Origin of the sequence: Deinococcus aerius (genome assembly GCF_002897375.1) — a bacterium.
In the GTDB taxonomy this organism is placed as follows: domain Bacteria; phylum Deinococcota; class Deinococci; order Deinococcales; family Deinococcaceae; genus Deinococcus; species Deinococcus aerius.
Genome location: NZ_BFAG01000010.1, coordinates 57389 through 115059 on the forward strand (window position 1 = coordinate 57389; position 57671 = coordinate 115059).

Below are 57671 nucleotides of genomic sequence, written 5' to 3' on the forward strand. Positions count from 1 at the left end.
ACGACCACGAGCGCCCCGACCAGGCTGCCGTCTTCCAGCGCGGTGCTCGCCGTGCCCACGCCGCCCTTGAGCATACCCACCACGGCCCCCGTGCCCGCGCCGACGTTGCCCTGCTCCACCGGCCCGGCCCGCGCGTTCTCCGCCGCCTGGTAGCCGAAGGAGGCGTCCGGTCGCCCCCCGAAATCCCCCGCCCGCCCGAGGTCGAACAGCACCGCGCCGGGCACGATGGGCACCACCCGGCCCTCCCCGACCTCAAAGCCGACGCCGCGCTCCTCCAGGAAGCGCATCACGCCGCCCGCCGCGTCCAGGCCGTAGGCGCTGCCGCCACTCAGCAGCAGGGCGTGGATGTGGGTGACGGTGTTCTCGGGCCGCAGCAGGTCCGTCTCGCGGGTGCCGGGGGCGGCGCCGCGCACGTCCACCCCGGCCACGGCGCCGCCGTCAAACAGCACCACGGTCGTCCCGGTCGCCTGCGCGAGGTCGGTGTGGTGGCCCACCCGCACGCCCGTCACGTCGGTGATGGCATTCAGCGGGCCGGGCCGCGGGACCTCCCCCCGCTGACTCCCCGCCGCCGCCGCTTCAAAGTTCGTCATGGCCCTCCCCCCCGGCCCCGCAGGCCGTCCCCGAGCAGGTTGAAGCCGAGCACCGCGAGCATGATCGCCACTCCCGGCACGACCGTCGGGTACGCGGAGAGGTACAGGAAACTCTGCGCCTCCCGCAGCATATTGCCCCAACTTGCCTGAGGCGGCTGGATACCGAGTCCCAGGTATGACAGTGCCCCCTCGATCAGGATGGCCGCGCCTAGCGTGAAACTCGCCTGCACGATCAAGGGCGTCAGAATGTTGGGCAGCACGTGGCGCCCCAGCACGCGGGCCGGGCGGGCACCGAGGGCCTGCGCCGCCTCCACATACGGCTCGGCCCGCACCGAAACCGCCCCCGACCGCGCCAGCCGCGCGAAGACGGGCACGGCGCTCACGCCCACGGCGAGCATGGCGGGCAACAACCCGGCGCCCCAGGCGGTGACCAGCAGCATCACGAGCAGCAGGGTGGGGAAGACGTACACCGCGTCGAGCAGCAGCGTGAGGGCCCGGTCTACGAGGCCGCCGTAAAAGCCCGCCAGCAGCCCCAGCGGGAGGCCCAGCCCCAGCCCCACGCCCACCGCCACCAGGCCCACGGCGAGCGCGCTCCTAGCCCCCACCATCACCCTCGCCAGCAGGTCGCGCCCGAAGGCGTCGGTGCCCAGGACATGCCCGCCCCCGGGGGGCTTCAGCCGCGCGAGCAGGTCGCCCGCGTTGGGGTCGGCGGGGAGCCACACCAGGCTCACCAACGCGGCCAATCCCACCACCCCCACCAGCCCCGCCCCGAGGAGGAGTGAGGGATTTCCCCGCCGCCGCCTCGTCCTTCCGGCTACTACACGGGAAAGCGCCCTAGCCATAACGCACCCGGGGATCAAGCAGGCCATACGCGAGGTCCACGAGCAGGTTGACGGTCACCACGAAGAGCGCGAGCACCAGCACGGCGCCCTGCACCAGGGGAAAGTCCCGCGCCGAGATCGCTTGCAGGGCCAACGTTCCCATGCCCGGCAGCGCGAAGACGTTCTCCACGATCACCGTGCCCGTGAGGAGTTCGGCGAATTCCAGGCCCAGCACCGTCAGCAGCGGGATCAGGGCGTTGCGCAGGCCGTGGCGCAGCAGCACCCGGCGCTCGGGGAGGCCCTTGGCGCGGGCGGTGCGGACATGGTCACTGCGCATCGTCCCCAGCAGCGCGGCCCGCACCATGCGGGTGGAGAGGCTGACCCGCACGAGGACCAGCGTGAGTACCGGCAGGATCAGGTCGCGTGCCCCGCGAAAGCCCGTGGACGCCAGCAGGCGGTACTTCACCGCAAACACCAGGATCAGCAGCAGCCCCAGCCAGAAGGCCGGGACCGCCGAGAGCAGGGTCAGCCCGGTTCGCAGCACGAGGTCGAGCCATGACCCCTCCCGCCGCGCCGCGAGGATGCCGAGGCCGAGCGCCAGCACGGTCGTCAGCCCCAGGCTGAGCAGCGCCAGCGTCAGCGTGAAGGGCAACCGGGTGCCCAGGAGTTCCGTGACGGGCTGGCTGTAACGAATTGATGTGCCCAGGTCCCCCCGCAGCACGCCCGTCAGCCACCCCAGGTAACGGGCCAGCGGCGGCTCGTTCAGCCCGAGCTGCTCGCGCAGGGCCGCCACCGCTCCCGGCGTCGCCCCCACGCCGAGCAGGCTCAGCGCCGGGTCCCCCGGAATGAGGCTCAGGCTGAAAAACACGATCAGGCTGGCGATCAAGAGGGTCACCAGGGCGATCAGCAGGCGCCACAGGACCAGGGAGGCGCTCACTCGGGAAGGACTCCACCGGGGGCGTGGTGGGGGAGTTGAAGGATGCTCCTCATCCGCGCGGTGAACGCGCGTGTTGTGCCCCTCTCCCCCCGGGAGGGAGGCGGGGACCTGTACAGCTCGGGGGGGACTCGCACGGCCCGCGGCGCGGCGAGAGGGAGGGGCAGGCCCCCCCGGTCGTGCTGGCGCAGGTCGCGCGCCCCCGCTGCTCCGCGGCTTGGGAAGCCCCCCACGGGGGGAGCAAACATCGTCCTCACCACAGGTTCCCGGAGGCCCCGTCGTTTCTGCCCGGGGAGGAAAGGGGGCGGGCACCGCGGGTGCCTCTCAAAGAGGGAGCCATAGCTGTCTCCTTTGTGCAAGGGGGTGAAGAAGCGGTGGGGAGGCCGTCCGCCTGCGGGAGCCTGAAGCTGCCTGTCGCGCGGACGCAGACGCGCCCAGTCTACACTCCCGCCTTACTCCCCCCAGGAACGCCTGCCTGCACGATGTCGCCCGTCTGAACACCGGGGTACACCTTCTGCTGGCCTGCCCCCAAAAGTGGACAACGCTGGCTGGAGGCCAGCAGCTTGCCCTACGACTTTCCGCCGCTGGCTGCCCTGCACACGGCTGTCGGCGCCGTCATCCCCCTGCGAACCTCCTCCCGGGCTCTTCTCTGTTCAGTCAAGTGCTTGTTACCTTTACTAAGTAATCGACTTTATTAAGTGCATAGCTTATTATTATTGCGATGGACATGAACCTTCGCATTCGCCGCCAGCTTCAGGAGGCTGTCCGAGCACAGGGGCTCACGCGCGCCCAGCTCGCCAAGCTGCTCGGGGTCAAGCCGCCCGCCGTCTCTCAACTCCTGAACGGCACCTACGGGAAGATTCCCCAGAGCCTGATCGACGTTCTCGAAGTTCTCGGCCTCGAACTCACGGTGACGAAGGCCCGCGGCGCCGCGTCCCCTTCGGAAGTGCAGGCGAAGGCCGACGCGATGGCACTCCTCAGCACCCACCCCTGGGGCAAGAAGCCCAAGGGTCTGGATGAACCTGTCGAGGTCGCTGGCCCCGCCTTCGAGGAGCTGCTGAAGGAACATCGCGGGCCTGAGCTGTGACCCAGCAAGGTCACCTGCTCTACTTGGACACCTCGGCCATGATCCGGCTCTACTCGGCGGAACCCGGCCGCGCGGAGGTGTTCGCCGAGCAGTGGGCGGCCGGAGGCGTGGTCGCCCACTCCATCACCTATGTCGAGTTGCGCGCCGGGCTGGCGGGCCGCCTCAGGAGGAAGCTCATGCGGAAGGGTGAACACGACCGGGCGGTGCGGGCATTTGAGACGGACTGGCCGAGCTTCGCCCACGTCGGGGTGAACGAGGCCCTGCTGCGTTCAGCGGGAGACCTGGCCGCCACACATGGGCTGAAGGCGTATGACGCTGTTCACCTGGCAGCGGCCCTCACCCTTTCCCCCCTGGGCCTCCGGTTCATGACGTTCGACCAGCAGCTTCAAAGAGTCGCTGATGGAGTACTCCCTGGGCAGGTATGGCACGGGTAGGCGCACCCCTCGCAGGTGGGCCGGTGAAAGGATTTCCCGGGAGATGGGAGTACCTCGATGTTGCGGGTCACCCTCAGATGCGGTGAAGGCCGCATGTCCGGCGCCGGGGAATGGGGAGGGTTTATCCAGCAGGTTGGCTTACCGCTGCCACGACACCCGCGTCACGTCGAGGCTCACGATGGGCGAGCCCACGGTCCAGCCCTGCACCCCCTTGCGCAGCGCCACGATGGTGGGAAACTCCATGACCCAGTTGTTCACGGCGTCGTCGCTCAGAATCTTTTGCAGGTCCCGCATCGCCTGCGCCGCCTGCGCGGGAGTGCCGCTCTGGTAGCGCCGGAAGGTCGCCTGGAACCGCGGGCTGTTGTAGCGGAAGTAGTATTTGGGGTCATTGTAGATGCCGATGTCGTTGGCCTCCACGTGCCCGATCACGGTGGCCTGGTAGTCGGCGTTCGTGTAGATCTTCGTGAGCCAGGTGCTGAACTCGATGGAGCGCACCTGCGCCCGGATGCCCACCTTGGCCCACTGCGCCGCGACCGCCTGCCCGATCCGCACCTCGTTCTGGTACTGGGCGGGCAGGTCGAAGGTGAAGGTCAGCGGCTTCTGGTCGGTGTACCCGGCGGCCCGCAGGAGCGCCCGCGCCTTGTCCGGGTTGTAGGGGTAAGCCCGGCTGAGGTCCACGTAATTCGTCTCGCTGGGCGTGCGGTGGCTGCCGATGGGTGTGCCCTGCCCGAAGAAGAGGCCCTGCACGATCTCGGGCTTGTTGGTGGCGTAAGCCAGCGCCTGCCGCACCCGGATGTCGTTGAAGGGCGCCCGGCTGTTGTTCAGCCCGATGGTCATCTTCGTGGTCGAGCCGCCGATGAGCAGCCCCAGGTTGGGATCCGCCCGGATCGCGGGCAGGTTCTCCGGCCCCACCCCATAGCCGATCACGTCCACGTCCCCCGCCTTGAGGGCCGCGAGCTGCGCGTTGAGGTCGGGGATGATGCGGAAGGTGACCTTGGAGAGTTTGGGCAGCGTCTTGTCGTAGTACCCGGTCCAGCGCGTGAGTTCGATGCTCGTGCCCCGGTTCCAGGCGCTGAAGCGGAAGGGCCCCGTGCCGACCGGGTTCGTCTTCTGGGCCGCCTCCTTGCCCTGTGGCCCGATCACCGAGTCCGAGCGCGCGAGGTTGAAGAGCAGGTCGTTGTCGGGGCGGCTCAGCCGCAGGACGACCGTGGCCGGACCCTGGGCGGTCACTGACTTGATCTGGGCGTAGTACTCCGGGTGGGTGTGCCCCGACTTGGGGTCGCGTGCCCGGTTCAGGGCCGCCACCACGTCCGCCGAGTCGAAGGCCGAGCCGTCGTGGAAGCGCACGCCCGTCCTGAGCCGGAAGGTGTAGGTCAGCCCGTCGGGGGACACCGTGTAGCCGGTCGCCAGCAGCGGCACGATCCGGCCCCGCGCGTCCACCGTCAGCAGGCCCTGCATCACGTTGAGGTTGAACACCCGCGCGATCTCCGCCGAGGGGGAGGCGGTGGGGTCGAGCAGCGGCGGCTCGGCGGCGATGGCGACGTTGAGGGTGTCCGGCGCGGACTGGGCGCGGGCGGCGGACAGCAGCAGCAGGGCGGTGAGGGCGTATCTCATGACGGACCTCTCTTCGGGCGGATGTCCCGGGGACAGATGCTGCTCGGGCTGTTCAGATCATAGGCCGACCCGGGCCATCCGGGTGAGGGGTGGGGGAGGCATCGCTGCCCACCGAGCCGTCCCGGGAAAGCGCTGCTTCGGTCTGCTCCGCAGCTTCTCAAGTCCCCCCGGGTTGAACCGTTCTCCCAACGGCTCAACCGGAATTGCCGTCAGAGGCCCGCTCAGCCGCCTCCCGCCCTTCAGCGGTGCGAGCGCGCCCACTCGGCGGTGAGGCGCAGCCCCTCCTCCAGCCCCAGCGGCTCGCCCAGCACCTCCCGGAAGCGCGCCGGGTCGAGGACCGAGCGCTTCAGGTCGCCCGCCCGGGGGGGTGCGGGCTGCACGTCGGCCCGCACCCCCAGGTCGGAGGCCAGCCCCTCGGCCAGCCGCCGGGTGGTCGTGCCCACCCCGGTGCCGACGTTGAGCAGCCGGGGCGTCTCCCCGCGCGCGGCGGCGATGTTGGCGCGGGCCACGTCCGCCACGTACACGTAGTCGCGCACGCAGCCGTCGTCCCCGGCCTCCTCCATCCCGTTGACCCGCACGGGCTGCCCGGCGAGCAGGTGGTCGGCGAAGATGGCGACCACGCCCGCCTCCCCGTGGGGGTTCTGGCGCGGGCCGTACACGTTGGCGTAGCGCAGGCTCACCGCGTCCAGCCCGAACTGCTGGCGGAAGGTCTCCAGGTAGTGTTCGAAGGACAGCTTGCTCGTCGCGTAGGGGCTGTAGGGCCGGGCGGGCCAGTCCTCGGCGGCGGCGCCCTGCGGGACCTCCCCGTAGATCGCCCCGCCCGTGGAGGCGAAGATCACCCGGCGCACTCCCGCCGTGCGGGCCGCCAGCAGGACGTTGAGGCCCCCCAGGATGTTCACCTCCGCGTCGAGCACCGGCTCACGCACGCTGATACTCACGCTGGCCTGCGCCGCCTGGTGGCTCACCAGGGTGGGCCGGAACTCCGCAAAGGCGGCCGACACCGCCGCCGCGTCCCGCACGTCCACCTCGTAGAGCTTGACTCCCGCGGGCAGGTTCTCGCGCTGGCCGCTGGAAAGGTCGTCCAGCGCCGCAACCTCCCAGCCCTCCGAGAGGGCAGCCTCCACCACGTGGCTGCCGATAAAGCCCGCGCCACCCGTGACCAACATCCGTTCCGTGCTCATGGGGCTGAGCGTAGCAGGTCGATTCTGCCAAAAATCGTGCGAGGGCGAACATGGAATAGGCGGCGCCGCGGGCCAGCGCGGGGGAGGCCCCCCCGGCAGCGAGAACGCCAGCCTGGGCTCTTTTCCGGGGCCGGGGAGAAGGACGGAAGAGACAAAGCGCGGGTGCCCCCCAGCCGCGCTAGCCTGAGCCATGCTTGAGCGGCCTGCGGGGGAATGGGATGTCGTCGTGGTGGGGGCCGGGCCAGCCGGGTTGCGAGCGGCACGCGCCGCCGCGCTCGGGGGCGCGCGCACCCTGGTGCTGGACAAGGCCGACGCCGTGGGCGTGCCGGTGCGGACGAGCGGCGGGAGCTTCGTCACCGAACTTGACCGGCTCGGCGTCCCCGCCCGGCTCTACCACCCCGTCACCCGCCTGCGCTTCGTCGGCCCCCGCAGCGAGGCGGTCTACGACTACCCCGAGCCCGTCGCCTGCGTGCTCGACGTGCGCGGCCTCTACCAGCATCTCGCGCAGGAGGCCATCGCGGCGGGCGCGGCGCTGCGGCTGCGGGCGCGGGTCGAGGAGCCGGTCCTCACGGGCGGGGCCGCCACTGGTGTGCGCTTCCGCGACGGGCTCTCGGGCGAGGCGTGCGAGGCCCGCGCCCGGGTGGTGGTGGACGCGAGCGGGCACGCGGCCCTGGTGGCGCGCCGGGCGGGTGGGCACCCCGGCTTCCCGAGCGTCGGCTACGGCGCCGAACTCGACCTGTTCGCGCCGGGGTTCGACGAGCGCGAGGCGGTGCTGCTCGTCGGATCGCAGGTGGCGCCCCGGGGCTACGCCTGGGCCTTTCCGCACGGCGGGGGACGGGTGCGGCTGGGCGTCGGCGTGACCCGGCCACACACCGACCTCGACCCCCGGGCCTACCTGGAGACGGTGGCGGCGCGCGTGCCGGGCCTGCGCGGGGCGAGCCCGGTCGAGGTCCACACCGGCCTCGTGCCCGCCGCCGCTCCTGACGGGGCGCCGCTCGTCGCCCACGGCCTGCTCGTGGTGGGCGACGCCGCCGGGCAGGCCTCCAGCCTCGTGGGCGAGGGCATCCGGTACGTGATGCGGGCGGGCGACCTCGCGGGCGGCGTGGCGGCCGGGGCGGTGCGGGCCGGGGACGCCTCGCGCGGCTTCCTGGAACGGTACGCCCGCGCCTGGCAGCGGGAGTTCGGGCGCGACCTGCGGGTCGCCCACGCCGTCCACGAGCGGCTGGTGTCGTACGACGACGCGGCCTGGGAGGAGCGGATGCCCCTGCTGCGGGCCATCCCGCCGGGACCCTTCGCCCGGCTGCTCGCGGGCGACTTCTCGCCGGGCCTGCTGCTCGAACTCGGGACGCGCCATCCCCGGCTGCTGGCGACCGCCGGGCGGCTCGCGGCGGCGGGCGTGGGGCGGCGGGTGAACTCGGCGCTCACCGGGGGCGGGTCCAGGCCCTCCCCGCCCTTGTCCGGCCCGGACTCCGGGGGTACCGGGTAGGGGCCCGGTCCCAACAAGGTTCTCGCGCACATCCGGTCCGGCGTGTGTAGGCCCCTGGTCCGCCCCGCTGCCCGACACCTCGCCCGGTGGGCGCCGCCCTGCCGCCGCGCATCCTCCGGGTCCCGCCCCGGCCCTCACGGGTCGCCCATCACCCGCTTGCCGCGCTGGATCAGGCGCCTGGCCCACCGCACCCGCTGCCCGTAGCCCCGTTCCGGGCCGCCCCACCACAGCGCGCCGTACACGGCCCGTTTCGCCCAGCCCCGGAGCGCCGCGCGCCGCTGCCCCTCGTCCGCGGGCCGGACGGCCAGGGAAGTCCCGCCGTCCGGCCCCTTCAAGGTGTGGAGGGCCGCGAGGAAGTCCCGCGCGAACTGCTCGTACACCGCCGCGCGCATCTCGCCGCCCAGGGGGCCGGACGCGAGATACGGGTTGGTGTTGATCTCGTAGACCTGCACGCGGCCACCCACGATGCCGTAGTCGACCCGCCCGTACTCGATGCATGCCAGGTCGAAGACGGCGCGCAACTGGGCCTCATGCGGGTTGCCCCGCAGGTAGCGGAGTTCCTCGGCCACGGTATGCTCGTCGACCACCATCAGGTCGTCCATGCCGCGCACTTCCCAGCGGCGGCTGAAGAAGATATCCGTCGGAATGATCCGGCCACCGATGTTGAAGGCGGCGTACCGGCGGTACAGGCCGCGCGCGTCCGGCTCCCCGGAAAATTCAGTCAGGATGAGCCCGGCCAGTCCGTGGCCCCGCGCCCGCCAGCCTTCCAGAAACTGTTCCAGGGCCGGTGCGTCGTGGATCAGGTCCGACACCACGCCGTTGTGCCGCTGCTCGCTGCGCACGAAGACCGGGAAGCGCCGCGGAGAGCGCCCCTCGTCCAGACGGTAAACGTCAAAATCATTCACCCCGTGCTGGCGCAGGGCCCGCAGCAACTCGAAGCGCTGCTTGACCTTCAGGGGGGGGTTGAGGAGCCGCACGCCCGGGCCGCGGGCCGCGAGCTGCTGCCACACCCCCGCGGCCCGCTCCAGGTCCCGCCCCGAGAGCCGCTCCAGGTCCCCGAAGACGTACGTGCCCCGCGGCAACGCGCGGGCATTGAGGAGGGTGGAGTAGGGAAGGGGCACGATATGCGGCGCGAAGGAAGCCCCGCGCCCGGTCAAGAAGTCCTCCAAACACAGATGATCGGGCGTGGTGAGCATGTAGATCATATGAGAATAGGGTACACTTCTTAAACTCCAGCGAGGTGAACCGGGTAGCTGCCCCCGGAGAGTGAACGAAAAGACCTGCCCATTTGGAAAACCCGGGATCGTGGAAGCCCCAGGTTCAGGAGACATGGCGTGTTCGGGCGCCGCCCTGCAATTCTTTTCGTCCCGCCACGCCCGCCCAAGCGTAAAGCGCACCTCAAGGCCCGCCGGAACACGGCGGCGGGAGTCTGCACGTCATACTGCAACATGTTGACCGTTCTCCTGGTGTTCCTCGGCCTCGGCGTGGTCGTCGCGCTGGGATTCCTGCTGCACCTCGCGTGGTTCTGGGTGAGTGGGCAGGACTACCGCTCGCCGGAGGAACGGGCCTGGGAAGGTGAGCGGCGCAGGCCGGGGGTGCCCCAGGCGCGAACACATCCCGGTCCCTCCCCCGGCGCATAACCCTGGTGGGCTCCTGAGGAGGCGAAGGGCCGGTCGTCCCTTCGCCCAATTTGTGAAGACTTTTGAAGAATTAGGTAAACACTATTGCTATACTTGGCCCCAACCTGTCCTGTTCGCCCTTCAGGAGGGGCAGGGTCGAAGCGGTGGGCTGAAGGCCATAAGCCGACTTCCTGAAAGGAAACGCAATGAAGAAGTTTTTCCTGGTTGCCGTCGCTACTGGCCTTCTTGCCGTATCGGCCGCCGCCCAGACCTCACAGGTCACTGGTTACGGCGCCCTGATCGCCATCGGCAACGCGCGGGGCATCACGCCGCCCCTGACCGTCACGGCGCTGCGGAAGTTGCAGCCGGGCTCGGCCGCCGCGAAGGTGGTCGTCGAGAAGCTGCGGATCTCGCCGGGCACGTTCGCCGCCCTGCTGAAGTATGGCAACACCTACGCGCCCAGCACGCTTCTCACCCGGGCGGCCCTCGAATCGTCGACCGGTAAGACCATCCTGGAGAACGCCGTCGCGGGGTTGATTCGGCAGAACCCCGGGCTCGCCGTGAACACCCAGCAGAGCCTGAACCGGCTGTTGAGCGACCCGACCGCCCTGGCCCTCGCCAACGAGGCGGCCGATGACGCCGGCGTTCCCGTCACCCCGCGCGGCGGCGGGAACTGACATTCGGCGGCGGGATCGCCAAAGGGGAGGGGACCCCAGCGGGCTCCCCTCCCCTTTCTGATTCCCGGGTTTACTTGATGAGGCTGCTCGTGAGCGCGTCGCGGATCTCGCCCTGCGGGCGAATCTCCTGCGGGGCCGGCGCGCGCGCAGCCAGCAGCTCCTGTGCGCTCAGGAAGGCCTGCTGCTTGGCAGCTTGGCTGGCGAGGTCCGACTTGGTGTTGATCTGCACGAACGCGAAGTTGGCCGCGTGAGCCCCGCCCCCCGGGTTGGTCCAGGTGCCCTCGCCGAGGATCGTCGCCTTTCCGTCCTTGGTCTCGACCACCCCGTCCGTGTCGGTGAGGAAGAAGCGGAGCTTGGTGCCACCATTGGGCGTCATCCCGATGGAGAGGAACGCCTTGCCCTCGACGGTCGCCGAGCCGATGACGCCGACGCCCTGTTCCTCATCCTGGGTGCAGTCGCTCCTGAGGCACCAGGCCACGCGCCCGCCCCCGGCGTTCTTCAGGTCGGCGGTCGAGGCCTTGTCGGTGATGGCGATCACGCCGTAGCGCTTGCTCTTGTCGTCGAGGATCGCCACGAACTGCCAGTCGCCCCGGTAGGGAATGCGGGCGTCGTTCGACTGCACCGTGCTCGCGTTGGGATTGTAGGGGTAGTCGGAGGGGGTGCTGCCCCCGCCGCAGGCGGTCAGGCCCAGCAACAGGCCTCCTAGCAGAGTGATCTTCTTCATGCACTTTTCTCCTTCAGAACGTGGGCGGAAGGGGGAACCGGGTCAAGGCAAGGCGTGAGTCGGCGCGGGAATTATGGACCATCCGTGAGAATCAAGTGTCATTCCTTGTTCATCGCCTCACCAGGAGTGTAACCGAAAGTGAACCCCGCCACCGTCAGAAAGTTCTCCCCACCTTTGGCCCACCTCCCTACAATGACCCTGTGCCCGCAGCCCGGGTGGACAACCCCCTTTCCCCTATGAACCGGCCCTTCCCCTTTCCCTGGTTCGCCGCCGTGCCCCCTATGCTTCTCCTGGGCTTCCCGGTCTGGACGGCCCTCACCGACCTGCGCGCCCATCAACTCGCCCGGCAGGCCGACGTCCGGCAGGACATGGCCCTCTTCGACGAGGCGACCGACCTGCGGCGGCAGGCGGCCCGCCTGAGCCCGGGCGACGCGCAGGTGGAGCTGGCCCTCGCCGAGAGCCTGCGGGGCCTGTGGGCCTTCCGGGAGACGAACGCCCTGCGCCGCGAGGCCGACGCGGCCTTCGACCGCGCGGCGGCCCTGAGCCCCCACTGGCCCGTCCCGCACTACGAACACGCCCGCATGTACGCCTTCAAGGGGCAGTACGCCCGCGCGCTGAGCCTGCTGGAACCCGCCCTGCGGCTCGACCCGAACAACGCCGGGTACTGGCTGGAGCGCGCCCGGTATCTGGAGGCGCTGCACAAGGACACGGCAGCTCGGCAGGCCTACGCGCGCTGCTGGGCCATCGACACGGTCAGGGAATGTGAGACGGCGTTGAAGCGGCTGGGAGACCAGTCGTGAGGCTGCGTCTCGCCGCCGTCCTCGAAGGGCTGGCCCTCGCCCTCGCCTGCCTAACCGTCATGTGGGGGCCGCTCGCGCAGGGGAGCACCTTCGGCTGGGGCATGAGCGGGCTGGTCCTCCTGGGCTGCCTGACCCTCGCCGTCACCCTGCTCGCGCTGAGCGTGCGGGGCCAGGTTCGCGTGTCCAATCCCTGGTGGCTCGCCGCCGCGCTCGCCTTTCTCGCCTGGGTCTGGGCGAGCACGGGCTGGGCGCCGTACAAGTGGGAGGCCTTTCGCTGGGCGGGCGTGTGGACGGCGGTGATCGGCACGGCGGTCAGTCTGCACCTGCTGGCGAGGACCCGGCGCCGGCAGATGGTGGTCCTGACGGTCATGGTGCTGACGGGTGCCGCCGCGCTAGCCCTCGCCTACCTGCAAACGCGCGGCGTGTTCGTGCCGGGCTTCGAGTATTACCCTGGCGCTGGCACCCGAGTCGTCACTGGCCCCTACTTCAACCCCAGCCACTTCAGCGGCTTCCTGATCCCGGTCGCCGCCCTGCTGACCAGCCTGATCCTGTTCACGCGTCCGCACCTGCACACGCTGGCGTTAGCGGGGTTGCTGGTGGCGCTGCACTGGCTGAACCTGAAGACGGACAGCAGCAGCATTCCGGCCGTGCTGCTTGCCACGGGGCTGCCCTTCCTGGTGTGGGTGTGGACGAAACAGCGTGTGGTGGGCAGTATCCTCACGGCGCTCGCCCTAATAAGCGCGTTGGCCGTAGGCGTGTTTTTCCTCCAGCCCGCCGGACAACAGTGGTTCGCCGCACATCAGCAGCAGATGGGCCTGCACCGTGACTGGGGGTCATTTCTGGCTCAGCGCCGAGCCACATGGCGTTACGGACGGGAGATGTGGCGGCAGCATCCTCTAACGGGCGTCGGCATCGGTCAGTTGTCCAGCGAATCCCCAATCTACCGAGGTCCAGAGCGCCAGATCGGGGAGGGCATAGACCGGGGTACTGTGAATTACGCTCACAGCGACAGCTTGCAGCTTCTCGCTGAACTCGGTCTTCCCGGCCTCGGGATCACGCTTTTAACACTGCTTCTGCCCCTGTTCGGCCGCCACCCCAACTCGGTCACGCTCGTCTGGTGGACGACCATTCCCGCCGTATTGTTTGTCGGCCTCTTCGATGCCCACGCCACTGCGATTCCGGGTACGGCGGCAATTCTCTTTGCTCTAGGCAGTTTGGCCGCTGTTCGTCGGGCTACGCGGACGGTGGTGGCTCAGCCCACTTCGGCTTTCCCTACTTTAACGCGGGGGGCGCAGCAAGGCATCGAGGTACACGCCCCACACAGCATTTGACATTGCGTCGTCCGTAAATTCCTCGACGAATCGCTCGCGGGACGCTGCGCCCATTGCCCGGCGTCTCTGTTCATCTGTTGCTAGAGTCCTCAACGCAGACACGAGGGCCGCTTCATCCGCTCGGGGTACGAGCAGGCCATTCACCCCTGGTTGCACTGCCTCGCGCACTCCACCCACGTCACTTGCGATAACAGGCAGGCCAGCGCGCATTGCTTCCAGAATGCTGATGGGGAATCCTTCATAGTTGGAAATCAGGGCGAATACGTCCGCTTGGCAAAGAAGTTCCGGGACATCGGAACGCGCTCCCAGGAACGTGACGCGGTCCTGTATCCCGAGTTCTGCGGCCAGTGCCTGTGCTGCGGGCAGAAGTTCGCCCTCGCCGATCAGCGTGAGTCGTATCTCGGGCACCTGGGCCACAGCGCGAATGAGCGCGGCCTGATCCTTGGGGGGAGCGAAACGCGCAGTCATTACTACTCGGCAAGAACTAGGACTGTCTGGCTGGGTCCTGCCCCCCGCCAGTTCTGGAATGCCGTTATGAATCGTCACCACCTGGCCTGAGTGACCCACGCGGCAGCGGCCTGCCAGTTCCGTGTCGTACCCGGACACTGAGATGATGCGAGTGGCGAGTGGGGCGGCCAATCGCTCCGACCAGATGGCTAGGCGGCGCCGGTTGGCCGACGCTCCTTCCGTAAAGGCCCATCCATGAGCCGTGAAGACGGCCGGTATACCCGCCAGCCGGGCCGCTATCCGTCCCAGCAGACCAGCCTTTGAAGAATGCAGGTGGACAAGATCAGGCTTCAGTTGGCGGAGCAGTTGATGCAGCGCGTGTACTGCTCGAATGTCCTTGCCCGGTGACAGAGGCTGTACCAGCTCGGGTACAAGGTAGACGGGCACGCCCAAGGCGCGAGCCTGCTGGGTGAGCCAGCCCTCCGCAGAGGTGGCGAGGGCAAGTTCTGCCTGCTCGCGCATACAAGCAAGCAGCGTTCGCACATGGGCTTGTGCCCCACCATGTTCGGCGAGGGTGATGACGTATAGAAGTTTCACTAAGCCCTCAGCACACTATGAGTGTGCTTTGTGTCTTCAGCACTCTCATTGACGATCCTAGCGACGGCAAGACCTAAAAGAATCCAGGGAAATGGTAAATTTGTTATTGATCCAGGACCAAAAACCAACATGGGAAACGCAACGATGTATCCTGCTAGTATACAGTTCAGTAGGGAAAAATCTTTCCTAAAAGCAATTATTATATTGATGAGTACATTGAGATAGCCTAATAAGAATAGAGTTAATGATATGATGCCTCCATTTATTGCGTTCTCCAGCCACCAATTATGTGCATTTATGTTACTCTCTACCGCTAATTCGGGAATGTCTTGAAACATATATTCAACAGCCGCTGATCCATATCCTATAATTGGATTACTCTTAAAGTATTCCAAGCCAAATTGTACAGCTTTGCCTCTCGCTGTTGCGTCGAAGCCCCCATCATTTGATAGTAGTTGTGGTATAGTTGAAATCTTTGCGGCAATGGGCGCAGGAAGGATGGAGCTGTAGATATGTTCTCCGAAAATGAAGCCCACAACTAGTAGTATGGACGATATAAGTATTGTACGGGTGCGCCTTTGGGTTCTGCATATAGAATACATAATAATGGTGCTGAGTGCGGATGAAATAAGGGAAGATCGTGAACCTGTGAGAAAAATTACTAAAATTGACAGTATGGCTGTTACGCCGAGCCTAATGTTTATTGCTCCCTTGTTGATTATATATAGTAATATTCCCGGTAAAACGGAGGCTAGAGTAAATCCCAGAGATATTGAGTTTGGGAATATGCCTACAACCTCGTTCGTAAAATTATATTGTCGAGATATATGTGGTCTGTAGTCGAAGGAAAAATCTACTAATGCAAAACCAAGGGAAACTGCAATGATAGAGAATATCAAGGCTTTGGCATGAGAGCGGTTTTGTCCGGCTTTTAGAGCTATAAGCAGCGATAAAAGATTGAATCCACTTAACACTACATACCTGCTTGCCCCATCTTGATTGGGAGACCAAAGGGAAGATAGTGATATGTACAAAAACCAGAGCACGAAAGGTGTTATTAAAAGCATGGCCTTCCTACTCGTGGTTACTTCCTTCTCGCCTATTAAAGTCAGTGCAATCAAAAGTATTGATACTAATAATCCTAGCTTTCCTATTGAGAGAGAACCCACGCCAGGCATAGAGAAGGGTAGAACCAGTGCGAAATCGAATGAATAGAGGAGCAAACAAAGTATGTAGAACACATTAAGGCTCATATCGTGTTTTTCCAAAGATCTAATAGGTAATTGGCAAACATATCGATTGTGTGCTTTTCTTTGACTAACTTGGAACCATTCTCTGCTATTGTTTTCCTGTGTGCCTCATCCTGTAGGGCCTTTTGTATTTCAAAAGCTAAGGCGCTGGGAGACTGATTTATAAGGACACCTGTAAATTCGCTAATTACAAGACGGCCTGTTTCGCCCACATTAGTAGCAATAACAAAATTTTCTGATGCCATTGCTTCTAACAATGCTTGTGAAGGGTAATTCTCGGTCTTTTGAATCGATACAAATACTTTTGACTCCGCAAGTATACTTTCAATATTTGCTTGGCGACCAACTACAATATGACTGGATAACCCATATTCGATTATACTATTTTCAACGGCATCTTTAAGTGGGCCATCTCCAGCTATATAGGCCGTCCAGTCTTGATTACCGTTTGTGTATATTTGATGAAGTGCTTCTGTAAATAGCAATGGGTTTTTTTCATCTATAAGCCTTCCACTGAATACAATTATATTTTTCTTGCTCGCACTTGGCTTGAATTTATCGTAATCAGTAAAGGAGCAAGGTGTTACGTGAACCTTATCCTTTATATTTCGATCACAATTATCAAGAAATGAAGCATACAGAGCATCTAGAGCGTCTGCTTTGAGCCAGAGAAATCGACTCAATATGGAGGTGGCTAGGGGAGTTTTTACTCTATGAGCGAAAGCACTAAGAGCTATGGTGTGAACGAAAGCAATATTTTTTGGAAGCATTATATACAATGGGAGTAGTTTGAATTGTGGAAGCGGAAAATGGACCACCTGAATCTTCTTAGCAATCAGTATCCTGAGAACCTTGATGCAGTAAGATAAAGAACTGCTTTCTTCTAATTCAATTAAATTGTGCGAGGAGGATTCATTTATTGCTCCTATTAAGCGAAGATCATTCCCTAAACCTTTATTAATAATAAGGTAAATGTCGTTATGATTAATCAGGTGCCTCCAAACTCGTGCAAAACGTCTTTCTGCTCCCCCACCCCCTTTGATGTCTTTACCATACATAACAATCGCAACTTTCATTTCAAAAGACTCCTATATATATTGAGTATGCTTTTTGCGGCTTCTACTGAATTCAGATTGCGCTCTGCATATCTTAGCGATCTATCCGAGAACTCCTCTCGTAGCTCTATATCCTCTAATAAACGGTTGATTGCCATAGCTAACTCATCACTGTTGCCAACGCCAACGAGCAGTGCATTTTGATTATGGTGAGCAATTTCAGGGATCCCCCCTACATTGGTTGAAACAACTGGAACGCCCTCCATCATTGCCTCCATGATAACCGTTGGCAGGCCCTCTGAGTAACTTGGGAGTATCAGAATTTGGGACATCGCAATCTCTTTGCGTACTACCATATTCTCCAATTTGCCAAGTAGGACAATGCTTTTGCCGGCAGGAAGTAATTTTGCTTGAGTCTCTATAAATTCTCTTTCTTCCCCATCCCCGACTAGTACGAGATTTGTCGCGTTAGATTTTTTAAAAGCAGTAATTAAATCTCTTATGCCCTTTGTCTTTATAAGATTGCCAACGTATATAATTCGCTCAAGCTTTTCGACGTTAACTACTGATGGATCAACACCATTATATATAACTTCCACTGATCGGCTTACTATAGATTTTACAGACTCAGAAAGAGCGCGACTTACTGTTATAACTTTGTCTGATGTGGTTAAAGCTAGACGAACCCCTATTTGCGCATCAATGGTTCTTTTGGGTAAAGTATTAATGTCTGAACCATGACAGGTGATTACTACAGGGACTCCACAATCTTTGCCTGCTAATGCGGCGGCCAGACCATACGGATAGGCGAAATGAGCGTGAATTATATTGTAATTATTTTGCCTAATTTTGGATCGAATTATACTTCGCATTTGTAGGCAAGCCATCCAGTGCGATGAGTTTTTTGGCAAGCTGATAATTTCTCGAGTTTCAACCTTAATACCATCGAATATATATTCATGCGGTAGGCTTTCGATCTCCTGCCATCTTGGGTTATATCTCGCAATGAATTTTGGGACGTACTGTTTGAAAAATAAAACGTCATTAGTAATTTCGCCTACCTCAATTAACCTTTTCACTTGTGTGTGTAAGAATATTCCGGCATAGGGGTGCGATCCCCTCGGATAGAAGGGCACTACTGTTAATACCTTCATGTCAAATCCACCATCCCTTAAATCGCACAATTAGTATCATGGCGGCAATGAGCGATAGTAAACAGATTGTAATATTAAATGGAATGCGAAGGGCGTTAATAATTACGCAGTAAAGTAGAATCGGTACGACGGACAACAATATGATTGGGGTCGCCTCTAAACATATAGAGTACAGACTGATTCTCTGCATACTGAGGAACCAGTATAAAGCACAGAAGGCGATCAAACAATTTCCCAAGGTGACAAATATAGCTAGGTTTGCGAGAGAGGCGCTTTGGAAAAATGGAATTAGTATAGCTAAAGCGCGCGTTACTAATTCAAAAACGGCGAATTTGAAGGAAGCGCGTTGTCTACTCTTATATATCAAAACCGAACTCAATGAACTGGAAGGCACCCATAAGATTATCCAAACTGCAAAGTAGCCTAAGTAGAGTCCTATATCCTTCCATTGTTGTGGTAGCAAGGCAGTTGAGATGAAATTAGAATATATTGCTACCCACAGCATTGATGGTACAAGAAATATTAAAAGAGTCTTAACTACTCTTTTGATATTGAAAGCCATTTCATCTTCAGATCTATAAGATGATTCCTTGAGTAGAACCAAACTTATTGATTGACTAATCAGGGGAATGGGAAGAGAAACAAGTCGGAGTGCAAATAGAAATGACCCGGCATTATCTTTATATAGTAAGGGTAACAGAAATGCTGGTAATTGAACACTAATAACACTAGATAGTGAAGTCAATAAATTAAATTTGACGAAATCAAAATTTTCTTGCACCACGGCTTTAACCTGAACAAACCTAAGAGGGCCTCTATCTTCTTTACGTGGGCTGGCCCTTCTTATGATTAGTAAAGATGCCAGCCTACCTAGTACGTCGCCCAAAACAAGGATTGCGCCGCTACGAAGAAATGAAAACAGGCTCTGTAAAATACTGCTAACACCTGGCGTTGCAATTCTAGTAATTGCCATTGATTGTGTATTTTCTTCCCGCATAGCAAGTTGATATGCTACGTTAAGATGTCCTGATGCGTAGACACCCAATCCAGTAAGAACGGCATAAAGAAAGCCTGACTTTATACCATATAGATGATTGAAATAGAAATAAGACGCGATGCCAACAAAAACGCTAGAGCACGTGCCAAGATATTTAGCTGATCGGGCTAGAAGGAATGTTTTACTATTAGGAGCAGTGATCAGAATTTGCTCTAAGCGCAAGGAATAAAACACGGCAGATACGCCTATAATAGCTGAATACGTTGCATACACGGTGTATTCATTGGGAGTATAGAGGATAGTTAATATAGGTACGAAAGCTATACTAACAAGTTGTCCAACCGCTGATCCACCAAATAGTTTAAGTATATGGCCTATTGGACCATCAATTTTTGGAAACTTCCCTAGTTGTTGCATTAGTCTTCAATTATGAGCGCGGCAACTAAATTACCTACGATGACATCCTGCGCATAAATGGCAAGACTTGGCCATATTGGTAGACTGAGCACCATCTTGCTGGTACTAAGGCTGTTTTTCACAGGAGCATTCATATTTTTATAAATAGGGAGTTCATTCTGAGGCACTGGGTAATACACCATTGTCCCAATCCCCTGTTCCTCCAACCGCTGCTGCACCTCATCGCGGTCGGCTTCGGTCAAGCAGATTGTGTACTGGTGGAACACGTGCCCCTCGCTCAGTTCGGGAGTCACGATCCCGGGCACGTCCTTCAGCAGTTCGTTGTACGTGGCGGCCACCTGGCGGCGCCCCTTGTTCCAGCGGTCGATATGCGGCAGCTTCACACGCAGAATCGCCGCCTGAATGGTGTCGAGGCGGCTGTTGTACCCCAGCATCTCGTTGTGGTACTTCTTGCGCGAGCCGTGAGCACGCAGCATCCGCGCCAGCTCGGCCACCCGGTCGTCATTCGTGACCAGCAGGCCGCCGTCCCCGAACGCGCCCAGGTTCTTGCTGGGGAAGAACGAGTAGGCGCCGACATGGCCGATGGTGCCCGTCTGCTTACCCTTGTACCGTGCGCCGAAGGACTGCGCACAATCCTCGATCACCAGCAGGCCGTGCTCCTCGGCGATGGCCATAATCTCGTCCATAGCACAGGGGTTGCCGTACAGGTGGACGGGCATGATTGCCCGGGTGCGCGGGGTGATCTGCTCCCGAATCCGGGCGGGATCGATGTTGTACGTGCGGGGATCAATGTCCGCAAAGACCGGGGTAGCCCCCACGCTGCTGATGCTCTCGGCGGTGGCGAAGAAGGTAAAGGGCGTCGTGATGACCTCGTCGCCGGGGCCGATACCCAGGGCGCGCAGGCCGATGATCAGGGCGTCCGTGCCGCTGTTGACACCCACAGCATGTTTTACGCCGAGGTAGGCGGCGGCCTCCTGCTCGAAGGCGAGAACGTCGGGCCCCATGATGAAGTGCCCCGAGCGCATGACCCGCTGGATGGCGGCGTTGAGTTCGTCCCACAGCTCGTCGATCTCCGGGGAGAGGTCGAGGATGGGAATCCGGGTGATGTCGGTGCTGGTCACGCGAGTCTCCTGATTTCGGTGTCGCTGATCTTCTGGTAGGTGTGGCCGGTGCTGTCGGTGACCGTATCGCCCTGGGAAAAGTCCAGGATGTCACCGCTGGCGCTCATCCAGCCGATCTGACGAGCAGGCACGCCTGCCACCATCGCATATGCGGGCACGTCCTTTGTGACGACTGCACCGGCAGCCACGAAGGCCCCCTCGTGTAGCGTCACTCCGGTCACGATGGTGGCATTGGCACCGATGCTCGCCCCCCGCCCCACCCGGGTCACGGTGTAGTCCGCGCTGGTGTTGCGGGGAAACTCGCTGCGCGGCGTGCGGACGTTGGTGAAGACCATGCTCGGGCCGCAGAAGACGTAATCCTCCAGGATCACGCCCTCGTACACGCTGACGTTGTTCTGAATCTTGACGCCATTGCCGATGGTCACGCTGTTTGCCACGAAGACGTTCTGCCCCAGCGAGCAACGTTCACCGATGACGGCGCCCGGCATGACGTGGCTGAAGTGCCAAACCTTGGTGCCCGTGCCGATGGTCGCGCCCTCGTCCACGTAGGCGCTCTCGTGCTTCCACCACCCCATCTCAGGACCTCAGGAAGCGGTGGCCGGTTTCGGCAGCAGGGGAGACGAGCGGGGCACAGCGAATCCGCGCGACGGTGGCGATGGCCTCGTAGGTGTCGTCCAGGCTGAAGCCCTGGCCCGCCAGCGTGCGGCGGTAGACCTCGGTGTGCAGGTCGGTGAAGCCCTCGCTGAACTCGATCTCCTGCCCGTCGATCGTGATGGACCGGTACGTCCGTTGCCCCTTCGCGCTCAGCTCGGTCGGAATATAGGTCGGGTCGATGGAGAGGAACCAGCGCACGCGGGCGCGTTCGAGTTCCAGGTAGCCCGCACAGACGGTGTCCGTCCGCTGGTGGACCTCCACATGCTCGATGCGCCCGAACATCCAGGCGAGCATGTCGTAGAAATGCACGCCGATGTTGGTGGCCAGGCCGCCGCTCTGCTCCACCCGGCCCTTCCAGCTCCGCAGGTACCAGGTGCCCCGGCTGGTAATGTACGAGAGGTCGACCTCCCGCTTGCCGCCCCCCTCCCCGTCGAGCCGTGCCTTGAGGGCTTCGAGGGCAGCGTGTGCCCGCAGTTGCAGGATGGTCCAGACGCGGCGCCCCGTCTCCGCCTCCACCTCCTTGAGCGCGGCGATGTCGCCCGGGTTCAGGACGATGGGCTTCTCGCACAGGGCGTCCGCGCCCGCCCGCATTGCCATGCGGATGTGCGCGTCGTGCAGGTAGTTGGGGCTGCAGATGCTGACGTAGTTCACACCTTCACCCTGGCGCTGGGCGTCGTAGAGGTAACGCTCGAAAATCTCAGGCTGCGTGAAGAACTCCGCTTGCGGGAAGTAGGAGTCGAGGATGCCGACCGAGTCGAAGGGATCGAGGGCCGCCGCGAGCTCACTCCCGGTGTCCTTGATCGCCTTGAGATGACGCGGCGCGATGTAGCCGGAGGCGCCGACGAGAGCGAAACGGGTCACAGCAGAGCCACTTTCTCGCTGCTCAGGCCCCGGGTGGCGTACCGGGTATCCAGAATGGCCTGGGCCTTGTCCACCACGCGCGCATAGTCCACATCGCTGTGCTTGGTGGTGATGATGACGAGATCGGCCGCCTCCAGCACCTCGTCCGAGAGGTCGACGCCGCTCGCCTCGACGCCGTGTTCCCTGACCTCCGGCGTCCACGAGTCGTGGAACGTCACGTTTGCCCCGGCCCGTGCCAGCAGCTTGTAGATCTCCAGGGCGGGCGACTCTCGGTAATCGTCCAGGTCACTCTTGTAGGCCATGCCGAGCAGCAGCACGTTGGAGCCGTTCAGCGGCTTGCGGTGGGCGTTCAGCACGCGCGCCGCCTTGTCCACCACGAACTCCGGCATCTTCCGGTTCGTTTCCCCCGCCAGAGCGATGAAGTGCGTCTGGAAGTTGTACTCGCGCGCCTTCCACTCCAGGTAGTGCGGGTCGAGCGGGATGCAGTGCCCGCCCACACCGGGGCCGGGGTAGAAGGGCATGATGCCGAACGGCTTGGTGAACGCCGCGTCCAGCACCTCCCAGACGCTGATCCCCATCCGGTCGCACAGCAGGGCGATCTCGTTCGCCAGGGCGATATTCACTGCGCGGAAGGTGTTCTCGTACACCTTGACCATCTCGGCGGCCTTGGCGCTGCTCACTGACACGACGTGGTCGATGGTCTGCCGGTAGAACGCCAGAGCGACTTCCAGGCTCGCGGGGTCGTTGCCACCCACCACCTTGTTGGTGTTCTTGGTCGTGTACCGGGCATTGCCGGGGTCAACTCGCTCTGGCGAGTGCGCCAGGAAGAAGTCCACACCTGCCCGCAGCCCGCCCGCTTCCAGGATGGGCTTCATGACCTCCTCGGTCGTGCCGGGGTAGGTTGTGCTTTCCAGGCTGATGAGCTGGCCGGGGCGCAGGCGCCGGGCGATCTCTGCGGTGACGTGGCGCACATAGCTCAGGTCCGGGCTGAGGTTGATGTCGAGCGGGGTGGGCACACAGATCACGAGTACGTCGAGGTCGGCCACCACCTCGAAGCTCGTGGAAGTGGACACCAGCCCCCGCGCGACGATGTCCCGCAGGTCCTCGTCCTGAACGTCGCCGATATAATTCTCGCCTCGTGCCACCTTCGCGGCCCGCTCGGGGTTGCGGTCGATCCCGGTGACGTGAAAGCCGACCTTGGCCTTTTCCACGAGGAAGGGGAGGCCCACGTACCCCAGACCGATAACACCGATCCTGGCCGTGCGGTTTTCAATCCGCCCGATCAGGGCAGCCGCGTGACTGACTTCAAGCACATTTGTCATAACAACCTCAGGGAAAGCAACGCTGCGGCGGAACTCTCAGCGCGCGCCGAATCCGGTGCAGATCGTCCACAGCGTCTTGGCGACGATCCGGGCGTCCATCCAGAAGGAGAAATTCTTGATGTAGTACAGGTCGTAGCGCAGCTTCTCCAGCGTCTCGTCGGCCCCGGAGGCGTAGCCGTGCGTGACCTGCGCCCAGCCGGTGATGCCGGGTTTGACCCAGTGCCGCACCGGGTAGAGGTGCAGCTCGCGCTCGAACTGCTCGACAAAGGCCTGCTGCTCGGGGCGCGGTCCGATGATGCTCATGTCGCCGCGCAGGACGTTCCAGAACTGCGGCAACTCGTCGAGCCGGAACTTGCGCAGGTACCCGCCGAGCCGGGTCACCCGCAGGTCACCGGCCTGGGCGAAAGCGGCGCCGTGTTTCTCGGAATCGCGCTTCATGGTGCGGAACTTGGCGATGCGGAAGGGCCGACCATGCTGCCCCACCCGCCACTGCCAGAACAGCACGGGTCGCCCGGCGTCGAGGGCGACCAGCAGCGCTACCACCAGCAGCAGCGGCAGCAGCACCGGCAGCGCTGCCAGGACGGCGACGATGTCGAAGAGGCGCTTGAGGACGGCATAGGTATCGTCGAAGTTCGTCTGGTCCATCCGGCCCGTGTGCAGGTGTTCCAGCGCCACCCGCCCGTGCAGTTCCTCACCCAGCGTGGCGGGCGTCCACACGGGCGTGCCTGACGCCTGAGCGTGCAGCACCAGCTCCAGCCACTCCGGGCAGGAGGGCGCGGACGGGTCGAGCAGCAGGGCATCCACCTCGCGCAGCGTGACCTCCCGGGGCGCGTCGAGGCGGACGTAGTGGACCCGGGAGTGGTGGGGGAGGGAGTGGCTGGCATTCGCCGAGGTGCCGATCAGGACCGGGGGCGTCATCCGCCGCAGCGCCAGGCGGGCCAGGATCATGGTCATGCCCCAGACCAGGGGCAGCAGCAGGAACTCGCCGGGCGGGAGGGCGAGGTGCGAGAGCCCCGCTAGCCCCAGCGCCAGGACTGCCGCCAGCAGGGGCGTGGTGACCGCCCGGGCGTAGGGGTCGAGCGCCAGCGCGTGCCGGTTCTCCCGGGTCACGACCCAGGCGGTCCAGGTCGCCAGCAGCCAGAGCGCCGCCACGGCCCAGGTTGCCCCAGGCATCAGACCACCCAGCAGCAGGCTCAACAGGGCGGCCGCCCCCAGATCCAGGGCCGTGAGTGCCGTGAGAAGCTTGAGCCTTAGGTGACTATGCTGAGACGGATGGAACCGGTTGACGATCATGAACCCCCCTCTGACTTCAGGTTAGCTTAATCTGACCGGGCAGCAACCAAATGTAACGCTGAGCGCGGTGGCCGGGAAACGCCCCGCTAGGGCGATCTAAACGGAACTGTATAGGTAGGCGTCGTACTCATGGCGCTCATGTGCGGGATGTGTTCTCCCCACTCGCTGGGCCAGTGTAAGAGAAAGATGTCAGGGGTGCCTACGAAAACTTCATACTTTTGGGGTGCGGGTGGGAGGGTGTTCACCCGGCTGTGCCCCATCCTGGGAGCGGTGGGTTGGGGGCGTGGCGCCGGGGACCGGGCGTCCCCGCTTCCGGGCAACAGGAAGCTGCCCACGGTCCTCGCCGTGGCGCTGACAACTTGACTTTCGGGGAAGAGTGAACGTGACGTGGATGGAGAACACCTCACAGCCACGTGGGTCCCCGCGGTGGGGGGAGGCGAGTGCGCGCCGCGTGGTGGGGGCGGGGACACTCGGAAAGAGGCCCTGAGAGCTGCCGAGAAGCACCTCGACCGTTGCGGGTTGGAGTCGGCGAAGGGTCCGGGGGCCGGCCCTGCTCGTCAGCCCGGGCGTTCCCCCAGGAGTTGCCGGGCGAACATCAGCACGAAGCGGGGGTTTTGCCGGACGTAGCGCTTCCACAGCCGCCGGGGCTCCATCGCCAGCCGGAAGAGCCACTCCAGCCCCAGCCGCTGCATCAACCCGGGCGCCTGCCGGACCCGCCCCGAGTGGAAGTCGAAGGCCGCGCCCACCCCGAGCATGGTGAGGGGCAGCACGCCGTGGTGGCGGTACATCCACCACTCCTGCTTGGGGCAGCCGATGCCCACGAAGAGGATGCGGGCCCCCGAGGCCAGGATCTGCCGCACATCCTCGGCGTCCTCCTTGGGGGTCAGGGGGCGGAAGGGCGGGGCGATGGCGCAGGCCACCTGAATGCCGGGGAACTCGTGGTGGAGGAAGGCCTTGAAGTCGTGCAGGCTCTGCGGGGTGCCCCCGTACAGGCCGATGGGCACCCCTGCTTTCGCTGCCGCCGCGCAGATGTGCAGGGTCAGCGTGGGGCCATAGACGCGCTCGGCGCCCGGAACGCCCAGCAGCTTGAGGGCCCAGACCAGCGGCACCCCGTCGGGCGTGACCAGATCGGCGGAGTTCGTGACCGCCTGAAACTCGGGGTCGTCCACCCCCTCCATCACCATGTGGACGTTCGCGGCGTGGACTCGGCGGGAGCCCCCGGCCCGCGCCCAGGCGAGGACGTCGGCGGTCGCCCGGGCGTAGCTCGTCGCGTCGATCCGGGTGCCCAGGATGGGGCGGGAAGAGGGCCGGTCGGACGGGCGCGGCAGGGGGGTGGGGAGGAGTTCGGCTATCATCACGCCAGTGTACGCACCCCGGCGGCGGGGGGCGGGAGGATGGCTGGAAATCCCCCACCCATCACCGCCCGCCCCCACCGGGAGACGTTCCGGTAACGTCCCGGAGCCGATCTTTCGGGAATGAAATCTCGGGTACGGCGGTACGTCTGGCATCTGAAGCGCCACGACGCCTTCTGGATGGCGCTCATGGCCTGCGGAATCGTCCTCCTGACCCTGTTGATCGTGCAGGTGCTGCGTTGACGGGTGCCCAGACGGGCCGTGGCGTACCGGCATGTGCGGGGCGCCGCCGCGCCAGCAGGCCCGGGCCGACCGCCCTTGTCCATCCGCTCTGGTGAGGCACATCTCCGGCCGGGAACATGATGCCGACCGCCGAACAGCTCGCCGCCAGGGCCACCGTTCCCGCCCGGGAGCCGCATCGGAAACGGTCCCCCGCCCATGCTCGCGGCCCGTCCTGAGCTTCGGGGCGCCGCTCGATCCCGGCTCCGGGCTGGACCCGGCATTGCGGGCCGCCGTCCCCCCATTCCAGTGTCCACCGCTGTCCTGTGGCGCCCCGCCTCAGCCCGCGTCCCCCTCCACGTCGGTGAGGTCCATCGCGCGCAGCTCGGGGGCGAGGAAGGCGGTCACGCCCACCACGAGCAGCGTGACCAGGCCGCCGAGCCACACGCTGCGGGCGGTGCCCAGCAGGCTGGCGGCCACCCCGCTCTCGAAGGCGCCGAGTTCGTTGCTCGCCCCGATGAACATGGAACTGACGGCACTCACCCGCCCGCGCAGGTGGTCGGGGGCCTTGAGGCGCAGGGTGGCGCGGCGCACGACCATGCTGATGCCGTCGAACAGCCCCGCGAACACGAGCGCCGCCACGCTGAGGACGAGGTTCCGCGACAGCCCGAAGACCACCATGCACACCCCGAAGCCCGCCACCGCCCCCAGCAGGGTGCGCCCGGCATTCTTGCCTGGCGGGCGGCTGGTGGCGTACAGCATCACCGCGAGCGCCCCGACGCTGGGCGCCGCGACAAGCACCCCCAATCCAGTCGGCCCCACCCGCAGGATGTCCGAGGCGAACACTGGCAGCAGCGCCACCGCGCCCCCGAACAGCACGCTGAAGAGGTCGAGCGCCATGCTCCCCACCAGGACCTGCCGCCGCAGGACGAAGGCCAAGCCCTCCTTGATGCTCTGCCATACGGGCTCGCCGGGCACAAACTGGGGGCGTGGCTTGGGCCGGATGAAGGCCACGCACCCCAGCGCCACCCCGAAGAGCGCGGCGGCGAAGAGGTACGACCCGCGCGCCCCCAGCGCCGCGTACAGCACGCCGCCGAGCGCCGGGCCCGCGATGGCCGCCGCCTGCCACACGCTCGCCTGCCACGCCGAGGCGCGCAGCAGCAACTCGCGCGGCACGACCTGCGCCTCGAAGGCCGGGAGGGCCGGGTCGGAAAAGCCGCGCGCCAGCCCCAGGCAGAACACCAGCGCCAGAATGGGCCAGACGCCCACCCCCGCCCCCAGCAGCGCGTACCCGGCAAACAGCAGCGCGCACCCGACCTCGACGGTCGTGGTGGTCAGCAGGATGCGGCGCCGGTCGCTGCGGTCGGCCACCACCCCGCCGAAGAGGGCCAGGCTGAGCGCCGGAATCGCCTCCACCAGCCCCAGGAGGCCCAGCGTGAGCGGGTTTTTCGTGAGCTGGTAGAGCTGGTAGGCGACGGTGAGCGCCACTGCGCGGCCCGCCAGGGTGCTGCACAGGGTGGCGAGCAGCATGGCGCGAAATTCGGGAAGTTGCAGGACGGCCCGGGTGGCGGGGTCCCTGGCGAGGGCCAACATGGGCGCACTCTAGCGGCCCGGTGCAGGCAGGAGCCCTCCGGCAGTCACGGCTTATGATGGTTGGACCAGTACACATGCAGTGCAAATCGTCGCGGGAGTCGTCAACAGGTCGGGGACGTTTGGCCCAGCAACGTGGATAGGGCGAGGAGCGGCGAATGGAACGTGTGGTGGTGACGGGTGTGGGGGTATGCAGTCCCCTGGGTTCGGGGGTCGGGGAGTTCTGGCGCCGATTGCTCGCGGGACAGACGGGCGTTCGGGGGCTGGAGGGCACGGAGGCCGAGGCGCTGGGCCTGCGGGTGGCCGCGACGGTGCCCGACGAGGACCTCGAGCCCCACCTGGACCCCAAGGCGGCGCGCCGCATGAGCCGCTCCTCGCGCCTGGCGCTCGTGGCTGCCGGGGAGGCGGTGCGCCGGGCGGGCCTGGACGCGCCGGGCGTGGACCGGGAGGAGGTCGCCGTGATCGTGGGCAGCTCCATCGGCGGCTACAGCGCCAGCGAGGCCTCGTTCAGGGCCTTTTACCGCCAGGAGTCGGTTAGCCCCTTCACCATCCCGCTGTCCATGAACGTCGCGCCCGCCGCGAACATCTCCATCCACCACGGCTTTCAGGGCCCGCTGCTCTCGGTGGACGCCGCCTGCGCGTCGGCCGCCCACTCCATCGGGCACGCCTTCGGCCTGATTGCCAGCGGCGCGGTGCCCGTGGCCGTCACGGGTGGGGCCGACAGCCCCTTTTCCCCCGCCGTCGTGCGCGCGTGGCGGGCCCTGCGGGTGCTGTCCGACTGGGCGGGTCCCGCGGAGGAGGCGTGCCGCCCCTTCAGCGCCGACCGCAGCGGCCTGGTGCTGGGCGAGGGCGCCGGGATCCTGGTGCTGGAGGCCGAACGCTCGGCCCGGGCGCGCGGCGCGACCATCCTGGCCGAACTTGTGGGCTACGGCGCGAGCTCGGACGCCCACCACCTCACCCAGACCGAGGCCGCGGGGCCGGTCCTCGCCATGCGGCGGGCCCTGCGCCAAGCCGGGGTGGACCCCGGGCGGGTGGATTACGTCAATGCCCACGCCACGGCCACGCCCCTCAACGACAAGACGGAGACCCGGGCGATCCGGGAGGTGCTGGGGGAGCGCGCGCCCCGCGTCCCGGTGGTCGGCAACAAGGCGGCGCTGGGCCACGCGATGGGCGCGAGCGGCGCCCTGGAACTCGTCAGCGTGGTGCTCTCGCTGCGCGACCAGGTGGTGCCGCCCACCCTCAACTGCCGGGTGCCCGACCCCGAGTGCGACCTGGACTACGTGACGGAGGGCTGCCGCCCGTGCCGGGTGGAGTACGCCCTCAGCAACTCCTTCGCCTTCGGCGGCAGCAACGCCGCCCTGCTGGTGAGGGCCTACAGGCCGGGCTGACAGCAGCGGAGGGCCAGGTCCAGAGTTGGTCCCCGGACGCCCCGTGAGGAGGAACCTGCCAGGTCTTGGAAGCAGGGGCACCCTCCTCCCACGCGGGGGCGGAAAGGAGGGGCGCCCGTCTGGTGGTGACAGCGATTTCTCAGCAGTAAGGTCGAAGGGGACCCTGGCTCTCCTTTTTTAACGTTCTACCTGGCCTGCTGCTTCCAAGAGCCCAGAAAGTGATTGACAGCGGTTTCAGAACATGCGTATGCTCTTCCCAAGCACATATGGAACCTACTGTGACGCTCGCGGAAGTGGCGCGTGCAGCCGGAGTGTCGGCCAGCACGGTCTCCCGGATTCTCAATGGCACGGCGAACGTGAGTGCCGAGAAGCGGGAGGTGGTCGAACGCACCCTGACGCGGCTGAACTACCGGCCCAATGTGCTTGCCCGCGGCCTGGCGAGTGGCCGGACCATGAGCGTCGGCGTCCTGACCCAGGACATCTCCAGCCCCTTCTACGGCGACACGCTGCGGGGGCTGGAGCAGGGCCTCGCCCGCAGCGGCTACCACCCGGTCGTGATCAGCGGCCACTGGCGGGCGCAGGAGGAGATGGAGGCCATCGATTTCCTGGTCACGCGCCGGGTGGACGGCATGGCCGTGCTGGGCGGCGTCGCTCCCGACGAGCGGCTGCGCGAGGTGGCGGGCCAGGTGCCCCTCGTCGCCCTGGGGCGCAGTGTGCCCGGGCTGGAAGCGCAGTGCTTGCGGCTGGACAACCACAGCGGGGCGTATGCCGCCACCCGCCACCTGATCGACCTTGGCCACCGCGCCATCGCCCACATCGCCGGGGTGCCGTCGCACCGGGACGCGCAGGACCGCCTGTCCGGGTACCGCGCCGCCCTGGAGGACGCCGGGCTCCCCTTCGACCCCGACCTCGTGCTGGAGGGAGACTTCCTGGAGCAGTCGGGCTTCCTGGCCGCGACCCGGCTGATCGAGGGGCGGCGGATGTTCACGGCGATCTTCGCGGCGAACGACCAGATGGCCTACGGGGCGCGCCTCGCCCTGTACCGCCGCGGCCTGCGCGTGCCCGAGGACGTGTCGCTCGTGGGCTTCGACGACCTGCCGGGCTCGATCTACACCACCCCCCCCCTCACCACCGTCCGGCAACCCACTTACGAGATGGGCGTGGCCGCCGCCGCCTGCGTCCTGGGGCTGCTGCGCGGTGAGCCTCCCGAACTGCCCCCCCTCGGCGTTGAACTGATCGTCCGCGAGTCCACCGCCCGCCGCCGCCTGTAGGAGAACCGCCCCCGGGCCGGGAGGAGCCCTGCCGCCACGAATGAAAGCGTTTTCAAGTTCAAAGACCATTTTTCGTCCCCGGAGGACCGTATGAAAAAGACCCTGACCGCCCTGACCCTCGCCCTCGTCGCCAGCGTCGCCGGAGCCCAGACCAAGAAGACGATCACGGTCGGCGTGTTCCCGGACCTCGACAGCGTGGTGAAGGCCGCCCTGCCGGGCTTTTACAAGACGCACCCCAACATCGAGGTCAAGATCAACTCGCTCGCCTACGCCGACCACCACAACGCGCTGACCACGGCGCTCTCCACCGGCTCCGGCGCGAACGACGTGGAGGCCATCGACTTCGGCTACATCGCCAAGTTCGCGGAGGGGGGCGGGCTGGTGGACCTCAGCAAGGCGCCCTACAACGCGGGCAGCCTGCGGTCGCGCTTCGTCGCCTACACCATGCCGCAGGCGACCACCCAGGATGGGCGGATCGTCGCCATCCCGACCGACATCGGGCCGGGCAGCATGTACTACCGCACCGACTTCCTGAAGAAGGCGGGCGTACGGCCCATCGACCTGACCAAGAGCTGGGACTCGTACATCGCGGCGGGCAAGAAGATCGTGGCGGCCAACCCCGGCACCTTCCTGATCCCCGACGCCTCGGAGGTCGCCACCATCATCATCCGCACGGGGCTCCAGCCGGGCGAGGGGCTGTACTTCGACAAGAACAACAAGGTCCTGGTCGGCCCGAACAACCCCCGCTTCGTGCGCGCCTTCACCGTCGCCAAGCAGATCCGCGACGCGAAACTCGACGGCAAGGTGGGGGCTGCCTTCAGCGCCGACTGGACCACCGGCTTCCAGAAGGGCAACTTCGCCACTGAGGTGAGCGGCGCTTGGCTTGTGGGGCACATGCAGAACTGGCTCGCCAAGGACTACGCGGGCAAGTGGAACGCCGCCCAGCTTCCCGGCAACACCTTCACCTCGTACGGCGGCTCCTTCTACGGCATTCCCGCCCAGAGCAAGAACAAGGCCGAGGCCTGGGAACTCATCAAGTACCTCACCACCAACCCCGACCAGCAGGTGCTGGCGTTCAAGACGACGGGGGCGTTCCCCGCGCTCCTCGCCGCGCAGAACGCGCCGCTCTTCAACGAGGGCGTGCCGTACCTCGCGAACCAGAAGGCCCGCATCCTGTGGCGCCAGGCCGCGCTGAAGATCAAGCCCATCGACGTGAACCGCCTCGACCCGGTCGCCGAGCAGATCGTGAACGACTCGCTGAGTGCGGTGCTCGACGGCTCCAAGACCGTGCAGCAGGCGCTCACCGACGCGCAGGGACTGATCCAGCGCCGCGCCCGCTGAGGGCCGTTCCCGGGGGTCGCCACCACGCGGCCCCCTTTTTGAAGAAGGAGCCCGGCCTTGCAAGCGCCCCTGCCCACCTCGGCACGCCCCCGCCTGACCCCGCGCGCCCGCTGGGACAACTTTCAGCGGCGGTACGCGCCCTACATCTTCATCAGCCCGTTTTTCATCCTGTTCGCCATCTTCGGCCTGTTTCCCATCGTGTTCTCGCTGTACCTGGCCTTCCACTCGTGGCAGCCCGCCGCCGGGCTGGGCGACATGAAGCTCGTGGGCTGGCGCAACTTCACCGACAACCTCACCGACCCCACCTTCTGGCAGTCGCTGAGGAACACCATCGTCATCGGGCTGGAGTCGGGCATCCCGCAGCACCTGATCGCCATTCCGCTGGCGTTCGCCATCCACATGGGCCTGAGGCGGATGCAGGGCATCCTGACCGCCCTGTACTTCGCCCCCTACATCACGTCCGTCGTGGCGATCACGGTCATCTTCTTCACGCTCTTTAGCTGGCAGTACGGGGTGGTGAACGCGGTCCTGACCAGCCTGCACAACCTGCCCGTGATCGGCGGCCTCTTCCCGGAGGAGAAGATCAACTGGCTCGGGAACCGCAACTTCGTGCAGCCCGCCGTCGCCACCGTCGTGGTGTGGCGGTACGTCGGGTGGAACGTCGTGCTGTACCTCTCGGGTCTCCAGAGCATCCCGAAGGATCTGTACGAGGCGGCCAGCGTGGACGGCGCGACGACCTGGCAGCAGTTTCGCTTCATCACGCTGCCGCTGCTGCGCCCGATCATGTTCGTGGCAGTCACGCTGACCCTGATCGGGAACCTGCAACTGTTCGAGGAGCCGTACATCCTGACGGGCGACTCGGGCGGCATCGGGAACATGGGCCTGACGACCGTGATGTACATGTACCGCACGTACAACTTCTACGGCGACGCGGGGCTGGCGGCGGCGATGTCGTGGCTGCTCTTCATCGTGATCGGCGTGCTGACCCTGGTGAACAACCGCATCTTCGGCCGCAGCGGCCTGGCGAGGGCCGACTGATGCGCCTCCCCGAAAGGAACTGACGTGGCGACCCTCGCCCCCACCGTGAAGGCCCCCACCCGCCCGCGCGGCACGGTCCGGCCCCTCAGCCGCTGGGCCGCCGTCGCCCTGCTCTTCCTGGGCGCCCTGCTGACCGTCGCGCCCTTCTACTTCATGTTCGTCTTCGCCACCCACACCCGCGCCGAGATCTTCCAGATTCCGCCGCCCACGTGGTTCGGGGAGGCGGCGGGGCGCAACTACGACAGCCTGCTCGAACGCCTGCCCTTCTGGCGCAACCTCTGGAACAGCCTGTACCTGGCGCTCATGAGCACCGTCACCACGCTCTTCTTCTGCTCGCTGGCAGGGTTTGCGTTCGCCATGTACAACTTCCGCTTCCGCGAGGGGCTGTTCGGGGTGGTGCTCGCCACGCTGCTGATCCCCAGCGCGCTGAATATCGTGCCCTTCGCGCTCATCATGCAGGCGCTGGGCTGGATCAACACGCCGCGCGCCCTGTGGGTGCCCGGGATGGCGAGTGCCTTCGGCATCTTCCTCATGCGGCAGTACATCGGGAGCGCGATTCCCAAGGAACTCGTGGAGGCCGCGCGCATCGACGGGGCGAGCGAGTTCGGCATCTACCGGAAGATCATCCTCCCGCTGTGCGGACCCGCTCTCGCCACCCTCGGCCTGGTGACGTTCGTGAACTCGTGGAACTCCTTCGTGGGGCCGCTGATCATCTTCCGCACCGCCGAGACGTACACGGCGCCGCTGGCCCTCCGCAGCCTCCAGGGCATCGCCAACACCGACTGGGGCGCCCTGATGTGCGGTGTGGCCCTGACCGTGCTGCCCCTGCTGATCGTGTTCGTCTTCTTCTCGCGGCAACTGATCGAGGGGCTCACCTCCGGGTCCTTGAAGGGATGAGGGTGCGGCGGTTCCTGCTCCCCCTCCTCCTGAGCGCCACCGCTTCCGCCGCCCCCGCCACGCTGACTGTTGCGGGTCCGGGCACCCCCATCGCCCCCCTCGCCGTGAACGGCTTCAACACGAGCTGGCAGATGCCGCTCGCGGAGGCCGTGGACGCGGTGCGTTCCGTCGCCCCCACCTCCCTGCGCTTTCCGGGCGGGAACGTGGGGGACGAGAACGACCTGACCGACAAGGCGCTGGCGTACTTCAAAGCGAACCTGGGGCTGACGGGCGGGAATACCGCCGCCATCGTTCAGACCCGGGTGTTCGCCACCCGTTCGGACGCCCGCAATCGTCCCGAGGACGCGGCTCAAGCTGCTCGTGATGCCAAAGCCCTAGGCCTCAATGTCACCTACTGGGAGATCGGCAACGAGCCCGACCTCTACGCGACCAACCGGGGCGACCCGAGCTGGACGCCGGAGCGGTACTGCCAGACCTTCCGCGCCCAACGCGGGGCCATCCTGGGGGTAGACCCGGGGGCGAAGTTCGCCGGACCCGCTGTCTCCAAGGGCACGGGTCCCGCGATGACGTTTCTCGAAGGCTTCGTCAAAGCCTGCGGGGACGTGGTGGACCTCCTGACCTGGCACGAGTACCCGACGGACGGCACGGCCACGGACGAGGAGGCGCTGGCGACGGCGCCGAGCGTGACCCAGCACGTGGGCTTCGTGCGTGACGTGCTGCGCGACCCGGACCGCAATCCCCTCGGGCACACGCGCGACATCAGGCTCGGCGTCACCGAGTACAGCCTGTCCTGGCGCAGCGACCGCCCCCGGCACCTCGCCGATCAGGTGGGGGCGCTGTGGGCCGCCGAGGCCGACCTGCGGCTCGCGGAGGCGGGGGTGAACGTCACGAGCTACTTTGCCATCGTCGCGGCGGGGAATCATGGCCTGGTGGACCTGGCGGGCGTTCCGCGCCCCACGCTTTACGCCTTCCAGCAACTCAAGCACTTCCGGGGCACCGCCCTGCCCGTGCAGTCCAGCGACCCCGCCCTGTGGCCACATCTTTCCGAGGACGGCCCCCTCCGCACCCTGCTGGTGACGAACACGGCGACGGAAGCCCATCAGCTCACGACCAACATGCCCGGTTACACCCTGATCGGCGCCAAGACCTTTACCGAGCAGACCGTGCAGGACGAGGCGGACTTCATTCGTCTCAAGCTCGGTCCCACCCTCGACCTCCCCGGACGGTCCCTCACCCGGCTCGTCTACAAGCGCCTGCCCTAATCACATTCCATTCAGCCGAGGACCTGCTCCATGACCATCACCCGCAAGGATTTCCCCGACCGATTCGTGTTCGGCGTCGCCACGTCCTCCTTCCAGATCGAGGGGGCCACCCGGGAAGACGGGCGCGGCCCCTCCATCTGGGACACCTTCTGCCGCGAGCCGGGCCGTATCCTCGACGGCACGAACGGCGACGCGGCGTGCGACCACTACCACCGCTGGGCGGAGGACCTCGACCTGATCCAGAGCCTCGGCGCCGACGCCTACCGCTTTTCCATCGCCTGGCCGCGCATCCAGCCGGAGGGCAGGGGGGCCGTCAACCCCAGGGGGCTCGACTTCTACGACCGCCTGGTGGACGGGATGCTGGAGCGGGGCCTGAAGCCCTACGCCACGCTCTACCACTGGGACCTGCCGCAGACGTTGCAGGACGCGGGCGGCTGGGCGAACCGCGACACCGCCCACCGCTTCGCCGAGTACGCGCGCCTCGTCGCCGAGCGGCTGGGGGACCGGGTGACGAGCTACGCCACCCTGAACGAGCCGTGGTGCTCCTCCATCCTCAGCTACCAGATCGGGGAACATGCGCCGGGGTTGCGAAACCGCAAGCTCGCCCTCGCCGCCGCCCACCATCTGCTCGTGGGGCACGGGGAGGCGGTGGCGGCGATGCGCGACGCCCTACGCGACGCCGAACTCGGCATCGTCCTCAACCTTCAGCCCACGTACCCCGCGTCCGAGAAGCCGGAGGACGTGGCCGCCGCCCACCACGCGGACGGGACCTTCAACCGCTGGTTCCTCGATCCCCTCTTCAGGGGCGAGTACCCGCAGGACATCTGGGAGGCCTACGGCGCGGACGTGCCCGAGGTGCAGCCCGGCGACCTCGCCTGCATCGCGCGGCCCCTCGACTTCCTGGGCGTGAACTACTACAGCCGGGGCGTGAACAGCGCGAATGGCAGCGTGCGGCCTCCCGACTCGGCCTACACCCACATGGGCTGGGAGGTGTACCCCCAGGGGCTGACGGACCTGCTCGTGCGGCTGAAGGAGGACTACGCCGCGCCACCGCTCTTCATCACCGAGAACGGGGCCGCGTATCCCGATGAACTCACGGGGGACCGTGTTCACGACCCGGAGCGCATCCGGTACTTCGAGTCGCACCTGGAGGCCGTGGCGCAGGCCGTGCGGCACGGCGTGGACGTGCGCGGCTACTTCGCCTGGAGCCTGCTGGACAACTTCGAGTGGGCCTGGGGGTACAGCCGCCGCTTCGGGCTGGTGTACGTGGACTATGCCTCGCAGCGCCGGGTGCCCAAGGACAGCGCGCTGTGGTATCAGGGACTCCTCACCGGGCAGCCCGAAGGTGTACTCCTGCCCGCCACCGACTGAGACAAGTTCCGGTTGAATAGTTCTGAAAGAACTATTCAACCCGACCGGAGGGAGAAGGAAAGGATACGGATTCCAGAATGGAGTTCTCCTTCGGCGCTTTCCCAGAGGAGAACGGAATGGCCGGAATCCGTATGCCGCGCCGGGCCGGGTTGGAAGGTCCCCCTCCAGCCCGCGTCCCCAAGGAGACCCGCATGACCCACCCCCTGAGCCAAGAGCACCGTGCCCTGATCGAGCGCCTCCTCGGCGAGATGACGCTGGGCGAGAAGATCGGGCAGATGACCCAGGCCGAGAAGAACAGCGTGCGGCGCGGCGACGTGGCCCGGTTGGGCCTGGGCTCGGTGCTCAGCGGGGGCGGGGGGAGCCCGAAGCCGAACACGCCGGAAGCGTGGCGCGCGATGGTCGGGGAGTTCATCCGCGAGTCGCTGGCCTCGCCGGTGGGGATTCCGCTGCTCTATGGGGTGGACGCCGTTCACGGGCACAACAACGTTCTCGGGGCGACCATCTTCCCGCACAACATCGGGCTGGGGGCGACCCGGGACCCTGCCCTCGTGCGCCGCATCGGCCGGGCGACGGCGCTGGAGGTCGCGGCCACGAATGTCCGCTGGGACTTCGCCCCGGCGGTCAGCATTCCGCAGGACCTGCGCTGGGGCCGCACCTACGAGGGCTACAGCCAAGACCCGGCGCTCGTGACCGAACTCGCCACCGCCTACGTCGAGGGGCTGCGCGGTGATCGCTGGGACAGCCCGACCTCGGTGCTTCCCAGCGTCAAGCATTACGTGGCGGACGGGGCGACCGCCTTCGGCACCTCCAAGCGGGTGAACGAGCTGGGGATGATGTTCGACCAGACGCTCGCCCTGGCCCGGACGGGGGAGAGCCTGACCAAGCTGCGGCGGCTGGGTGCCTGGCAGATCGACCAGGGGGACAGCCCGATCGACGAGGCGACCCTGCGCGCTATTCACCTCCCGCCGTACGGGGCCGCTATCGAGGCGGGGGCGCTCAACGTCATGGCGTCCTACAGCTCCTGGCGGGGGCTCAGGATGCACGCTCACCGCTACCTGCTGAGTGGCGTGCTCAAGGGCGAGCTGGGGTTCCAGGGCTTCGTGGTCTCCGACTGGGAGGCCATCGACCAGATCCACCCCGGCGACTACCCCCGCTGCGTGGCCGACGCGGTCAATGCGGGCGTGGATATGGTGATGGTGCCCTTCGACCCCGAACGCTTCATCCGCACCCTGCGCGCGGAGGTGGAGGCCGGGCGGGTGAGCGGGGCCCGCATCGACGACGCCGTGCGCCGCATCCTGACCGCCAAGGCGGCGCTGGGCCTCTTCGAGCGGCCCTATACCGACGAGGCGCTGCTCTCCCTGGTCGGCTGCCCCGAACACCGCGCCCTCGCCCGGGAGGCCGTTCGCAAGTCCCTGGTCCTCCTCAAGAACGAGGGGAACGTCCTCCCCCTGTCCCCGGACCTGCCCGCCCTGCTCGTCGCGGGGGAGGCGGCGGACGACCTCGGCGCGCAGTGCGGCGGCTGGACGATCACCTGGATGGGCGGGCACGGCGCGGTCACGCCCGGCACCACCATCCTGGAGGGCCTGCGCCGCCAGTTCGGTCACCCCGCCCGGGTTCACTTCGTCCCCGATGGAGACACGAACAGCCGCTACCCGGTCGGCCTGGCCGTCCTTGCCGAGGAACCATACGCCGAGGGCATGGGGGACCGCCGGGAACTGCGGCTGACCCCGAAGCACCTCGCGCTCCTCGCCCGCGTCCGGCGGCAGTGTGACCGGCTGGTGGTCGTGCTCCTCTCCGGCCGCCCCCTGGTGGTCACCGAGCAGGTGCCCGGGTGGGACGCCTTTGTCGCCGCCTGGCTCCCCGGCACCGAGGGGGACGGCGTGGCCGAGGTGCTGTGCGGCGCCGCGCCCTTCACCGGTCGCCTGGGCTTCGCCTGGCCGCTCTCGCAGGCGGACCTCGCCCGCACGCCGACGAGCCGGACCCTCTGGCAGATTGGGGCGGGGCTCACCCCGGCGTCCCGGGAGCCGACCCCCCTCTCCCCAACCCCTTAGGAAGCGCATGCATAAAACCCTCCTGACCGCCCTGCTCCTCACGGCCCCCGCCTCCGCCCAACCCGCGCCCTACCTCGACCCCAGCCTGCCCGCCGAGCGCCGCGTGGCGGACCTGCTGGGCCGCATGACGCTGGAGGAGAAGGTCGGGCAACTCGCGCAGATCGACGTGCTGCGCCTGATGGGCCAGGGCGAGTGGGACCGCGGCCCCCTCAATCCCGAGTGGATGGAGAACGTCCTCGCGCGGCAGCATGTCGGATCCCTGCTCAGTGGCGGCGGCAATGCCCCCGTGCCCAACACCCCCGCGGCGTGGGCGCGGATGACGAACGACCTCCAGCGTTACGCCATCGAGCACTCCCGCCTGAAGATCCCCATCCTGTACGGGGTGGACGCCGTTCACGGGCACAACAACGTCGTCGGCGCGACGATCTTCCCCCACAACCTGGGCCTGGGCGCCACCTTCGACCCCCCGCTTGCCCGCCGGATCGGCGAGGTCACGGCGCGGGCGCTGCGGGCCACCGGGATCACCTGGAACTTCTCCCCGGACGCCGACCTGGGCCGTGACCCCCGCTGGGGCCGCTTCTACGAGACCTGGGGCGAGGACCCCCTCCTCGCCTCCAGCATGGTCGCCGAGAACGTGCGCGGGCAGCAGGGGGACACGCTCGGCCCGAACGCGGTCGCCGCCACCCTCAAGCACTTCGCCGGGTACGGGGCGCCAATCGGCGGGAAGGACCGGGCCGACGCGCGCCTCACGGACGCGGAGCTGCGCGCGGTCCACCTGCCCCCCTTCCAGGCGGGGTTGGCAGCGGGGGTGGCAGCGGTCATGGTGAACAGCGGCTCGGTGAATGGCGTTCCCGGCCACGCCTCAGGGAAGCTGCTGACGGACGTGCTGCGAAAGAACCTCGGTTTCACCGGCGTCACGATCTCCGACTGGGAGGACGTAACCCGGCTCCAGACCGTCTACAAGGTGGCGCCGACGTACCGGGACGCGGTGCGTCTGGCGCTGACGGCGGGCGTGGACGTGTCGATGGTCCCCCATGACGCGCGGGGCTTCACCGGGGCGGTCCTCGACCTCGTGCGGGCGGGCGAGGTGCCGGTCTCGCGCATCGACGAGGCCGCCGGGCGCGTGCTGAACCTCAAGTTCAGACTCGGCCTGTTCGAGCGGCCGTACGTGGACCCCGCCGGGGCGGAGGCGGCCGTCACCGCCGGGCGGGACCTCGCCCTGCGGGCCGCGCGCGAGTCGGTCACGTTGCTCGCCACGGATGGCCGGACGCTCCCGCTCGGAAAGACGGTGAAAAACGTCCTCGTGGTAGGGGAGAGGGCCCGCGATCCCCGCTCGCAACTCGGCGGCTGGACGGTGGGCTGGCAGGGGCTGCCGGAAGGGGAGAGCACCCGGGCGATCACGGTGCTGGACGGCATGAAAGCGGTCGTGCCACCTGGAACGAGCCTCGCCTACAGCCCCACTGTCCCCGCCAAGCCCTCTGTGGACACCCTCGTCGTCGTCGTGGGCGAACCGCCCCACGCGGAGGGCGAAGCGGACAATCCGGGGTTGGCCCTGCCGGACACCGACCTCGCCCTGCTGCGGGCCGCGGTGGCGACCGGGAAGCCCGTCGTGGCCGTCCTCCTCGCCGGGCGGCCCCTCGTCCTGCCCGAGAATGTCCGCACCCGCCTCGCCGCCCTCGTGATGGCCTACCTGCCGGGCAGCGAGGGGGGGCGGGCGATTGCCGACGTGCTGTACGGCAACACCAACCCGAGTGGCCGCCTGCCCTTCACCTGGCCCCGCTCCGCCACCCAGGTGCCCGGAACGTATGACGAGCCCTTCCCCGGGGGCACGCCGCTCTACCCCTTCGGATACGGCCTGAGCTACACGACCTTCTCGTACAGCGGGCTTCGGGCGACGGGCGACAGCATCACGGTCAACGTGACGAACATCGGAAAGGTCGCCGGAGCGCACACGGTCCTCGCGTTCGCGCGGCCAGCGGGCGCCGCTTCCCCCCTGAAACTCGCCGCCTTCGGGCGGGTCGTCCTCGGGCCCGGCGAGGCGCGCAACGTCTCCCTGTCCCTGCCCCGGGGCCTGTTCCCGGCGGGCGGGGCGGAGATCCGCGTCGGGGCCCTCCAGACGACCACCGAGCAGCCGTGAGGCCAAACCCTGTACGCTGGCCCCGTCTCCTTTCCTCCTCTCTCCAGGGAGCGTGACCCCATGAAACTCCGTGTCGGCGTCGTCGGTGCCGGGAACATCAGCCCGATCTACCTCCAGGCCCCCTCCAAGTTCTCCGCGCTGGAGGTCACCGCGATCAGCGACCTCGACCTCGACCGGGCGCGCTCCCGGGCGGAGGAGTTCGGCATTCCCCGCGCTCTGCCGCTCGACGAGTTGCTCTCCTCTGAAGATGTAGACGTGGTCCTCAACCTGACCGTCCCCGCCGCGCACGCGGACGTGTCGCTCGCCGCGCTGGGGGCGGGCAAGCACGTGTACTCCGAAAAGCCCCTCGCCACCGATCTGGAGGCCGGGCGGCGGGTGCTCGACCTGGCTACGGAACGGGGCCTGCGGGTGGGCTGTGCGCCCGACACGTTCCTGGGGGCAGGCTTGCAAACCGCCCGCAAGGCCCTCGACGACGGCCTGATCGGCGAGCCCGTCGCCGCGACCGCCTTCATGATGAGTCACGGCCCGGAACGCTGGCACCCCAACCCCGACTTCTTCTATCAGCCCGGCGCGGGGCCGATGTTCGACATGGGGCCGTACTACCTCACCGCCCTGGTGAACATGCTCGGCCCGGTGCGCCGCGTCACGTCCTCGGCCCGCGCCTCCCTGCCCGAGCGGGTGGCGGGGACGGAACCGGGCGGGCGGCGGATTCCGGTGAACACGCCGACCCACGTGGCGAGCGTCCTCGACTTCGAGGCCGGTCCCGTCGCCACCCTCGTCACCAGCTTCGATGTCTGGGCCGCCGACGTGCCCCGCATCGAGATCTACGGGACCGAGGGCACCCTCAGCCTCCCCGACCCGAACACCTTCGGCGGCCCGGTGAGGGTCCGGCGCATGCTGGAGGACGACTGGGAAACCCTCCCCCTGACCCACCCCTTCGCGGAGAACAGCCGGGGCATCGGGCTCGCCGACATGGTGACGGCCCTGGGGAGCGGGCGGCCCCACCGGGCGAGCGGCGACCTCGCCCTGCACGTGCTGGAGATCATGCACGCGACCCTGCACGCCTCCGAGGCGGGGCGCCATATCGAGATCGAGTCCCGGCCCGGAAGGCCGGAGGCGCTGCCCGTGGCCGCGGGCGAGGAGGTGTTGCGATGACGGGTGACCTGTCCGAACGGGTGGCGCTGCAACTGTACACGGTGCGGGACGCTGTGGCGCAGGACATTCTCGGCGTGCTGCGCCAGGTCGCCGCGATGGGCTACCGCGGGGTGGAGTTCGCGGGCTTCGGCGGCCTACCCCCGCGCCAGGTGCGCGAGGTGCTGGACGGCGAGGGCCTGAGCGCGGTGGCCTGCCACGTGGGCGCCGCGGCCCTGGAGAACGACTTCGAGGGCACGCTCGCCGGGGTGCGGGAGGTCGGGGCGAGCTACGCCGTCTGCCCCTGGATCGACCCGGCGGTCGCGCACGACGCCGGGCGCTGGGACGAGTTCGCCGCCCGGCTGGAGGGGTGGGCGCGCGGGGCCGAGGCGCAGGGCCTGCGGTTCGCCTACCACAACCACGTCTTCGAGTTCGAGGCCCGCCACGGGGACGACTCCGCGCTCGATCGCCTCTTCGCCCGGGCCCCGACCGTCCTGATGGAACTCGACGCGGCCTGGGCGCACGCGGGCGGGGTGGACCCGGTCGCCTATCTCCACCAGTACGCGGGCCGGGTGCCCCTCCTGCACGTCAAGGACGTGACCGGGGCGCGCGAGACGGTCGAACTCGGCCAGGGGGAGGTGGACCTGACCGGCCTGCTCGCCGCGGCGCCGGGGGCGGGGGTGCAGTGGCTGATCGCCGAGCAGGACGAGTGCCAGCGGGACCCGATGGTGAGCGCGTCGGCCAACGCCCGCTGGCTGCAACGGGCGCTGGGCGCCGCCACCTAGGTGACGCCGACCCGGGCCGCCGCCCTCCTCCCGCCGCGCAGGTTGGCCGCCGCCGGTCTCGGCAACTTCCTGCTGCTGGGGCTGCTCTATCCCATGCTGGGTCCCGCGCTGCCGACCCTCAGCGAGCAGTTCCACCTGAGCGGCAAGGGGGCCTCGCTGCTCCTGAGCCTCAACTCGGCGGGGGCCTTCGCGGGCGTGCTGCTCGCCGGGACGCTCTCCCGGTCCTGGCCGCCGCCCCGGCGCGCGGCGCTGGCCCTGGGGCTGCTCGCCGCCGGGTGCCTGGGGCTCGTCCTCGCCCCCACCTTCGGGCTCGCGCTCGCCGCGTCGGGGCTGCTCGGCTTGGGCTTCGGCGTGCTCGACCTCACCACCAACGTGTGGCTCTCCACCGCCTACGGCGAGCGCAGCGCCTCCATGCTCAACCTGCTCAGCGCGAGCTTCGGGGTGGGGGCCGTCCTCGCGCCGCTGGCGGTGGGCCTGGCGGGCGGCGACTTCCACCTGCCCCTGCTGGGCTGCGCGGCCCTCGCGGCCCTGCTGCTGCCCCTGATGTTCACCCTGCGGGGGGCCAGCGGGGAAGTCGCCCCCACCGCCACCTTCACCGGGCGGTCCCGCGCCCTGCTGCTCGGCTTCGTGGGCCTCTTCCTCACGTACGTCGGCGTGGAGGGCGGCGTCGGCGCCTGGGAGGTCACGCATCTACAGGGCGTCCTGGACCTCTCGACGGGGGGCGCGGCGTCCATCACCGCGCTCTTCTGGGTGAGCTTCACCCTCGGGCGCGTGGTCTCGGCGGCGCTGGCCCTGCGGCTGGAGCCCGCCCGGCTCGTGGTCCTCGCGCTCCTCCTCGCCGCCGCGAGCCTCGCCCTCGCCTGCGTGCCCGCCGCCGCGCCGGTGGCCTACACCCTGACCGGGCTGTTCCTCGCGCCCGTGTTCACCACCGGGCTGGTGTGGCTGGCCCGCACGGTCCCCGGCGGCGGGGCCACCACCCTCGTCTTCGCCAGCGCGTTTCTCGGCCCGGTGCTGTTCTCGCCGGTCGTGGGCGCCTTCAAGGACATGTACGGCCCCACCGCCATCCCCGTCACGCTGCTCGGGGTCACCCTGCTGTGCCTCGCCGTCGCCCTCGGGCTGCGCCGGGCGTTGCGGCCCTGACGCCCCCTCAGGCGGGCTGGCAAACCACCGCCTCGCCCTCCGCCCGCCAGACCTTCACCTCAGGGTCGGCGGGCAGGCGCAGCCGCACCAGGCCGGGCTCCGTCTCCAGGCTGCCGCCGTGCTGGTGCAGGATGCGCCGGGCGCTGGCGAGCCCGATGCGCTCCCCGGCGCGCAGGGCGAGCGGGACCGCGCGGGGCGGCGCCTCCCCGCCCGGGGCGCCGTGCCGGACGGACACCACGACCTCGCCCTCCTGCCGCTCGGCCCACACCTCGATGCGGGGCTGGGGCACGTTCCCGGCCGCGTCGAGGGTCGCCGCGAGCACCTCCGTAAAGGCCAGCCTCAGCAGCATGGTGTCCCCGCGCACCCGGGGCAGCTCGTCCATGACCCACTGCACCCGCCGCCCCCTGAGCAGCGGTTCGAGGTCGCTGCGGACCTGCCGCACGAGGACGCCCAGCGAGACCCCCTCGAAGCGGGCGGGCGCGCCCTGGAAGAAGGGGAGCTGCTTAAGCTGCGCCACATGGGTGCCCATGCTGTCCACCTCCTGGCGCAGCAGCGCCAGGTACCGCTGCACCCGGGGGTCCGCCGCGTCGCCCAGCGCCCGCTCCAGCAGGTGCGTGACCCCGGCGGCCCGGCGGGTGGGCTCGGCCAGCTCGTGCGACACGGCGACCGCGTATGCCAGCAGCTCGGCGTGGGCGTGCTCCAGCGCCTCGGTGCGCTCGGCCACCCGGCGCTCCAGCTCGCCGTTGAGCCGCTGCAACTCGGCGGAGCGGGCGACGTGCGAGGTGACCCGCTCGTTCATCAGCAGGGCCCACACCGCCATGCCCAGCAGGGTGACGGCGACCAGGGCCACGCCCCGCGCCAGCCCCAAGCTCGACAGGACGCCGGGCATGTCCCCGGCAGCGCCCATGCCGTCCAGGTGGAAGTGCGCCGCATGCATCCCGGTGTAGTGCATGCTGGCGATGGCGAGGCCCAGCACCAGCGCGCCCCCCAGCCGCCAGCGTTCCTGCTGCGCGGGGGCCGTGACGCGCACCCGCAGCCCCAGCCACAGCGCGGCGGTCGCCGCCCCCACGGCGACGAGGACCGAGAGCGCCACGCCCCCCGGGTCGTACTCCACGTGCCCGCCGAAGCGCAGCGCGTGCATCCCCAGGTAGTGCATGCTGGTGATGCTCAGGCCCAGCAGCACGCCCCCACGGGCGAGTTCCCGGGGACCCACCCGCGGGCGGTGGATCGTGTGCAGCGCCAGCGTGGCGGCCAGCACGGCGGCCAGCCACGAGAGCAGGGTGGTGGGCAGCGCGTAGGCCATCGGGACCGGGACCCTCAGGGCCAGCATCCCGATGAAGTGCATGGCCCAGATGCCGAACCCCAGGATCAGGGCGCTCCCGCCCAGCCAGGCCCACGACGCCCGCCGCGCCGCCCCCGCGCCCGCCGCCAGGCTCAGCGTCGCGTACCCCGCCAGGCAGGCGATCAGAAAGGACAGCGCCACAAGCTCGGGCTGGTAGGAGGGCGTCAGGAAAGGCATGAAGTTGAACTTAAGCTAAGCCCCCGGGTCCGCTCACAATGGGAATTTTCCGTCAATCGGGTCTTCATCAAACCACAAGCGAGACGACCAAGCGGAGCGCAGGTGTCCGCGGCGGGTAGTCCCCCTGCCTGTTCCGGCAGCGCCGCCTAGCCCCGGCCCCGCCAGCGCAGCAGCCGCAGGGCGTTGGCGGTCACCAGGGCGGTCGCGCCCGTGTCGGCCAGGATCGCCATCCACAGGTGGGTGGAGCCCAGCAGGGTGGTGACCAGGAAGACCGCCTTGAGCGCCAGCGCGAGCGCGACGTTCTGCCGGATGTTCCCCAGGGTGGCGCGCGACAGGGCGACAAGGTCGGCCACCCCCGCCACCCGCCCGTGCAGCAGCGCGGCGTCCGCCGTCTCCAGCGCCACGTCGGTGCCCCCGCCCATCGCGATCCCCACGTCCGCGGCGGCGAGGGCGGGCGCGTCGTTGATCCCGTCCCCGACCATCGCCACGCCCCCCCGCGCCGAGAGCTCCCGCACGACCCGCCCCTTGTCCTCGGGCCGCAGCCCGGCGCGGACCTCCAGCCCCAGCGGCGCGGCGATGGCCGCCGCCGTGCGCGGGTTGTCGCCCGTCAGCATCACGGGGCGCAGGCCCAGGGCGCGCAGCCGCGCCACCGCCTCCGCCGCGTCCGGCCGCGCCTCGTCCCGCAGCGCGAGCAGGGCGAGGCCCCGCGCCGGGGCGCCGGGGGGCGTCTCGACCAGCAGCGCGGCCGTCTTCCCCTCGGCCTCCAGCGTGCCGAGTCCGGCCTCCGCCTCCCCCGTCAGCCAGCCCTGCTCCCGCGCGTGCCCCGGCGAGACGACGTGCAGGACCCGGCCCTCCACCACGGCGCTCACCCCCCGGCCCGGCAGCGCCCGCCCGTCGCGGGCGGCGGGCACAGCCCATCCCTCCCGCCGGGCCCGCTCCACGACCGCGCGGGCGAGGGGGTGGTCGCTGCCCGCCTCCACCCCGGCGGCGAGCCGCAGCCCCTCCCGCTCGTCCCCACCGGCCAGGGGCCGGATGTCGGTCAGGGCCGGGCGCCCGGCGGTCAGCGTGCCCGTCTTGTCAAAGGCGACCGTCCGCACCCGTCCCAGTGTCTCCAGTGCCGCCCCCCCCTTGACGAGCAGGCCGCGCCGGGTTCCGGCGGCGAGGGCGCTCGTGATCGCGGCGGGCACCGACAGCACGAGCGCGCAGGGGCAGCCGATCAGGAGCAGGCTCAGGCCGCGGTAGAGCCAGGGGTGCCACTCGGCCCCGGCGAGCAGCGGGGGCAGCAGGGCGACCCCGGCGCTCACCGCCACCACGAACGGTGTGTACACCCGGCTGAAGCGGTCGATCAGCCGGGCGGTGGGGGCGCGGCTCGCCTCCGCCTCCTCGACGAGGTGGAGGATGCGCGCCACCGTGTTGTCGCTCGCCTCCCGCTCGACCCGCACGGTGAGCAGCCCGCCCCCGTTCACGCTCCCGGCGTACACGGGATCGCCCACGCCCTTGCCCACGGGCACGCTCTCGCCCGTCACCGGGCTGTCGTCGAGGTCCGAACACCCCGTCTCGATCACCCCGTCGGCGGGGACGCGCGCCCCGGGCCGCACCTGAATCCGCTCGCCGACCCGCAGGCTCCCCGCGCTCACCTCGGTGACCTCGCCGCCGTCCAGCCGCAGGGCCGTTCTCGGCGTCAGCTCCACCAGCGCCCGCACCCCCGCCCGCGCCCGGCCCGCCGCCACGCCCTCCAGCAGCTCGCCCACCGCGAAGAGGAACACGACCGCCGCCCCCTCCGCCGCCGCGCCGATCAGCAGGGCGCCCAGCGCCGCGAGCGTGACGAGCGTGCCCATGGAGAAGGGATCGCCCGAGCGCGCCGACGCGATGGCCTGCCGGGCGAGCGGCCACGTGCCGACGAGCGTGGCGGCGACGTACCCCCACGCTCCCACCCCCGGCGCGGCGAGCGAGACCAGCCACGCGAGGACGAGCAGCGCCCCGCTGGAAAGCACCAGCCGCCCCTGAGCGCCCGCGTACCAGGGCGCGCGGGCGGGAAGGGCCGGGGAGGCCTCCCCCGGCGGGGTCAGCGTGTGCGGCGTGTAGCCCAGGGCGCGCAGCTCCTCCTCCAGGGCCGTGCGGCTTGTCCGGCTCTCGTCCAGGCGCAGGCGCAGCGTCTGGGTGGTGAAGCTCGGCTGCACGTCGTGGGCGCCGGGCAGGCGCGACACCGCCCGCTCGACCTTCTGCACGCACGAGGCGCAGTCCATCCCGTCCACGAGGTAGCGCAGCTCCGGCCAGGAAGCGGGGGAGGGGGGGGCCGCGGCGGGACGGGACATGCCGCCAGTATACCTGAGCAGGTATTCAGCTATTCCGCACGCCGCCGGGTGATTTCTCCGGGCCGCCGGGCGCGTTCCGGCGGCCGAGTCAGGGTCGGGGCCCTGGCCGGGCGGGCGGCCCGCGGTCCTCCGGGAGTTGCCCGCTCTTCCGGTCAAATTCCGCCGGGGGAAGAGGCACACCGGGAACGGCCCCCTGCGGCGCGGGCGGCGTCAGGCCGGGTTGAGCCAGGGGGGCGGGCGTCCCGGGCACGGCCCCCGCCTGTCCGGGGAGCGGCGCGGGCGCCGCGCGGCCCGTCGGCGAGGGGGCGCACCGGGTGCCGGGAGCGGGTGCGCGGGGGGCACGCGGCACCTGCCGGGCACCGGGTGCGCCTGTCCGGGGGCGGGAACACTGGGCGCCGCCTGACCCGGGACCTGGGGGAGGCCGGACTGGGGCTGGTTCCCCGCGAGGGCGCCGCCACCCAGCCCCAGCAGCAACGTGGTGAGGAAAACCTGTTTCATCCCTTTCTCCTTCCGGGCGAGCCTTCTCGCCCTTCGGGGGGCAGCGTAGGCCCGCGCGCTGAAGGGCTCAGGGCGCCCCGCTGAACGGGCGCTGAACGCTCCCCGGCAGGGTGAACCCCACCTCCGGCCCCTGGCCCGTGTTGCGCGCGAAGGCGTCGCCGCCGTGGGCCCGCGCGGTCGCCCGCACGATGGCGAGGCCCAGCCCGCTGCCCTCCCCGCCCGCCGCGCCGCGCACGAAGCGCCCGAACATGCGCTCCAGGAAGTCGGGGGGCAGCTCGCCGGGGTTCACGACACTGACCGTGACCTGGCCCGGCTCCTCCCGGGCCCGCAGGGTAACTGTTGCCCCGGGCGGCGTCGCGGCCACCGCGTTCCGCACCAGGTTCCACAGGGCGCCCTCTACCCGCGCCCGGTCGGCCCGGAGTTCGGCCTCCCCGGCTTCCACGTGAAAGCGGAGGTGGGGGGCCAGGTCCGCCGCCGTCTGCGCCACGGCCCGCAGCAGCGCGGCCACGTCGAGGGGCTCGGGGTGCAGGGCCTCGCCCGCGTCGAGGCGGGTCAGGGTGAGCAGGTCGTTCACCAGCCGCCCCGCCCGCCGGGCCTCCCGCCGCAGGCCCGGGAGGAGCCGGTCGCGCGCCGCCGGGTCGTCCCCCACCCGCTCCAGCACGTCCAGCCCCCCCTGGAGGGCGGCGAGCGGCGTCCGCAGCTCGTGGCTGGCGTCCGCCGCGAACTGCCGGGTGCGCTCCTCCTCGGCCGAGAGGCGGGCGAAGGCGTCGTCCAGCCGGGCCAGCATCCGGTTGAGGCTGCGCGCCAGGGACTGCACCTCGTCGGGCGCCCCCGTCTCGGGCAGGCGCTCGTCGAGCGACGCGGCAGAGAGCTGCTCGGCCCGCCGGGCCATCAGCCGCAGCGGGGCCAGCCCCAGCCGCAGCAGGGCCGAACCCAGCAGCCCCGCGAGCGCGAGGGCGAGCCCGGCGCCCAGGCCGTAGGCGAGCAGCACGCCACTCACCAGGGCCCGCACCTCGTCCTCCCGCACGGCGAGCCCGATCACCGCGTTCCCCGAGCGGGCGAGCTGCACCCCGTTCCACGCCCCGGCCCCGCGCGCCCGCACCCGGGCGAGCACGTCCGGCGGGGGGCGCGGGTGCGGGCCGCTGTCGGAATACAGCACCCCGCCCGGCGTGGCGATCAGCCCCCAGGTGCCGCACGTTAGCGCCAGGTTGAACAGCTCGTACTGCAGGATGGTCGGCGTTCCGCCCCCCTCGCCGTCGCGGGCGATCACCGCCACCTGGCTCGCCAGCGACCGGGCGGCCTGCTCGCGGGCGAAGTTTCCCGCCCGCAGCCCCAGGTACGCCCCCAGCGGGACGAGCGTGGCGGCCAGCAGCGCCAGCAGCCGCCGCCCCCGGAGGCTCACCCCGCCTCGTCCCGCCGCCGCAGGGCGTAGCCCGACCCGCGCACGGTGTGGATCAGCTCGGGCTCGCCCAGGGCCCGGCGTAGCTGCCGGACGTACACCTCCACGATGTTGTCGTCCCCCAGGAAGTCCGCGCCCCACACGCTGTCGAGCAGCACGGCCTTGGACAGCACCCGCTCGGGATAGCGCAGGAAGACGGCGAGCAGGTCGAGCGCCCGCGGGTTGAGGTCCAGCCCCCGCCCCCCCCGGGTGGCCTCGCGGAGCTGGGTGTCCAGGCAGAGGTCCGCGTAGCGCTGCGCCCGGCCGAACTGCGGCTGGGCGCGGCGCAGCACCGCCTGCACCCGGGCGGCGAGCTCGCCGAACACGAAGGGCTTGACCAGGTCGTCGTCCGCGTCACCCTGCAGGTGCGCGATGCGTTCCTCCACCCCGTCGCGGGCGGTCAGGATCAGGACCGGCGTGCCGCTCCGGGCGCGGATGGCCCGCAGCACCGCCCCGCCGTCCAGCCCCGGCAGCCCGAGGTCGAGGATCACGACGTGCGGGGAGGCCGACGAGAACAGCCCCAGCGCCTCCGAGCCGCCCCCCGCGCTGCTGACCTCGTAGCCCTCGTACCGGAAGCCGAGTTCGAGCAGGTCCCGGATGCCCGGGTCGTCCTCCACGATGAGCACGCGCGGCTTGTCGCTGGACATGGGGGTACTGTGGCGGGAGAAGGCTGAAGGTCGGCTGAATGGCGCGGGTCCCCCTCCCCCGCAGGGGTTTAGGCCCCGCCCCCGGCCCGGCTGCCGTTCCCCGACTGGCGTTCGAGCAGGGCCACATACGCCGCGAGCAGGGCGTGCCCGGGGGTCCGCCCCCGACGGGTCTGGCCCTCGCCCGCCTCACGCGCCGAGACGCGCGCCAAGTACGGCGGCGCGGCCTCCCCGTCGGGGGCGAACAGCATCACCCAGCGCCACCCCCGCGCCTCAATCACGTCCCACAGGGCGTGCAGCAGCCTCCCCTGGCCCGCCGGCTCGTCCGCCTCGCCCGGGGACACCGGGACCGGCGCCCCCTCCAGTCCCCCGCCAGACCGCCGCCCACCCGCCGGTTCCCCCAACGCCCCCGGTTCCAGTTCCGCCCAGCGCCGCAGCAACTCGTCCATGCCCTGACGATAAGGGTTCCGCGCCCCCGGCAGTGGGGGCGGGGCCTGAATCTGCCGCTCGGGCCGGCCTGTTGCCACCTGTTCGCCCGGGGTGGGGGGCCAGCGCCCAGGGGGCGAGCAGGACGAGGGCGCCGCCGGTGGGATTCGCGGGGGCACCCTCCGGGAGCGGGATGAAGCACGCGAAGTGTTCTGCCGGGCGAAGGAAGCGTGCGGAAAGCGGGGCAACCCCGCCGTGGTGTGCCGGGGCGCGGTCAGCGGGCACTCGTCCCCCGTTTGGACGAGTGCCTGATCGCCGCCGGGCTGGATGCTACGGCTCGCCATAACCCCGCGGGCAGGTGCGCCACGTCCCCGGGCCAGGTGAGGCTGAGCCCCGGGGTGAAGGTGCCGTTCGCGTCGCGGCCCGGTGTCGTGGGTGACGACGGCCCGGCCCTCCTGAAAGCGGATCAGGGGTGTGGGGAGTCGTGGTCGCGGTCACGGGTTCCCCCCGGGGGTGCCCCGGTACGCCGCGGGCGCGGCGGCCTGACCCGGACGTGACCGGAAGCCGGACACCCGTGGGGCCGCGGTTTTGCGCCGCCGGGACGCGGCGGCCTGTCGCCGACGTGCCCTGGCTCCCCGCCGCGGGGGCGCCGCCGCAATCAGCCTCCAGTCACGCTGCCCCTCCTACCGTGCGTCCAGTTCGGGGACGCGCCCCGGCGAAGGAGTACCCGGGCCCACCCGACCACACGAAAGGAAACCGAACCATGAACCGAACCCTGCCCGCCCTCTTTTCCCTCCTGGCCCTCAGTGCGGGCCTCGCCGCCACTCGGGGGCCCGAGCCCAGAACCGTCAAGGGCGTGGTGCTGGACACCCGCGGCAAGCCCATCAAGGGTGCCATTGTCCGCATCGAGCCCGCCCTGACGGGCGGCATGGTCAACGTCAAGACGAATGCCAGAGGTGAATACACCGTGAGTTCACTGCTCGACATGCCCTACTACGCCAACGCCTGGGTCCAGATGCCCTACCGGGGGCAGAAGTTCTGCCTGCGCGCCGACTCGGTGAACGAGGAGGGCTACGAGCCCTTTTCCGGCAGGACCGGGGCGATCCGCGACTTCAAGCTGAAGCTCAGCGGCCCCATCCCCGACGCCGGCGAGGACGCCTACTTCGGTGGCGAGGTGCGGCTGCTGCACCCCGGCTGGGACGACGAGGGGGCCGTGAACTGGGACGAGTCGCGGGTGGAGGTGACCCTGGTGCCGGATGGTCCCCTGGTGGACGGCTCGCCGGGGAAGACGCTCGTGAGGACCACGCGGCCCGGCGACCAGTTCCTGTACGACATCCCGCTGGGGCACTACCGGGCAACGGCCATCGAGATCCGTAAGGACGGCTCGCGCGTTCCGCTGCTGATGGGCGAGGCCAAACCCGCGTCCACGATGGACCTCGCCTTCGAGTCCAACACCACCTACTGCGGTCTGGGCTACGGCAAGGTGAGCGGCATTGGCCGGGCCTTTCTGTACGTCGCCCGCCCGGCCAAGTAACCCGCCGCGCCCAGTCTGGGGAGAGGTCATACCCTCTTGGCCCGTATGGGGGTCCAGGACGACAGCACGGATGCAGGAGCCGCTGGCGGCGGTGGGGGAGATGTGCCGCTCCCCCACCCAGGGGGACGGGCTTCCTGTCCCCGGCATCCCGCCGAACTCCCCAGGCACCGTTTCCCCCGGAGAGCGGGCGGCCCGGCGTCAACCGGCAGCCGCTCCTCCACAAAATTCTGTTGGGCACCGATCATTCCTCATTCTTTCTTCTACAGACAGAAGTAAGCGCCCCCGGAGTGCGTCTAGGACGCTGTTCATATTGCTGCCCCGCAGGAAGGCCAGGAAGGGGCCCCGGACTCGTTTCGAGGGGTACGGGAAGGGGAGGAAAGGGCAGCGTTCCCCGGGGGTTGCGGACTTGATCCGCCGGATGGTGAGCTGGGGCGAGGGGCAGGCCTTGCCAGAGTAGGCGTGGTTTTCACACTAAGGCAGATTAGTGTGAAATAGGCCGGGCTGCCACCGTGGGACGACCCTCCTCAGAACTCCGCCCCGGTGTCCCGCTGCGCGGTCAATCGCTCCAGACTGCCCCGCCAGTTCCGGCGCAGCAGCGCGGCGGCCCGGTCCCACTGCCGGGCGCGGAGGGCCTCGATCATCGACGTGTGCTCGCCCAGGGAGCGTTCCCCGCGCGCTTCGTACGCGAGTTCCACCCGCCGCAACTTGAGCTTGAGCCCCCCCAGCACCTCGGCCAAGGCCCGGTTGCCCGCCGCCTCCACCCACACTTGGTGAAACCCGTCGTCCGCCGCGAGGGCCAGGGCGTCGTCGTGTTCCTCCAGCGCCCGCGCGAGGTCGGCGTTGGCCTGTTGGCCTCCTCCAGGCGCCGCAGGTGGTTCCCGGTGAGCCGCGGCCTGGCCTGCTCCAGCGCGAGCACGTCCAGCGCCTCGATCACCGGGTATAGCTGGAGCCGGGTTCAATCCGCGCCCAGCGGCTCGGCCCTGACTCCCGCCGCCTGGGCCACGAAACGGGCAGTGCGGCGGGCGAGCGCCATGCAGGTGATCATCGGGTTGGCCCCCGAGGGGGTCGGGAAGGCGCTCGTGTCGCCGATCCAGACGCCGGGGGTGCCGTGCAACTCACCCTGCGGGTTGGCGGCGCTCGTGCCCGGGTCCAGGCCCATCCTCGCCGTGCCCATCTGGTGCGCGCTGAACACCGCGTGCCCCCCGCTGCCGATGGGCTGGGCGCGCAGCCCGGCGATCCAGGCCTCCAGGTCCTCGCCCCGGCGCCAGGGCCGGGCACGGTCGGAGAGCGGGAAGATCGCCTCGGCCCCGGCGGCCTCCAGCAGCCGCGCGACGGTGGCCTGGCCGTGCCGGAAGTTCTCCACGTCCACCGGGTCGGTCACGGCGTAGGTCACCCGCGCCTGGCCCCCCTCGTCGAGCGTCACCCGGCCGTGCCCGTGGTCCCGGGTGAGGTGGATCAGGGTGACGCTGCGGCCGTGCCCGGCCATCAGGTCCTTGTGCGCCGCGCCGCTCTCCCACACGGCGGCAGCGGCATGCAGGCCGGTGGTGTACTGGGTGGTCTCGATCAGGTAGCCGTACCCGTCCGTCCGCCCCGCGAACTCGTCCACCAGGGCGGCCTGCGCCGGGCCCCACCAGTTGCGCTGGTCCTCCCCGAAGAGCCCGGTCAGCGCGCCGCAGGGGTGCAGCCGCAGGTAATCGCCCACCGCCGGGCCGCCCAGCCCCGAGCGCAGCAGCAGCGCGGGTGTCTCCAGTGCCCCGCCCGCGACGACGACCTGGGGGGCGCGCACCGTCACCGCCCGGGGCGCGCCGTCCTCCCCAGTCACGCTGGCCTGCACCCCCGCCGCCCGGCCCCCCTCCGTGAGAATGCGCCCCGCGGTGGCCCGCTCGATGATCCGCGCGCCCCGCTCCACCGCGTCTTTCAGGTACGTCTTGACGGTGCTCTGCTTGCTCCCCGTCGCGTCCCCGAAGCCGATATGCCCGGCGTGCTGGGGGTCGTGCCGCGCGGGGTCGGCGTTGCGCAGGGCCTTCCTCGCCCGGTAGCCCAGCCGCCGCGCGCCCTCCAGCATCCGCAGGTGGGTGCCGTTGTACTCGCTCGTCTGGTCGTTCGCCCCCAGCCGGGTCATCACTGCTCCCAGATCGGCGTCAAACTCCGGGCCGTCCACCCCGGTCAGGCCCAGCCCGGCCCACTCGCGCCGCACCTCGTCCGGGGTGGGGACGCAGTTCATCCAGTTCACGGTCGTGCCGCCCCCCAGGGTCCGCCCGGCGATCAGCGACACGTTCCCGTCGGCGGTCGGGGTAAAGCCGCCCCGCCAGTAGAGGTTCTGATAGGCCCACAGCTCGGATTTCCCCAGCTCGGCGTCGGCGAACTGCGCGCCCGCCTCCAGCACGACCACCCGCAGACCCCGCCGGGCGAGTTCCCCCGCCACCACGCCGCCCCCGGCCCCGGAGCCCACGATCACCACGTCCGCCTCCAGGGTGGCGCCGTCCCCCGGCCGCACGGTGGGGAGGTCGGGCTGCGTGGCCCCGCCCGTGAAGGTCGGCCCCGGGTAGCCGAACTGCCGCCAGAAGGGGTTGGGCGCCCCCGGGTTCGTCCCCGCGTAGGTCAGCATCAGGCATAACCGCCGCAGCGCCGTGATCCCCCCTGCGGCCTGCGGGCTGAGGCGGCTCAGCCCACGCAGCACCGCCCCGCGCGCGGCGAGGGGCACCCAGGGCCGCATCCCGGCCCGGCCCAGGGCGTCCAGCAGCCGCCCCAGGTCCGCCCGCTGCTCGGCGGGCAACTCCGCGAGAAACGCCTCGGCGGCCCGGTGCGCGCCCGAGGCGCTGCCGGGGGTGGCGTAGAAGCCGTGGGGGTCGTCCCTGCGCCGCAGCGCGGGGGCGAAGGTGTCCACCAGGGCGAGCAGGGTCCGGCGCTGGGCGGCGCTGAGGGGCTGGGGCATGGGCGTCCTCCGGGGGATCGGGAGGGTCCGGCGGTGGGCGCCGGGCCCCCACACATTGTGCGGTTCCCCTACTCTAGCTCAGCTCTGCCCCCGGGCCCTCCGGCGGGCAGGCGGGCAGGGTGAAGAAGAAGGTGGTCCCCTCCCCCGGCACGCTCTCCAGCCAGAGTTCCCCCCCGTGCTGCTCGACGATCTTCTTGCACACGGCCAGGCCGATGCCGGTGCCGTCGAACTCCTCGCGGCCGTGCAGGCGCTGGAAGATCACGAAGATGCGCTCGAAATACTGGGGCTCGATGCCGATGCCGTTGTCGCGCACGGCAAAGCGCCACCGCTCGCCGTCCCGCCGGGCCGACACGTGGACCCGCGGGGGCACCCCCTCGCGGCGGTACTTCAGCGCGTTGGAGAGCAGGTTCTGGAGCAGTTGGTCCAGCCGCGCCGGGTCGGCGAGGACGCACGGGAGCGGCCCGCGGGTCAGCCGCCCCCCCGCCTCCTCCACCTCGTCCGCCAGGCGCCGGGCCACCCCATCGAAGACAGCGGCGGCGTCGGCGGCGCGGGGATGGCGCGGCCGGGTGTTCAGGCGCGAGAAGCCCAGCAGGTCGTCCACCAGGCGCTTCATATGCTGCCCGTTTTCCACGATCTGGCGCAGGTAGAGCTGGCCGCGCTCGTCGAGCCTGTCCCCGTAGCGCCTGAGGGCGAGTTCGGCGAAGCTCGTGACCGCCCGCAGCGGGGCCTGGAGGTCGTGGGAGGCGACGTAGGCGAACTGCTCCAGCTCGGCGTTCGAGCGGCGCAGCTCCTCGTTGGAGCGCCGCAGCCGCTCCTCGGCCTCGCGGCGCTCGGTCACGTCTCGGATCAGGCCGACCATGCGGGTCACCTCGCCCTGGGCATTCCACACGAAGTGCCCGTCGGTCTCGACCTCGCGCACGCTGCCGTCCTTGCGCCGCACCCGGAAGCCGGTGTGCAGGACCCCGCGCTCGCCTATCACCCGCAGCGCCTCCTCCCGGAAGGCGGCCCGGTCCTCGGGGTGGACGAGGGTTTCCATCCACATGTCCGCGCTGCGGGCGAGTTCCCCGGGGGTATAGCCCGTGATCTCCTCCAGGGGGCCGCCATACACCATCTCCCCGGTCGCGGCGTTCCAGTCGTACAGCACGTTGCCCGACCCCTGCACCGCCACCTCGTAGCGTTCGCGCCACTCGGCGACCTCCCGGGTGCGCCGCGCGAGGTCCGCCACCCCCTGCGCCGCCTCCAGCGCGCTGCCCAGGCTGCGAATCACCGTCTCCAGCACCACGCGGTCGGTGCGCGTCCACGCCCGCTCCTCGAACAGCACGGCGATGAACACCCCGGCCACCTCCCCCCCGCGCAGCACCGGCAGGGAGGCGGCGGCGTTCACGTGCTGCACCAGCTCGGCCGGGGTGTCGCTGCCCCGCGCGTAGGCGTCCTGGTAGAAGGGCTGCCGGGTGGCCCAGGGAATATCCACGCTGGGGGTCGCGCCGACCCGCGGCCCCGCGTCGATAAAGGCCTGGAGGTCGGCGTGCCCCACCTCGCCCACCTGCACCCGGTTGCGCCAGCGGTCCCCCTCCCGCTCGTAGTACAGGGCGTAGCCCGGGGGCAGCAGGGACAGCACGACCTCCTGGGCCCGCCGCACGAGCGCGTGGGGGTCGGCCCGCAGGCTGAGGTCCCGGGTCAGCTCGGCAAAGCCCTCCAGCGCCCGGGCGCGGGCCTCCAGCTCCGCGTTCTGGGCGGCCAGCCGGGTGGCCACGTCCGCCCGCTCCAGGCTCAGCCCCAGGCTGCGGCCCACGGCCAGCACCACGGCCCGCTCGCGCTCGGACCAGGTGCGCGCGTCCTGGGTGCCCACCGCGAGCAGGCTGCGCGGCGCCTCGCCCCGGAAGTACGGGAAAAAGGCGACCGCCCCGTAGGCCTCGGTGTGTGCCACCTCCTCGCGCGCCGCGTCCCAGCCGGAGACGAAGAGCGGCTCCCGGCCCCCCACCGCCCGCGCGAAGCTGGGGGCGTCCTGCGGCAGGCCGCGGGTGATGCTCTCCACCGTCTCGGGCGCGATGTCCTCGGTCCACACCCGCGCCCGCCACAGCCCCCCCTCCAGCTCGTAGTACGCCACGCTCACGCCCCCCAGGGTGGCGCGCAGCACCTCGCCCGCCCGCCGCGCCAGCGCGTACACGTCCGTCTCGTGGCCCACCGCCTCGGAAAAGGCCACGAAGGCGTCCAGGGCCGCCACCCCCTCGGCCAGCCGCTGCGCCGCCGCCGCGCGCTCCAGCGCCAGGCCCAGCGTTCCCGCCGCCCGGCGCAGCAGCCGGCGCTCCTCGGGATCCCAGGTCTGCTGCCCCACCGGGCGCCACACGACCAGAAAGCCCTCCAGCGTGCCGCCCGGTGTGCGGATGGGCTCGACCCCGCAGGCCAGGGACGGAAAGGTGGGCAGGGTGCCCGGCTCCGCCCGGTAGTCCGCCAGGTACACGCCCTGCCCCTCCCGCGCGGCCCGCGCCAGCAGGGGCGCCCCGGCGAGCGTCAGGCCGGGGCGGGTCATGTGCGCTGTGATCACGGGCGGCGTGTCGCCCCAGATCGTGGGCAGGCGGATCTGCTCCCCGTCCAGCCGCACGACGAGCATGCTGCTCGCCCCCAGCGCCGGGCCGATCAGCCGCAGCGCCTGCTCGGCCACCTGTTCGGGGGTCGCCGCGCCCTGCAGGGCCGCCGCCAGCGCCGCGAGCAGCTCGGCGTCCTGGTAGGCCCGCTCCAGCGCGCCCCGCTCCCCGCGCGGGGCGGCCTCCTCCCGGTCCAGCTCGTGCGCGGTCCAGACCCAGGTGCCCGGGCCGAATTCGGGGGCAGGGCGGGCCCGCAGCGCGAACCAGCCGTACTCGCCCCCCGCCCCGCGCAGCCGGTGGTCGCCCCCCACCTCCTCCCCGGGCCCCTGCGCGGCCTG

Annotated in this window: 47 protein-coding genes (2 of these 47 running past the window's edge); 20 read left to right on the top strand and 27 right to left on the bottom strand. The window is 68.4% G+C overall.

What is annotated here, in order from left to right:
* The 3 genes from DAERI_RS13985 to DAERI_RS13995 all read right to left on the bottom strand — a co-directional run.
* On the bottom strand, positions 1-590 hold the 5' portion of the coding sequence (locus DAERI_RS13985; protein WP_103130051.1) for a P1 family peptidase. The gene continues 451 nt to the left of window position 1, outside the view; only the first 590 of its 1041 coding nucleotides appear in the window; the start codon lies at positions 588-590; the stop codon falls past the left edge of the window.
* Positions 587-1339: an ABC transporter permease gene (locus DAERI_RS13990; RefSeq protein ID WP_235610397.1), complete on the bottom strand. Its 753-nt coding sequence runs from the start codon at positions 1337-1339 to the stop codon at positions 587-589. Before DAERI_RS13990 ends, DAERI_RS13985 begins: the two co-directional genes overlap by 4 nt.
* Positions 1340-1424: 85 nt before the next feature.
* Positions 1425-2348, bottom strand: a complete 924-nt coding sequence (locus DAERI_RS13995; protein WP_103130053.1) for an ABC transporter permease — start codon at positions 2346-2348, stop codon at positions 1425-1427.
* Between the two features lie 718 nt (positions 2349-3066).
* Between DAERI_RS13995 and DAERI_RS14000 the strand changes: the two genes are divergently transcribed.
* Together DAERI_RS14000 and DAERI_RS14005 are read left to right on the top strand one after the other, a co-directional pair.
* Positions 3067-3432, top strand: a complete 366-nt coding sequence (locus DAERI_RS14000) for a helix-turn-helix domain-containing protein (protein ID WP_103130054.1) — start codon at positions 3067-3069, stop codon at positions 3430-3432.
* Positions 3429-3866, top strand: a complete 438-nt coding sequence (locus tag DAERI_RS14005) for a type II toxin-antitoxin system VapC family toxin (RefSeq protein WP_235610398.1) — start codon at positions 3429-3431, stop codon at positions 3864-3866. Before DAERI_RS14000 ends, DAERI_RS14005 begins: the two co-directional genes overlap by 4 nt.
* A 138-nt stretch (positions 3867-4004) precedes the next feature.
* Here DAERI_RS14005 and DAERI_RS14010 read toward each other — a convergent pair whose 3' ends face one another.
* Both DAERI_RS14010 and DAERI_RS14015 read right to left on the bottom strand, forming a co-directional pair.
* Positions 4005-5480, bottom strand: coding sequence for an ABC transporter substrate-binding protein (locus tag DAERI_RS14010; protein WP_103130055.1), 1476 nt, complete (start codon positions 5478-5480; stop codon positions 4005-4007).
* Between the two features lie 239 nt (positions 5481-5719).
* Complete coding sequence (locus DAERI_RS14015) at positions 5720-6661, bottom strand: NAD-dependent epimerase/dehydratase family protein (protein ID WP_201262762.1); 942 nt, start codon at positions 6659-6661, stop codon at positions 5720-5722.
* 190 nt (positions 6662-6851) lie between these two features.
* On the opposite strand from DAERI_RS14015, the gene DAERI_RS14020 reads away from it, so the two are divergent.
* Positions 6852-8147, top strand: coding sequence for an NAD(P)/FAD-dependent oxidoreductase (locus DAERI_RS14020; protein WP_114149456.1), 1296 nt, complete (start codon positions 6852-6854; stop codon positions 8145-8147).
* 134 nt (positions 8148-8281) lie between these two features.
* Here DAERI_RS14020 and DAERI_RS14025 read toward each other — a convergent pair whose 3' ends face one another.
* Positions 8282-9352, bottom strand: a complete 1071-nt coding sequence (locus DAERI_RS14025) for a hypothetical protein (protein ID WP_103130058.1) — start codon at positions 9350-9352, stop codon at positions 8282-8284.
* A gap of 243 nt (positions 9353-9595) precedes the next feature.
* Here DAERI_RS14025 and DAERI_RS14030 point away from each other — a divergent pair, with 243 nt between their 5' ends.
* Positions 9596-9787 (top strand): hypothetical protein, encoded by a 192-nt coding sequence (locus tag DAERI_RS14030; RefSeq protein WP_103130059.1) that lies wholly within the window; start codon positions 9596-9598, stop codon positions 9785-9787.
* Between the two features lie 185 nt (positions 9788-9972).
* Positions 9973-10443 (top strand): hypothetical protein, encoded by a 471-nt coding sequence (locus DAERI_RS14035; RefSeq protein ID WP_103130060.1) that lies wholly within the window; start codon positions 9973-9975, stop codon positions 10441-10443.
* Between the two features lie 70 nt (positions 10444-10513).
* On the opposite strand, the gene DAERI_RS14040 is transcribed toward DAERI_RS14035, so the two are convergent.
* Positions 10514-11167 (bottom strand): hypothetical protein, encoded by a 654-nt coding sequence (locus tag DAERI_RS14040; protein WP_103130061.1) that lies wholly within the window; start codon positions 11165-11167, stop codon positions 10514-10516.
* Between the two features lie 200 nt (positions 11168-11367).
* On the opposite strand from DAERI_RS14040, the gene DAERI_RS14045 reads away from it, so the two are divergent.
* Together DAERI_RS14045 and DAERI_RS14050 are read left to right on the top strand one after the other, a co-directional pair.
* Positions 11368-11967: a tetratricopeptide repeat protein gene (locus DAERI_RS14045; protein WP_235610399.1), complete on the top strand. Its 600-nt coding sequence runs from the start codon at positions 11368-11370 to the stop codon at positions 11965-11967.
* On the top strand, positions 11964-13298 hold the full coding sequence (locus DAERI_RS14050; protein WP_103130062.1) for an O-antigen ligase family protein: 1335 nt from the start codon (positions 11964-11966) through the stop codon (positions 13296-13298). Before DAERI_RS14045 ends, DAERI_RS14050 begins: the two co-directional genes overlap by 4 nt.
* Here the strand turns inward: DAERI_RS14050 and DAERI_RS14055 are convergent.
* The 12 genes from DAERI_RS14055 to DAERI_RS14105 form a co-directional block, all read right to left on the bottom strand.
* Complete coding sequence (locus tag DAERI_RS14055) at positions 13245-14342, bottom strand: glycosyltransferase family 4 protein (protein WP_103130063.1); 1098 nt, start codon at positions 14340-14342, stop codon at positions 13245-13247. The two genes, DAERI_RS14050 and DAERI_RS14055, sit on opposite strands and share 54 nt — an antisense overlap.
* Complete coding sequence (locus DAERI_RS14060; RefSeq protein WP_165794213.1) at positions 14342-15520, bottom strand: O-antigen ligase family protein; 1179 nt, start codon at positions 15518-15520, stop codon at positions 14342-14344. Before DAERI_RS14060 ends, DAERI_RS14055 begins: the two co-directional genes overlap by 1 nt.
* Positions 15521-15591: 71 nt before the next feature.
* Positions 15592-16668, bottom strand: coding sequence for a glycosyltransferase family 4 protein (locus DAERI_RS14065; protein ID WP_103130160.1), 1077 nt, complete (start codon positions 16666-16668; stop codon positions 15592-15594).
* Entirely contained in the window at positions 16665-17726 is a 1062-nt protein-coding gene (locus tag DAERI_RS22060; protein ID WP_165794214.1) for a glycosyltransferase, read from the bottom strand. The genes DAERI_RS14065 and DAERI_RS22060 overlap by 4 nt, the downstream gene beginning before the upstream one ends.
* A gap of 76 nt (positions 17727-17802) precedes the next feature.
* On the bottom strand, positions 17803-19215 hold the full coding sequence (locus DAERI_RS22065) for an MATE family efflux transporter (RefSeq protein WP_133162040.1): 1413 nt from the start codon (positions 19213-19215) through the stop codon (positions 17803-17805).
* On the bottom strand, positions 19215-20336 hold the full coding sequence (locus DAERI_RS14075; RefSeq protein ID WP_201262763.1) for a DegT/DnrJ/EryC1/StrS family aminotransferase: 1122 nt from the start codon (positions 20334-20336) through the stop codon (positions 19215-19217). The genes DAERI_RS22065 and DAERI_RS14075 overlap by 1 nt, the downstream gene beginning before the upstream one ends.
* A complete protein-coding gene (locus tag DAERI_RS14080) occupies positions 20333-20911 on the bottom strand; it encodes an acyltransferase (protein ID WP_103130064.1) in 579 nt (192 codons plus the stop codon). The genes DAERI_RS14075 and DAERI_RS14080 overlap by 4 nt, the downstream gene beginning before the upstream one ends.
* Before the next feature lies 1 nt (position 20912).
* Positions 20913-21851 (bottom strand): Gfo/Idh/MocA family oxidoreductase, encoded by a 939-nt coding sequence (locus DAERI_RS14085; RefSeq protein WP_103130065.1) that lies wholly within the window; start codon positions 21849-21851, stop codon positions 20913-20915.
* Positions 21848-23173: a nucleotide sugar dehydrogenase gene (locus DAERI_RS14090; RefSeq protein WP_103130066.1), complete on the bottom strand. Its 1326-nt coding sequence runs from the start codon at positions 23171-23173 to the stop codon at positions 21848-21850. The genes DAERI_RS14085 and DAERI_RS14090 overlap by 4 nt, the downstream gene beginning before the upstream one ends.
* A 36-nt stretch (positions 23174-23209) precedes the next feature.
* A complete protein-coding gene (locus DAERI_RS14095) occupies positions 23210-24466 on the bottom strand; it encodes an exopolysaccharide biosynthesis polyprenyl glycosylphosphotransferase (protein WP_103130067.1) in 1257 nt (418 codons plus the stop codon).
* A gap of 557 nt (positions 24467-25023) precedes the next feature.
* The gene (locus tag DAERI_RS14100; protein WP_103130068.1) at positions 25024-25821 is read right to left on the bottom strand and encodes a WecB/TagA/CpsF family glycosyltransferase; all 798 of its coding nucleotides are present in this window, start codon (positions 25819-25821) and stop codon (positions 25024-25026) included.
* Between the two features lie 555 nt (positions 25822-26376).
* The gene (locus DAERI_RS14105) at positions 26377-27630 is read right to left on the bottom strand and encodes an MFS transporter (protein ID WP_103130069.1); all 1254 of its coding nucleotides are present in this window, start codon (positions 27628-27630) and stop codon (positions 26377-26379) included.
* A 155-nt stretch (positions 27631-27785) separates the two neighbouring features.
* Here DAERI_RS14105 and DAERI_RS14110 point away from each other — a divergent pair, with 155 nt between their 5' ends.
* From DAERI_RS14110 to DAERI_RS14165, 12 genes are all read left to right on the top strand, one after another.
* Positions 27786-29015, top strand: coding sequence for a beta-ketoacyl-[acyl-carrier-protein] synthase family protein (locus tag DAERI_RS14110; RefSeq protein ID WP_103130070.1), 1230 nt, complete (start codon positions 27786-27788; stop codon positions 29013-29015).
* Positions 29016-29281: 266 nt separating this feature from the next.
* Entirely contained in the window at positions 29282-30286 is a 1005-nt protein-coding gene (locus DAERI_RS14115) for a LacI family DNA-binding transcriptional regulator (RefSeq protein WP_103130071.1), read from the top strand.
* Positions 30287-30376: 90 nt separating this feature from the next.
* A complete protein-coding gene (locus DAERI_RS14120) occupies positions 30377-31627 on the top strand; it encodes an ABC transporter substrate-binding protein (RefSeq protein WP_103130072.1) in 1251 nt (416 codons plus the stop codon).
* A 57-nt stretch (positions 31628-31684) separates the two neighbouring features.
* A complete protein-coding gene (locus tag DAERI_RS14125) occupies positions 31685-32665 on the top strand; it encodes a carbohydrate ABC transporter permease (protein WP_103130073.1) in 981 nt (326 codons plus the stop codon).
* Between the two features lie 24 nt (positions 32666-32689).
* Positions 32690-33562, top strand: a complete 873-nt coding sequence (locus tag DAERI_RS14130; protein WP_103130074.1) for a carbohydrate ABC transporter permease — start codon at positions 32690-32692, stop codon at positions 33560-33562.
* Positions 33559-34824 (top strand): glycoside hydrolase family protein, encoded by a 1266-nt coding sequence (locus tag DAERI_RS14135; RefSeq protein WP_235610400.1) that lies wholly within the window; start codon positions 33559-33561, stop codon positions 34822-34824. The genes DAERI_RS14130 and DAERI_RS14135 overlap by 4 nt, the downstream gene beginning before the upstream one ends.
* Before the next feature lie 30 nt (positions 34825-34854).
* Positions 34855-36195 carry a GH1 family beta-glucosidase gene (locus tag DAERI_RS14140; protein ID WP_103130076.1) on the top strand — a complete coding sequence of 447 codons (1341 nt, stop codon included), beginning with the start codon at positions 34855-34857 and terminating at the stop codon, positions 36193-36195.
* A 191-nt stretch (positions 36196-36386) separates the two neighbouring features.
* On the top strand, positions 36387-38246 hold the full coding sequence (locus tag DAERI_RS14145; protein WP_103130077.1) for a glycoside hydrolase family 3 protein: 1860 nt from the start codon (positions 36387-36389) through the stop codon (positions 38244-38246).
* A gap of 7 nt (positions 38247-38253) precedes the next feature.
* Positions 38254-40383 (top strand): glycoside hydrolase family 3 N-terminal domain-containing protein, encoded by a 2130-nt coding sequence (locus DAERI_RS14150; protein WP_103130078.1) that lies wholly within the window; start codon positions 38254-38256, stop codon positions 40381-40383.
* Between the two features lie 60 nt (positions 40384-40443).
* Positions 40444-41538: a Gfo/Idh/MocA family protein gene (locus tag DAERI_RS14155; RefSeq protein WP_103130079.1), complete on the top strand. Its 1095-nt coding sequence runs from the start codon at positions 40444-40446 to the stop codon at positions 41536-41538.
* Positions 41535-42299: a sugar phosphate isomerase/epimerase family protein gene (locus DAERI_RS14160; RefSeq protein ID WP_103130080.1), complete on the top strand. Its 765-nt coding sequence runs from the start codon at positions 41535-41537 to the stop codon at positions 42297-42299. Before DAERI_RS14155 ends, DAERI_RS14160 begins: the two co-directional genes overlap by 4 nt.
* The gene (locus DAERI_RS14165) at positions 42300-43439 is read left to right on the top strand and encodes an MFS transporter (protein WP_103130081.1); all 1140 of its coding nucleotides are present in this window, start codon (positions 42300-42302) and stop codon (positions 43437-43439) included.
* A gap of 7 nt (positions 43440-43446) precedes the next feature.
* On the opposite strand, the gene DAERI_RS14170 is transcribed toward DAERI_RS14165, so the two are convergent.
* The 5 genes from DAERI_RS14170 to DAERI_RS14190 all read right to left on the bottom strand — a co-directional run bounded on the left by DAERI_RS14170 (position 43447) and on the right by DAERI_RS14190 (position 50302).
* On the bottom strand, positions 43447-44958 hold the full coding sequence (locus DAERI_RS14170) for an MHYT domain-containing protein (protein ID WP_103130082.1): 1512 nt from the start codon (positions 44956-44958) through the stop codon (positions 43447-43449).
* Positions 44959-45104: 146 nt separating this feature from the next.
* A complete protein-coding gene (locus tag DAERI_RS14175) occupies positions 45105-47273 on the bottom strand; it encodes a heavy metal translocating P-type ATPase (protein WP_235610401.1) in 2169 nt (722 codons plus the stop codon).
* Positions 47274-47838: 565 nt separating this feature from the next.
* Complete coding sequence (locus tag DAERI_RS14180) at positions 47839-49173, bottom strand: sensor histidine kinase (RefSeq protein WP_103130083.1); 1335 nt, start codon at positions 49171-49173, stop codon at positions 47839-47841.
* Complete coding sequence (locus DAERI_RS14185) at positions 49170-49856, bottom strand: response regulator transcription factor (RefSeq protein ID WP_165794215.1); 687 nt, start codon at positions 49854-49856, stop codon at positions 49170-49172. Before DAERI_RS14185 ends, DAERI_RS14180 begins: the two co-directional genes overlap by 4 nt.
* A 68-nt stretch (positions 49857-49924) precedes the next feature.
* Positions 49925-50302 carry a hypothetical protein gene (locus tag DAERI_RS14190; RefSeq protein ID WP_103130084.1) on the bottom strand — a complete coding sequence of 126 codons (378 nt, stop codon included), beginning with the start codon at positions 50300-50302 and terminating at the stop codon, positions 49925-49927.
* A gap of 740 nt (positions 50303-51042) precedes the next feature.
* On the opposite strand from DAERI_RS14190, the gene DAERI_RS14195 reads away from it, so the two are divergent.
* Complete coding sequence (locus tag DAERI_RS14195; protein WP_103130085.1) at positions 51043-51813, top strand: carboxypeptidase-like regulatory domain-containing protein; 771 nt, start codon at positions 51043-51045, stop codon at positions 51811-51813.
* A 524-nt stretch (positions 51814-52337) separates the two neighbouring features.
* Here the strand turns inward: DAERI_RS14195 and DAERI_RS14200 are convergent.
* The 3 genes from DAERI_RS14200 to DAERI_RS14210 all read right to left on the bottom strand — a co-directional run.
* Complete coding sequence (locus DAERI_RS14200; RefSeq protein ID WP_165794216.1) at positions 52338-52772, bottom strand: FCD domain-containing protein; 435 nt, start codon at positions 52770-52772, stop codon at positions 52338-52340.
* Positions 52769-54748 carry a GMC family oxidoreductase gene (locus tag DAERI_RS14205; protein ID WP_103130087.1) on the bottom strand — a complete coding sequence of 660 codons (1980 nt, stop codon included), beginning with the start codon at positions 54746-54748 and terminating at the stop codon, positions 52769-52771. The genes DAERI_RS14200 and DAERI_RS14205 overlap by 4 nt, the downstream gene beginning before the upstream one ends.
* 73 nt (positions 54749-54821) lie before the next feature.
* Positions 54822-57671 carry the 3' portion of an ATP-binding protein gene (locus DAERI_RS14210; protein ID WP_103130088.1) on the bottom strand. It continues 222 nt past the right edge of the window, so only the last 2850 of its 3072 coding nucleotides appear in the window; its start codon lies beyond the right edge, outside the window — the gene reads right to left on this strand; its stop codon occupies positions 54822-54824.

What these genes read in the sequence shown, in the direction of transcription:
- DAERI_RS14155 (WP_103130079.1), top strand. Translation starts at nt 40,444, where the DNA reads ATGAAACTCCGTGTCGGCGTCGTCGGTGCCGGGAACATCAGCCCGATC.
- DAERI_RS14040 (WP_103130061.1), bottom strand. Translation starts at nt 11,167, where the DNA reads ATGAAGAAGATCACTCTGCTAGGAGGCCTGTTGCTGGGCCTGACCGCC.
- DAERI_RS14035 (WP_103130060.1), top strand. Translation starts at nt 9,973, where the DNA reads ATGAAGAAGTTTTTCCTGGTTGCCGTCGCTACTGGCCTTCTTGCCGTA.
- DAERI_RS14105 (WP_103130069.1), bottom strand. Translation starts at nt 27,630, where the DNA reads ATGTTGGCCCTCGCCAGGGACCCCGCCACCCGGGCCGTCCTGCAACTT.
- DAERI_RS14145 (WP_103130077.1), top strand. Translation starts at nt 36,387, where the DNA reads ATGACCCACCCCCTGAGCCAAGAGCACCGTGCCCTGATCGAGCGCCTC.
- DAERI_RS14110 (WP_103130070.1), top strand. Translation starts at nt 27,786, where the DNA reads ATGGAACGTGTGGTGGTGACGGGTGTGGGGGTATGCAGTCCCCTGGGT.
- DAERI_RS14010 (WP_103130055.1), bottom strand. Translation starts at nt 5,480, where the DNA reads ATGAGATACGCCCTCACCGCCCTGCTGCTGCTGTCCGCCGCCCGCGCC.
- DAERI_RS14190 (WP_103130084.1), bottom strand. Translation starts at nt 50,302, where the DNA reads ATGGACGAGTTGCTGCGGCGCTGGGCGGAACTGGAACCGGGGGCGTTG.
- DAERI_RS14120 (WP_103130072.1), top strand. Translation starts at nt 30,377, where the DNA reads ATGAAAAAGACCCTGACCGCCCTGACCCTCGCCCTCGTCGCCAGCGTC.
- DAERI_RS22065 (WP_133162040.1), bottom strand. Translation starts at nt 19,215, where the DNA reads ATGCAACAACTAGGGAAGTTTCCAAAAATTGATGGTCCAATAGGCCAT.
- DAERI_RS14170 (WP_103130082.1), bottom strand. Translation starts at nt 44,958, where the DNA reads ATGCCTTTCCTGACGCCCTCCTACCAGCCCGAGCTTGTGGCGCTGTCC.
- DAERI_RS14175 (WP_235610401.1), bottom strand. Translation starts at nt 47,273, where the DNA reads ATGTCCCGTCCCGCCGCGGCCCCCCCCTCCCCCGCTTCCTGGCCGGAG.
- DAERI_RS14135 (WP_235610400.1), top strand. Translation starts at nt 33,559, where the DNA reads ATGAGGGTGCGGCGGTTCCTGCTCCCCCTCCTCCTGAGCGCCACCGCT.
- DAERI_RS14100 (WP_103130068.1), bottom strand. Translation starts at nt 25,821, where the DNA reads ATGATAGCCGAACTCCTCCCCACCCCCCTGCCGCGCCCGTCCGACCGG.
- DAERI_RS14160 (WP_103130080.1), top strand. Translation starts at nt 41,535, where the DNA reads ATGACGGGTGACCTGTCCGAACGGGTGGCGCTGCAACTGTACACGGTG.
- DAERI_RS14115 (WP_103130071.1), top strand. Translation starts at nt 29,282, where the DNA reads ATGGAACCTACTGTGACGCTCGCGGAAGTGGCGCGTGCAGCCGGAGTG.
- DAERI_RS14020 (WP_114149456.1), top strand. Translation starts at nt 6,852, where the DNA reads ATGCTTGAGCGGCCTGCGGGGGAATGGGATGTCGTCGTGGTGGGGGCC.
- DAERI_RS14080 (WP_103130064.1), bottom strand. Translation starts at nt 20,911, where the DNA reads ATGGGGTGGTGGAAGCACGAGAGCGCCTACGTGGACGAGGGCGCGACC.
- DAERI_RS14150 (WP_103130078.1), top strand. Translation starts at nt 38,254, where the DNA reads ATGCATAAAACCCTCCTGACCGCCCTGCTCCTCACGGCCCCCGCCTCC.
- DAERI_RS14060 (WP_165794213.1), bottom strand. Translation starts at nt 15,520, where the DNA reads ATGCCTGGCGTGGGTTCTCTCTCAATAGGAAAGCTAGGATTATTAGTA.
- DAERI_RS14095 (WP_103130067.1), bottom strand. Translation starts at nt 24,466, where the DNA reads ATGATCGTCAACCGGTTCCATCCGTCTCAGCATAGTCACCTAAGGCTC.
- DAERI_RS14090 (WP_103130066.1), bottom strand. Translation starts at nt 23,173, where the DNA reads ATGACAAATGTGCTTGAAGTCAGTCACGCGGCTGCCCTGATCGGGCGG.
- DAERI_RS14065 (WP_103130160.1), bottom strand. Translation starts at nt 16,668, where the DNA reads ATGAAAGTTGCGATTGTTATGTATGGTAAAGACATCAAAGGGGGTGGG.
- DAERI_RS14000 (WP_103130054.1), top strand. Translation starts at nt 3,067, where the DNA reads ATGGACATGAACCTTCGCATTCGCCGCCAGCTTCAGGAGGCTGTCCGA.
- DAERI_RS14195 (WP_103130085.1), top strand. Translation starts at nt 51,043, where the DNA reads ATGAACCGAACCCTGCCCGCCCTCTTTTCCCTCCTGGCCCTCAGTGCG.
- DAERI_RS14205 (WP_103130087.1), bottom strand. Translation starts at nt 54,748, where the DNA reads ATGCCCCAGCCCCTCAGCGCCGCCCAGCGCCGGACCCTGCTCGCCCTG.
- DAERI_RS14015 (WP_201262762.1), bottom strand. Translation starts at nt 6,661, where the DNA reads ATGAGCACGGAACGGATGTTGGTCACGGGTGGCGCGGGCTTTATCGGC.
- DAERI_RS14025 (WP_103130058.1), bottom strand. Translation starts at nt 9,352, where the DNA reads ATGATCTACATGCTCACCACGCCCGATCATCTGTGTTTGGAGGACTTC.
- DAERI_RS14030 (WP_103130059.1), top strand. Translation starts at nt 9,596, where the DNA reads ATGTTGACCGTTCTCCTGGTGTTCCTCGGCCTCGGCGTGGTCGTCGCG.
- DAERI_RS14185 (WP_165794215.1), bottom strand. Translation starts at nt 49,856, where the DNA reads ATGTCCAGCGACAAGCCGCGCGTGCTCATCGTGGAGGACGACCCGGGC.
- DAERI_RS14140 (WP_103130076.1), top strand. Translation starts at nt 34,855, where the DNA reads ATGACCATCACCCGCAAGGATTTCCCCGACCGATTCGTGTTCGGCGTC.